This is a genomic window from Agrobacterium sp. 22-214-1 (genome assembly GCF_053522465.1).
On sequence record NZ_JBNWCK010000003.1, the window covers coordinates 341568 to 398423 of the forward strand.

General features: G+C 58.4%; 53 protein-coding genes, 1 tRNA gene and 2 pseudogenes (2 of these 56 running past the window's edge). 23 read left to right on the top strand and 33 right to left on the bottom strand.

Annotated features, from left to right (window positions below):
* A protein-coding gene (locus ACQZ5G_RS14590; protein ID WP_448736499.1) for a TetR/AcrR family transcriptional regulator crosses the window boundary here: on the bottom strand, positions 1 to 271 show its 5' portion. The gene continues 302 nt to the left of window position 1, outside the view; 271 of the gene's 573 nt are visible here — the first part of the coding sequence; it begins with the start codon at positions 269 to 271; its stop codon lies beyond the left edge, outside the window.
* A 201-nt stretch (positions 272 to 472) separates the two neighbouring features.
* Between ACQZ5G_RS14590 and ACQZ5G_RS14595 the strand changes: the two genes are divergently transcribed.
* Positions 473 to 1765, top strand: a complete 1293-nt coding sequence (locus ACQZ5G_RS14595; RefSeq protein WP_448737052.1) for a serine hydrolase — start codon at positions 473 to 475, stop codon at positions 1763 to 1765.
* A 3-nt stretch (positions 1766 to 1768) separates the two neighbouring features.
* Here ACQZ5G_RS14595 and ACQZ5G_RS14600 read toward each other — a convergent pair whose 3' ends face one another.
* The 9 genes from ACQZ5G_RS14600 to ACQZ5G_RS14640 form a co-directional block, all read right to left on the bottom strand.
* Positions 1769 to 2512, bottom strand: coding sequence for a metallophosphoesterase family protein (locus ACQZ5G_RS14600; protein WP_448736498.1), 744 nt, complete (start codon positions 2510 to 2512; stop codon positions 1769 to 1771).
* A 5-nt stretch (positions 2513 to 2517) separates the two neighbouring features.
* Positions 2518 to 2874 (bottom strand): hydroxyisourate hydrolase, encoded by a 357-nt coding sequence (gene uraH / locus ACQZ5G_RS14605; RefSeq protein WP_003524255.1) that lies wholly within the window; start codon positions 2872 to 2874, stop codon positions 2518 to 2520.
* A complete protein-coding gene (locus tag ACQZ5G_RS14610) occupies positions 2871 to 3371 on the bottom strand; it encodes an ureidoglycolate lyase (protein WP_080856668.1) in 501 nt (166 codons plus the stop codon). Before ACQZ5G_RS14610 ends, uraH begins: the two co-directional genes overlap by 4 nt.
* 3 nt (positions 3372 to 3374) lie before the next feature.
* Positions 3375 to 3737, bottom strand: a complete 363-nt coding sequence (locus tag ACQZ5G_RS14615; protein WP_448736497.1) for a HepT-like ribonuclease domain-containing protein — start codon at positions 3735 to 3737, stop codon at positions 3375 to 3377.
* Positions 3734 to 4027 (bottom strand): nucleotidyltransferase family protein, encoded by a 294-nt coding sequence (locus ACQZ5G_RS14620; RefSeq protein ID WP_003509513.1) that lies wholly within the window; start codon positions 4025 to 4027, stop codon positions 3734 to 3736. Before ACQZ5G_RS14620 ends, ACQZ5G_RS14615 begins: the two co-directional genes overlap by 4 nt.
* A gap of 53 nt (positions 4028 to 4080) precedes the next feature.
* Complete coding sequence (gene uraD, locus ACQZ5G_RS14625) at positions 4081 to 4578, bottom strand: 2-oxo-4-hydroxy-4-carboxy-5-ureidoimidazoline decarboxylase (RefSeq protein ID WP_448736496.1); 498 nt, start codon at positions 4576 to 4578, stop codon at positions 4081 to 4083.
* A complete protein-coding gene (gene puuE, locus ACQZ5G_RS14630; RefSeq protein WP_003524262.1) occupies positions 4578 to 5501 on the bottom strand; it encodes an allantoinase PuuE in 924 nt (307 codons plus the stop codon). Before puuE ends, uraD begins: the two co-directional genes overlap by 1 nt.
* A gap of 204 nt (positions 5502 to 5705) precedes the next feature.
* Positions 5706 to 6413 (bottom strand): DUF1045 domain-containing protein, encoded by a 708-nt coding sequence (locus tag ACQZ5G_RS14635; RefSeq protein WP_003524263.1) that lies wholly within the window; start codon positions 6411 to 6413, stop codon positions 5706 to 5708.
* A gap of 96 nt (positions 6414 to 6509) precedes the next feature.
* On the bottom strand, positions 6510 to 7718 hold the full coding sequence (locus ACQZ5G_RS14640) for an NAD(P)/FAD-dependent oxidoreductase (RefSeq protein WP_448736495.1): 1209 nt from the start codon (positions 7716 to 7718) through the stop codon (positions 6510 to 6512).
* On the opposite strand from ACQZ5G_RS14640, the gene mnmD reads away from it, so the two are divergent.
* Positions 7717 to 8484 (top strand): tRNA (5-methylaminomethyl-2-thiouridine)(34)-methyltransferase MnmD, encoded by a 768-nt coding sequence (mnmD, locus tag ACQZ5G_RS14645; RefSeq protein WP_448736494.1) that lies wholly within the window; start codon positions 7717 to 7719, stop codon positions 8482 to 8484. The genes ACQZ5G_RS14640 and mnmD overlap by 2 nt on opposite strands.
* 31 nt (positions 8485 to 8515) lie before the next feature.
* Here mnmD and ACQZ5G_RS14650 read toward each other — a convergent pair.
* Positions 8516 to 12186 (bottom strand): annotated as a pseudogene (locus tag ACQZ5G_RS14650) (response regulator).
* 507 nt (positions 12187 to 12693) lie between these two features.
* Between ACQZ5G_RS14650 and ACQZ5G_RS14655 the strand changes: the two are divergent.
* The gene (locus ACQZ5G_RS14655; protein WP_035261393.1) at positions 12694 to 14166 is read left to right on the top strand and encodes a DEAD/DEAH box helicase; all 1473 of its coding nucleotides are present in this window, start codon (positions 12694 to 12696) and stop codon (positions 14164 to 14166) included.
* A 231-nt stretch (positions 14167 to 14397) separates the two neighbouring features.
* Here the strand turns inward: ACQZ5G_RS14655 and ACQZ5G_RS14660 are convergent, their stop codons facing one another.
* From ACQZ5G_RS14660 to ACQZ5G_RS14675, 4 genes are all read right to left on the bottom strand, one after another.
* The gene (locus ACQZ5G_RS14660; protein ID WP_003520527.1) at positions 14398 to 15306 is read right to left on the bottom strand and encodes a DMT family transporter; all 909 of its coding nucleotides are present in this window, start codon (positions 15304 to 15306) and stop codon (positions 14398 to 14400) included.
* A gap of 161 nt (positions 15307 to 15467) precedes the next feature.
* Complete coding sequence (locus ACQZ5G_RS14665) at positions 15468 to 15857, bottom strand: DoxX family protein (RefSeq protein WP_003520528.1); 390 nt, start codon at positions 15855 to 15857, stop codon at positions 15468 to 15470.
* A gap of 241 nt (positions 15858 to 16098) precedes the next feature.
* A complete protein-coding gene (locus ACQZ5G_RS14670; RefSeq protein ID WP_003520529.1) occupies positions 16099 to 16716 on the bottom strand; it encodes a L,D-transpeptidase in 618 nt (205 codons plus the stop codon).
* Between the two features lie 78 nt (positions 16717 to 16794).
* Positions 16795 to 17691, bottom strand: a complete 897-nt coding sequence (locus ACQZ5G_RS14675) for a DMT family transporter (protein ID WP_003520531.1) — start codon at positions 17689 to 17691, stop codon at positions 16795 to 16797.
* A gap of 443 nt (positions 17692 to 18134) precedes the next feature.
* Here ACQZ5G_RS14675 and ACQZ5G_RS14680 point away from each other — a divergent pair, with 443 nt between their 5' ends.
* The 6 genes from ACQZ5G_RS14680 to ACQZ5G_RS14705 all read left to right on the top strand — a co-directional run bounded on the left by ACQZ5G_RS14680 (position 18135) and on the right by ACQZ5G_RS14705 (position 22976).
* Complete coding sequence (locus tag ACQZ5G_RS14680) at positions 18135 to 19544, top strand: circularly permuted type 2 ATP-grasp protein (RefSeq protein WP_003520532.1); 1410 nt, start codon at positions 18135 to 18137, stop codon at positions 19542 to 19544.
* 3 nt (positions 19545 to 19547) lie between these two features.
* On the top strand, positions 19548 to 20489 hold the full coding sequence (locus ACQZ5G_RS14685) for an alpha-E domain-containing protein (protein ID WP_003520533.1): 942 nt from the start codon (positions 19548 to 19550) through the stop codon (positions 20487 to 20489).
* Positions 20490 to 20510: 21 nt separating this feature from the next.
* Positions 20511 to 21332 (top strand): transglutaminase family protein, encoded by an 822-nt coding sequence (locus ACQZ5G_RS14690; RefSeq protein WP_003520534.1) that lies wholly within the window; start codon positions 20511 to 20513, stop codon positions 21330 to 21332.
* Positions 21333 to 21336: 4 nt separating this feature from the next.
* On the top strand, positions 21337 to 21933 hold the full coding sequence (locus ACQZ5G_RS14695; protein ID WP_003520535.1) for a class I SAM-dependent methyltransferase: 597 nt from the start codon (positions 21337 to 21339) through the stop codon (positions 21931 to 21933).
* A 117-nt stretch (positions 21934 to 22050) separates the two neighbouring features.
* On the top strand, positions 22051 to 22515 hold the full coding sequence (locus ACQZ5G_RS14700; protein WP_003520536.1) for a GNAT family N-acetyltransferase: 465 nt from the start codon (positions 22051 to 22053) through the stop codon (positions 22513 to 22515).
* 50 nt (positions 22516 to 22565) lie between these two features.
* On the top strand, positions 22566 to 22976 hold the full coding sequence (locus ACQZ5G_RS14705; protein ID WP_448736492.1) for a VOC family protein: 411 nt from the start codon (positions 22566 to 22568) through the stop codon (positions 22974 to 22976).
* A gap of 199 nt (positions 22977 to 23175) precedes the next feature.
* Here ACQZ5G_RS14705 and araD1 read toward each other — a convergent pair whose 3' ends face one another.
* The 4 genes from araD1 to chvE all read right to left on the bottom strand — a co-directional run bounded on the left by araD1 (position 23176) and on the right by chvE (position 28177).
* Complete coding sequence (gene araD1 / locus ACQZ5G_RS14710) at positions 23176 to 24171, bottom strand: 2-keto-3-deoxy-L-arabinonate dehydratase AraD1 (RefSeq protein WP_448736491.1); 996 nt, start codon at positions 24169 to 24171, stop codon at positions 23176 to 23178.
* Between the two features lie 119 nt (positions 24172 to 24290).
* Complete coding sequence (gene gguB, locus ACQZ5G_RS14715) at positions 24291 to 25487, bottom strand: sugar ABC transporter permease GguB (RefSeq protein WP_448736490.1); 1197 nt, start codon at positions 25485 to 25487, stop codon at positions 24291 to 24293.
* Complete coding sequence (gene gguA, locus ACQZ5G_RS14720) at positions 25484 to 27022, bottom strand: sugar ABC transporter ATP-binding protein GguA (protein ID WP_003520541.1); 1539 nt, start codon at positions 27020 to 27022, stop codon at positions 25484 to 25486. Before gguA ends, gguB begins: the two co-directional genes overlap by 4 nt.
* Before the next feature lie 90 nt (positions 27023 to 27112).
* Positions 27113 to 28177 carry a sugar ABC transporter substrate-binding protein ChvE gene (chvE, locus tag ACQZ5G_RS14725; RefSeq protein ID WP_003520542.1) on the bottom strand — a complete coding sequence of 355 codons (1065 nt, stop codon included), beginning with the start codon at positions 28175 to 28177 and terminating at the stop codon, positions 27113 to 27115.
* Positions 28178 to 28431: 254 nt separating this feature from the next.
* On the opposite strand from chvE, the gene ACQZ5G_RS14730 reads away from it, so the two are divergent.
* Positions 28432 to 29436, top strand: coding sequence for a LysR family transcriptional regulator (locus tag ACQZ5G_RS14730; RefSeq protein ID WP_448736489.1), 1005 nt, complete (start codon positions 28432 to 28434; stop codon positions 29434 to 29436).
* Between the two features lie 71 nt (positions 29437 to 29507).
* Positions 29508 to 29990 (top strand): hypothetical protein, encoded by a 483-nt coding sequence (locus ACQZ5G_RS14735; RefSeq protein ID WP_059754323.1) that lies wholly within the window; start codon positions 29508 to 29510, stop codon positions 29988 to 29990.
* 55 nt (positions 29991 to 30045) lie between these two features.
* On the opposite strand, the gene ACQZ5G_RS14740 is transcribed toward ACQZ5G_RS14735, so the two are convergent.
* Positions 30046 to 30309: a hypothetical protein gene (locus ACQZ5G_RS14740; protein ID WP_020808914.1), complete on the bottom strand. Its 264-nt coding sequence runs from the start codon at positions 30307 to 30309 to the stop codon at positions 30046 to 30048.
* Positions 30310 to 30565: 256 nt separating this feature from the next.
* Entirely contained in the window at positions 30566 to 31072 is a 507-nt protein-coding gene (locus ACQZ5G_RS14745; RefSeq protein ID WP_003520548.1) for a MarR family winged helix-turn-helix transcriptional regulator, read from the bottom strand.
* A 520-nt stretch (positions 31073 to 31592) separates the two neighbouring features.
* On the opposite strand from ACQZ5G_RS14745, the gene ACQZ5G_RS14750 reads away from it, so the two are divergent.
* Positions 31593 to 31669, top strand: a tRNA-Arg gene (locus ACQZ5G_RS14750).
* A gap of 998 nt (positions 31670 to 32667) precedes the next feature.
* Positions 32668 to 33247 (top strand): annotated as a pseudogene (locus ACQZ5G_RS14755) (ABC transporter substrate-binding protein); the annotation flags it as partial.
* A gap of 101 nt (positions 33248 to 33348) precedes the next feature.
* On the opposite strand, the gene ACQZ5G_RS14760 reads toward ACQZ5G_RS14755, so the two are convergent.
* From ACQZ5G_RS14760 to ACQZ5G_RS14770, 3 genes are all read right to left on the bottom strand, one after another.
* Positions 33349 to 34542, bottom strand: coding sequence for an MFS transporter (locus ACQZ5G_RS14760; RefSeq protein ID WP_448736488.1), 1194 nt, complete (start codon positions 34540 to 34542; stop codon positions 33349 to 33351).
* Positions 34543 to 34614: 72 nt separating this feature from the next.
* The gene (locus ACQZ5G_RS14765; RefSeq protein WP_059754365.1) at positions 34615 to 35214 is read right to left on the bottom strand and encodes an NADPH-dependent F420 reductase; all 600 of its coding nucleotides are present in this window, start codon (positions 35212 to 35214) and stop codon (positions 34615 to 34617) included.
* A gap of 60 nt (positions 35215 to 35274) precedes the next feature.
* Positions 35275 to 36027: a 3-oxoacyl-ACP reductase family protein gene (locus ACQZ5G_RS14770; RefSeq protein ID WP_448736487.1), complete on the bottom strand. Its 753-nt coding sequence runs from the start codon at positions 36025 to 36027 to the stop codon at positions 35275 to 35277.
* Positions 36028 to 36134: 107 nt separating this feature from the next.
* Between ACQZ5G_RS14770 and ACQZ5G_RS14775 the strand changes: the two genes are divergently transcribed.
* Positions 36135 to 37064, top strand: coding sequence for a LysR substrate-binding domain-containing protein (locus ACQZ5G_RS14775; RefSeq protein WP_448736486.1), 930 nt, complete (start codon positions 36135 to 36137; stop codon positions 37062 to 37064).
* A gap of 143 nt (positions 37065 to 37207) precedes the next feature.
* Here the strand turns inward: ACQZ5G_RS14775 and ACQZ5G_RS14780 are convergent, their stop codons facing one another.
* Complete coding sequence (locus ACQZ5G_RS14780; protein WP_448736485.1) at positions 37208 to 38572, bottom strand: hypothetical protein; 1365 nt, start codon at positions 38570 to 38572, stop codon at positions 37208 to 37210.
* Positions 38573 to 38672: 100 nt separating this feature from the next.
* Here ACQZ5G_RS14780 and ACQZ5G_RS14785 point away from each other — a divergent pair, with 100 nt between their 5' ends.
* A complete protein-coding gene (locus tag ACQZ5G_RS14785; RefSeq protein WP_448736484.1) occupies positions 38673 to 41282 on the top strand; it encodes a hypothetical protein in 2610 nt (869 codons plus the stop codon).
* Positions 41283 to 41337: 55 nt separating this feature from the next.
* Here the strand turns inward: ACQZ5G_RS14785 and ACQZ5G_RS14790 are convergent, their stop codons facing one another.
* Both ACQZ5G_RS14790 and ACQZ5G_RS14795 read right to left on the bottom strand, forming a co-directional pair.
* On the bottom strand, positions 41338 to 41907 hold the full coding sequence (locus ACQZ5G_RS14790) for a tyrosine-type recombinase/integrase (RefSeq protein WP_448736483.1): 570 nt from the start codon (positions 41905 to 41907) through the stop codon (positions 41338 to 41340).
* Between the two features lie 180 nt (positions 41908 to 42087).
* A complete protein-coding gene (locus ACQZ5G_RS14795) occupies positions 42088 to 42906 on the bottom strand; it encodes an ABC transporter permease (protein WP_448736482.1) in 819 nt (272 codons plus the stop codon).
* A gap of 244 nt (positions 42907 to 43150) precedes the next feature.
* Here ACQZ5G_RS14795 and ACQZ5G_RS14800 point away from each other — a divergent pair, with 244 nt between their 5' ends.
* From ACQZ5G_RS14800 to ACQZ5G_RS14820, 5 genes are read left to right on the top strand one after another with little or no spacing between them, the layout of a single operon-like run.
* Entirely contained in the window at positions 43151 to 44296 is a 1146-nt protein-coding gene (locus ACQZ5G_RS14800; protein ID WP_114835704.1) for a DNA cytosine methyltransferase, read from the top strand.
* A gap of 6 nt (positions 44297 to 44302) precedes the next feature.
* Positions 44303 to 45382, top strand: coding sequence for a DUF262 domain-containing protein (locus ACQZ5G_RS14805; RefSeq protein WP_114835705.1), 1080 nt, complete (start codon positions 44303 to 44305; stop codon positions 45380 to 45382).
* On the top strand, positions 45375 to 46130 hold the full coding sequence (locus ACQZ5G_RS14810; protein WP_114835706.1) for an MAE_28990/MAE_18760 family HEPN-like nuclease: 756 nt from the start codon (positions 45375 to 45377) through the stop codon (positions 46128 to 46130). The genes ACQZ5G_RS14805 and ACQZ5G_RS14810 overlap by 8 nt, the downstream gene beginning before the upstream one ends.
* Positions 46075 to 46542, top strand: coding sequence for a very short patch repair endonuclease (locus ACQZ5G_RS14815; protein WP_448736481.1), 468 nt, complete (start codon positions 46075 to 46077; stop codon positions 46540 to 46542). Before ACQZ5G_RS14810 ends, ACQZ5G_RS14815 begins: the two co-directional genes overlap by 56 nt.
* Positions 46543 to 46602: 60 nt before the next feature.
* On the top strand, positions 46603 to 47355 hold the full coding sequence (locus tag ACQZ5G_RS14820; protein ID WP_448736480.1) for a hypothetical protein: 753 nt from the start codon (positions 46603 to 46605) through the stop codon (positions 47353 to 47355).
* Between the two features lie 71 nt (positions 47356 to 47426).
* Here ACQZ5G_RS14820 and ACQZ5G_RS14825 read toward each other — a convergent pair whose 3' ends face one another.
* Together ACQZ5G_RS14825 and ACQZ5G_RS14830 are read right to left on the bottom strand one after the other, a co-directional pair.
* Complete coding sequence (locus ACQZ5G_RS14825) at positions 47427 to 47852, bottom strand: hypothetical protein (RefSeq protein ID WP_448736479.1); 426 nt, start codon at positions 47850 to 47852, stop codon at positions 47427 to 47429.
* Positions 47845 to 49269, bottom strand: a complete 1425-nt coding sequence (locus tag ACQZ5G_RS14830; RefSeq protein ID WP_448736478.1) for a hypothetical protein — start codon at positions 49267 to 49269, stop codon at positions 47845 to 47847. The genes ACQZ5G_RS14825 and ACQZ5G_RS14830 overlap by 8 nt, the downstream gene beginning before the upstream one ends.
* A 507-nt stretch (positions 49270 to 49776) precedes the next feature.
* Between ACQZ5G_RS14830 and ACQZ5G_RS14835 the strand changes: the two genes are divergently transcribed.
* The 3 genes from ACQZ5G_RS14835 to ACQZ5G_RS14845 all read left to right on the top strand — a co-directional run bounded on the left by ACQZ5G_RS14835 (position 49777) and on the right by ACQZ5G_RS14845 (position 52800).
* Positions 49777 to 51618, top strand: coding sequence for a DUF6538 domain-containing protein (locus ACQZ5G_RS14835; RefSeq protein WP_448736477.1), 1842 nt, complete (start codon positions 49777 to 49779; stop codon positions 51616 to 51618).
* A gap of 148 nt (positions 51619 to 51766) precedes the next feature.
* Positions 51767 to 52399 carry a TetR/AcrR family transcriptional regulator gene (locus tag ACQZ5G_RS14840; RefSeq protein ID WP_035236863.1) on the top strand — a complete coding sequence of 211 codons (633 nt, stop codon included), beginning with the start codon at positions 51767 to 51769 and terminating at the stop codon, positions 52397 to 52399.
* 260 nt (positions 52400 to 52659) lie between these two features.
* Entirely contained in the window at positions 52660 to 52800 is a 141-nt protein-coding gene (locus ACQZ5G_RS14845) for a hypothetical protein (protein ID WP_020808870.1), read from the top strand.
* A gap of 244 nt (positions 52801 to 53044) precedes the next feature.
* On the opposite strand, the gene ACQZ5G_RS14850 is transcribed toward ACQZ5G_RS14845, so the two are convergent.
* The 4 genes from ACQZ5G_RS14850 to ACQZ5G_RS14865 all read right to left on the bottom strand — a co-directional run.
* Entirely contained in the window at positions 53045 to 54991 is a 1947-nt protein-coding gene (locus ACQZ5G_RS14850) for a methyl-accepting chemotaxis protein (RefSeq protein WP_448736476.1), read from the bottom strand.
* A gap of 319 nt (positions 54992 to 55310) precedes the next feature.
* Positions 55311 to 55508: a hypothetical protein gene (locus tag ACQZ5G_RS14855; RefSeq protein WP_448736475.1), complete on the bottom strand. Its 198-nt coding sequence runs from the start codon at positions 55506 to 55508 to the stop codon at positions 55311 to 55313.
* 44 nt (positions 55509 to 55552) lie between these two features.
* Positions 55553 to 56464: a homocysteine S-methyltransferase family protein gene (locus ACQZ5G_RS14860; protein ID WP_448736474.1), complete on the bottom strand. Its 912-nt coding sequence runs from the start codon at positions 56462 to 56464 to the stop codon at positions 55553 to 55555.
* Positions 56465 to 56483: 19 nt separating this feature from the next.
* Positions 56484 to 56856, bottom strand: the 3' portion of a protein-coding gene (locus ACQZ5G_RS14865; protein WP_448736473.1) for an ABC transporter permease. Its footprint extends 317 nt past the window's final position; only the last 373 of its 690 coding nucleotides appear in the window; its start codon lies beyond the right edge, outside the window; it ends in the stop codon at positions 56484 to 56486.

Below are 56856 nucleotides of genomic sequence, written 5' to 3' on the forward strand. Positions count from 1 at the left end.
TGAAGCATCCGTAAGCTTCACAATCCTGTGAGATGAGCGCATCGATTTCCGCGTCCAGCGCCGAAAGAAGGTCCGCCATCACTGCCTCCAGCAAAGCCTGCTTGGAGGCGAAATGATGAAACAACCCGCCCTTCGTCACCCCGGCGGCATCCGCAACCGCCTGCACGGAAAGTGCTGCAACACCCTGCTCGGCAGCGAGTTTCGCCGCGCAATCGAGAAGACTGCGGCGAACGATCTCAGGCTGCTTTTTCCGTTCATGTGCATTTTTCATGTTTCAAAACATACCGGACGGTAGGTTTCTTTGCAAGGAAATTGTGAGGGCTGCCGCCGGCTTGAAATTCATACTTAATTAAGCATGAAAGCGATCTCTAAAGTTTTAGCGGTTTTGTTGCCGGAAAGTGTCAGTAAAACTTCGCTCATCGCGGCGGACGAACAAAAGGGGTGGATTATGTCGGGAACGATCAAACGGGGAATGGCGGGCGCATGGGTCTTCGCACTCGCCTTCTTTTGCGCGATCCTCTCATTGCAGACATCGCCTGCGCAGGCCGGTTACGCCCACTTCATCATGGATGCCAATACCGGCAAGGTTCTGGCCGCGCGCAATGCCGATGTGCTGAACCACCCGGCCTCGCTCACCAAGATGATGACGCTCTACATGACCTTCGAGGCGCTGCATTCCGGCCGGCTTCGCTGGGACCAGAAGATAAAGATGTCCAAGAACGGTGCAGCCGTTATCCCCTCGAAGCTTTATGTGCGCCAGGGGCAGACCTTCACCGTGCGCGAGGCGGTCTACGGCATGATCGTCAAATCCGCCAACGACATGGCGGAAGGCATGGGCGATCATCTCGGCGGCTCCGAGGCAAGGTTCGCCGAAATGATGACCCGCAAGGCCCGCCAGCTCGGCATGACGAAAACGGTGTTCCGCAACGCTTCCGGCCTGCCCAGCAAATCGCAGGTGACGACGGCGCGCGACATGGCGAAACTCGGCCTGGCGCTGCAGCGCGACTTTCCCAAGGAATACGGCCTCTTCGCCATGGAATCCTTCAGCTTCCGGGGAAAACGCGTCCGCGGCCATAACAATCTGATGTATCGCTATCAGGGCATGGACGGCATCAAGACCGGTTATACCAATGCTTCCGGCTTCAACCTCGTCAGCGCCGTCAATCACAATGGTCGCCGCGTCGTCGGCGTCGTGCTGGGCGGCAAGACCGCGCGCAGCCGCGATGCGCAGATGGCCGCCCTTCTGGACAAGGCCATGCCGCAGGCATCGCGAAGCCGCAACACCGAACAGCTCGTCGCCAGCGCCAATGTCAGCCGCACCTTTGCTGTGACGCCCGCAGCCGCGCCCACCGCCTCAGTACCGCCCGCCTCCGTACCATTGCCGATGTTCGCTGAGCGCCGCCAGGATCCGGTCGCCATGCAGATCGCCACGGCGAATAACCAGATGGCCGACATGATGCAGATTTCGGCCATCCCGCGGCCGGCTCCCGCGGCAGCCTCCGCCGGCCAAAGAAGCCGCTGGGAAGTGCAGATCGCCGCCACCGACAGCGAAGCCGCCGCCCGCTCGCTGCTCGCCAATGCCCGCTCCAACATCGCCGGAAATTATGCCGGGATCGCTCCCTACACCGAAGCCGTGCAGAGCGGCTCGGCAACTCTCTACCGCGCCCGTTTCACCGGCTTCGAAGACCAGTCTTCGGCGGTTTCCGCCTGTAAGGAACTGAAGGCGCAATCTTACTCCTGCGTGGTGATGACCAGCGAGGGGTGAGGATCAGCGCTTGAGCCAGCCGCCGGCCAAGGCTTCGGCCAGATGCGGGATGCCGTTGACCTTCGCCATCTCGGCCATGGCCATATTGTCGTAACGGATGTTGCGGAAATAGACCTGCCAGCCGCGCCCGGTCTCTTCCAGCACGGCATAGGTGGCAAGCGGGTGGCCGGCCTCGACGTGATGGTCGAAAGGCGTGTCGTCCTTCCAGCCGGGGCAGCCGACGCTGCCGGGATTGACGATCAGCCGGCCGTCGGAAAGCTGCACGGTGCGGGGAATATGGGTATGGCCACACAGCATCAGCGGCTGCGTGATGCCTTCCGCCATGGCTTCGATTTCGGCCAGCGGCCGCAATTTCAGAACGCCTTCCGGCGACAGCGTTTCCAGCCAATATTCCAGATCGTCGCGCGGCGAGCCATGGCAGCAATAAGCGACATCCTTGAACACCATGCTGAATGGCAGGGTTTGCAGCCAGTCCAGATGGGCGGCGCTCAGCTGCGCATGCGCCGGCCTCTCCCAGCTCCCCATCTCCTCCGGGGCACGGTCGATCAGTTCCCGGTCATGATTGCCGCGAATGCTGGGTATCCAGTTGCTAACAAGCACATCGCCGGTAAACCCCGCTTCCAGCGGGCCGCTGAAACAATCGCCGAGATTGACGATGTCCTTGATGCCAAGCCTCGCGATATCCTCCAGCACGGCTTCGAGTGCTGCGCAGTTTCCGTGAATATCGGCAATGGCGGCAAAGATCATGGCAATCAGCTTCCTCGATAGGTGGAATAGCTATAGGGCGAAAGCAGAAGCGGCACATGGTAGTGGCCGCTCTCATCGGCAATGCCGAAACGGATCGGGATAATATCGAGAAAGGCCGGCTCCGGCAGCGCCACACCCTTGCCGCGCAGATAATCGCCGGCATGGAAAACCAGCTCGTATTGACCCACCTTGAAACTGTCGCCGGCAAGCAGCGGCCCGCCATCGACACGGCCGTCGCTATTGGTCTGCACCGTCTTCAGCTTCTCGCGGCGATCGCCGGAGAGCCGGTAGAGCTCGATCGTCAGCCCTTCGGCGGGCGTGCCCTGAGCGGCATCGAGGACATGGGTGGTCAAACCGGTCATGGCTTGGGCTCCGCGATCATATAGGGCTTATCGAAAAAATACTCTTCCAGATTGTTACCCGGCCCATCGCGGTCGGCAACCAGAAAATCCGAAACCGCCTGCAATGGCATCAGCGGATAATGCCAGACATTGCGGCGGTAATTCACGCCCTGATCGCCCCGCGCCAGAAACACCTGCGGCCGGCCGGGCCGGCCGCCGTCGTCATCGGCGACGACCACGAGGAAGGGCCGGCCGGAAAGCGGCGAAAAACTCTGGCTACCGAGCGGATGCCGCTCCATCATTTCGATTTCATGCGGAAAGGCGCGCGGCTGCCCGCGGAAAATATTGAGGATGACACGCGCGCCCTCACCCGCCGCCTCCGGAGCTGCAAGCGCATGATGCCGCTCGGTCTGGCCGCCATTGATATGCCGCATGGAAGAGGGTGTCGTTTCGATCACATCACCGAAGGATGCGAAAGCCTCTTTGGTGAGAGGTTTTATGTCGAGAAAATCAGTCAAATGTCATTCACCTTGGGCATGCCAGTTTCGCAGAAGAGAGAGTTTGTCCAGAAGGTCCGGTATGGCCGTCTGTGTCGTATCCCAGACCGTTTCAAGATTGATGCTCATATAACCGTGCGCCATCCTGTTTCGCATTCCGCGCATCTTGACCCACGGAATATCGGGAAAATCCGCCACAAAAGCGGGGAACTCTTCCATTATCCGCGCGGTCGTTTCGCCGATAATCAGAAGGTTCATCGCGACCGCCCGTTGGCGGACGAGATCAGCCAAAAATTCATCCTTCGTTTTCAGTCGAACGAAGTCGATGGTTTCCGAAGCAACTTGCCTGATATCCTGAAGATAAACGTGCAGCCGCTCGACGCTCATACAGGCTTCGCTTCCTGCAGAACCTTCACACGGACGCGCTCGGGAAAGTCCCCCGGCGTCAGCAGATGAATTTCCGTGCCGCGCATGATGGCCGATAGCTCTTCCAACAGGCCGCCCAGATCGAACAAAGTTGCCCCCGGCAGCGCATCCACCAGAATGTCGAGATCGCTGTCCGGCCGGTCCTCGCCGCGGGCGACAGAGCCGAACACGCGCGGGTTTGCCGCGTTGAAGCGTTTCGTCGCTTCGCGGATCGCTTCCCTGTTCTTTTCCAGTACCTCGGAAGGTCTCATGCTCTCGATCTCCAGACGGCGTGATTCTAGCAGAACGGCCACCACTCGCCAATTCAGCCTTCCGGCAACATCGCGGAAAGGCGCAGCCAGGCGATCTTCTCCACCTGCGCCGTCGCCGTCTCAAATTCTTCGGCTGCACCGTTGCCGATGCGCGTCTCGAAGGCGGAGAGAATATCGTGTCTGTTCAGCCCTTTGACCGCGATGATGAAGGGAAAACCGAATTTTTCGGTATAGGCGCCGTTCAACGCGGTAAAACGGGCGTGCTCTTCGGGGGTAAGCCGGTCCAGTCCCGCACCGGCCTGTTCGTTGCGGCTGTCGGCCGTCAACTCGCCCGCAATCGCCAGCTTGCCGGCAAGATCGGGATGCGCCCGCAATACGCCGAGCCTTTCCGCCTCGGAAGCCGCGCGAAACTGCGCACAAAGCACGGCGTGAACCGCCTTCGCCGTCAGTTCCAGGCCAGCTCCGCCGGCGTCATAGGCCCGTTCGGCAATGAAGGGCGAATGTTCGAACACGCCGCCGAAACGGCTGACAAAGTCCTCACGCGTCACCATCAAAGCACCTCCGGCTTGTGATGTTCATGCCAGTGACGGGCGATCTCGATGCGCTGCGGGATCCACACTTTCTCATGGCCGAGCACATATTCGATGAAACGGCGAAGGGCTGCGGCGCGGCCGGGACGGCCGACAAGACGGCAATGCAGGCCGACGCTCATCATCTTCGGCGCGCCCTCGACGCCTTCCTGATAAAGCACATCGAAAGCATCCTTCAGATAGGTGAAGAACTGGTCGCCGGAATTGAAGCCCTGCGGCGTGGCGAAACGCATATCGTTGGTTTCAAGCGTATAGGGAATGATCAGGAAAGGCTCGTCCTTCGCACCCTTCACCCAATAGGGCAGATCGTCGGCATAGGAATCCGAAGAATAAAGGAAACCGCCCTCTTCCATGACAAGGCGCAGCGTATTGTCCGAAGGCTTGCCCTGATACATTCCATAGGGACGCTCGCCGGTAACCTCCGTGTGCAGACGCACGGCTTCGACTATATGCTTGCGCTCTTCTTCTTCGGAAAAATCCTTGTATTCCAGCCAGCGATAACCATGGCTGGCGATTTCCCATCCCGCTTCCTTCATCGCCGCAACGGCTTCCGGGTTACGGGCCATGGCGGCGGTCACGCCATAAACGGTGGTGGTGACGCCAAGACCGGTGAACATGCGCCACAGCCGCCAGAAGCCGGCGCGCGAGCCATATTCATAGATCGATTCCATGTTCAGGTTGCGCTGGCCGGGCCAGGGCTGGGCGCCGACGATTTCCGACAGCAGCGATTCCGACGCCTTGTCATTGTCGAGAATGCAGCTCTCGCCGCCCTCCTCGTAATTGATGACGAATTGCACGGCGATGCGCGCGCCGCCCGGCCATTTCGGATCGGGAACATTGCGGCCATAGCCCACCAGATTGCGGGAGTAGTTTTCGGAAATCATGCAGCCACCCAGAACATCTCTCCCAAGGCGGAAACCGATTTCGGGAGACATAAAACAGACCTCCGAAGCGCGATGACCCGGAAGGGGCGCAACAGACGCTTCAGATATGCGATATCCGAACGGTAGCATCCGCATCCGGAATGTCGAGATCAATCTTGCCGACATTCCGATGCTTTTTTGTATACGATCGCGCCGACGTGGTCTTCAGGCAATTTTCCGGGCGGAAACACGACCCATGGGGTGAAGCGAGTGCACCCGGAAAGGCGCGCCCGGTTCATCCTCGATGAAAAGCGCAAGGCTGGAAAATTGCAGCGATCGGGTCAGCAGCGGCTCGAAAACCTTGCGGACGGCCCGCTCTATCCTCTGGCTGCTGGAAGCTTCCACACCGCCGGTCAGCGACATCTGGAACCGGAACTCGTCCATCACATGCGGACTGCCCCAGCGATGCAGATTGGTGAGCTGCGAGGCCGAAAGCCGGTCCGGATCCGCGCGCTCGATTTCCGCGTCGGAGAGCGGCGCCCGGTAACGGTCGAATTCCTGTACCACCCGGGCTGCAAAAAAATGCAGCACTTCGCAGGGCCGCTCGGGAACGAGGCTGAAGACATTCTCCTGCCTTGCCACCACCAGTTGCGGCAGCGTGAAGGGCTCCTGCCTGCCGGAAAAATACATCAGGTCACGCAGAAGCGCGGCCTCGGAATGGCCCTCCGCAAGACGGAAGGGAGCCTTGATCGTGCCGTGGAAACCGTAACGGCGCGGCAGGGCCGTATGGTAGGAAATCTCCTGCATGCCGAGATCGATCATGCCCGGCGGCTCCACCGCCTGACCGGAATAGGCATCGCGCCCCAACCACGCGGCAGCCGCCTGCGTCAGGGGGTCATTGGGGGAAGGCGTGAAATGAATGGCGTATCGCATGCGCTGTCACCTCGCCGCAAAAGCGGACAAACCGGCCTCGTTGCAGGCCAGCAGATAAGTGATTTGCGTGACAGATTAACGACGTGGGCGGCCTGATCAGAACTTTCCAAAGTCCGCGACGGCAATACTCACGTGTTGTTGAAGGTGAAAGCCCGAGGGGATGACAGGCGTGTGACCGCACACGGTCTGCAACGCCGCATCGGCGAGAAAATGCGCAAGCCCGAAGCTGACCTTGAAGCCGCCGGTCAGCGCGACGAGCTTCGGATGGCCGGGGATCGTGCCCACCATCGGGTCCCTCCCCACCGCCTTCGGGCGCAACCCGGCCCAGCGTTCCAGCACCGGCGCGCGGATAAGCGAGGGAACAACGGCAGACGCATCGGCAAGCAGTTTTTCGAGCTTTTCATCCGTACTGAAGGGATCGGAAAAACAATCTTCGCTGGTACTGCCGATCGCGACCATGCCATCCTCATGCGGTACGATATAAAGACCGTTCAGAAACACGACCGGCATCGCCGGGTCGGCTGCCGCGTCGAGAAGCGCTGCCTGCCCCTTCACCGCCTGCCCCAGCGTCAGGCCGGCCTCCAGGCCGAGGGCATCGCGGATCAGGGGGAAGGAATCATGGCCGTTGGCGACGATGACATGGCCGAAGGAAACCTCATCGCCCGACGACAGCACCGCCCGCCCGGCATCCGCGTCGAGCGAAAGAACGCGGCAACCTTCCGCCAGCCGCACATGCCGCGCCTTGCCGAGAAAAGCCGAAAGAAGGGCAATCATCGCACGTGGCGAAACCCGCGCCGCCAGTGTATCGAACACGAAACCCGCCTCACCCGCCGCATCATCCACCCAGCCCGCAACCGATGGCCTGTCACCGACACGCCAATGGAACCGGCGCTCGCCCGACACCCAGTTCTCCAGCGCATCCCGTTCGTGCCGTTCGGCAATGGCGCGCAGATGCGGCCTCGGCAGCGGAATGATACGGCCTGAGCGGCGATAGCCGGCTGAAAGCCCGGTCTCCGCCTCCAGCCCGGCAATCTCTTTTTCCAGCGCAACCAGGGCATCGAACTGGAACTGCTTCTTGTCCGACCAGCGGTCCGGCATATGCGGCATCAACGCGCCCAGAAGCCCGCCGCTGGCGCCGCCGCCGGGGCGATCCGCCTCCACCAGCAATGTATCGATGCCGAGCCGCTCCGCCTTGACGGCGGCCCACAGCCCCATGATGCCGCCGCCGACGATGAGAAGCGGCACGGAAGCCGGCAATCTTGGAGATTGACCCTGTTCGAAAGCGGGATTATCGGCTTTAGCCATGAAACATTCCAACGAAAATATCACAGAGACCGGCGCAGCGGCCGGTTCACCGGCCGGGGAAACCCCCACCGCGCTCGACTGGCGTGACGGGGATATGCCCTATTCACTGGCCTTTGACGACCATTTTTATTGCCAGACGGATGGCCGGCTGGAATGCGGCCATGTCTTCCTCTCCGGAAACGGCCTGCCAGAACGTTGGCTCGAACGGGAGGGCGCCTTCCGCATCGGCGAACTGGGCTTCGGCACCGGGCTTAACCTCTGCGAGACATGGCGCCAATGGAAAGAGATGCGGAAAGAGATGCGCAACGGCCGCTCCACGCTGCATTTCATCTCCTTCGAACTCTACCCGATGAAGGCGGAGGAAATCGACCGGGCGCTTTCCCGCTGGCCGGAAGTGGATGCTGAACGCAAGGCGCTCACCGCCCTCTGGCCCGCCGAGCCGAAAGGACGGGTCGAAATCCAGCTCGATGACGAAACGCGCCTGACAGTGGTTTGCGGCGAAGCGCTCGCCGGCATTTCCGCAAGCGAGGAAAGTTTCGACGCCTGGTTTCTCGATGGCTTCGCACCCGCGCGCAATCCGGACATGTGGTCGCTGGAAATCATGCAGGCGCTTTTCGCAAAGACGGCGCCGGGCGGCACATTCGCCACCTATGCCGCCGCCGGCTTCGTTCGCCGCAACCTCATCGCCGCCGGTTTTGAACTGGAGCGCCGGAAAGGTTTTGCCGGAAAGCGGGAAATGCTCTGCGGGACCAAACCCTTCGGCTGACGCGAAGCACAGCAATGTTTCTGTCGAAAAGTCACACGCCCGGCACGTCGCGGCGCGGCATGTTTTCGCCCAGCCATTGCGCGATCTTGTCTTCGAGCGTTTCCGGGCTGATGGGCTTCGACAGATAATCGTCCATGCCCGCCTCAAGGCATAGTTCCCGATCCGCCTCCTGCGTATGGGCGGTAACGCCGATGATCGGCACATGCCGGCCGTCGGCGGCGGTCCGTTCCGCGGCGCGGATGGCCTGCGTCGCCTGATGTCCATTCATGACCGGCATCGAGACATCCATCAGGATGATGGCGGGATTGTTCTCCTGCCACGCCTGCACGGCTTTCTTGCCATTGCCGACGATCAGAAAGCGCAGACCCGCCTGCTGCAATATCTGGGTAAAGACAATCTGATTGACGTCATTGTCCTCGGCCACCAGCACATCGACAAGGCTGGGCCGATGCCGCGCCGGCACCGCCGTCGATGCGGCATCGCGCTGCTTTCTTTCGGCGGAGCCTTTTTCCGGCCGGACGGCGCCATCACCGAGACCTTCACGCGGGGCCGGAGTTTGCCGGGCGCGTTTCAGCCGCACATCGCGCACCACATCGAATAGCGTGGAGCGCAGGAGCCGCGCCCGCGCCGGCTTCATCAGATGCGCCTGCACATTGAGATCGGTGAACAGCGTCTCGTCGCCGATGACATCCATGGAGGTCAGGAAAACAATGGCAATGTCGTCAAAGCGCACATCCGCTCGGATCCGCTCCACCACATCCAGCCCGTTCATGACAGGCATATGATAATCGAGAACGATGGCGTCGATGGAAAAACCGAGCGACGCCGCCTCCTCAAGCACGGCGATGCCGGAAGGCCCATCCTCCACCGCGTGGCCGTCTATGCCCCAACTGCGCAACTGCTCCGTCAGGATGCGGCGATTGACGTCGTTATCGTCGATGACGAGCACGCGGATATCGTCTATCGCCACGGAAAGAAGCGGGAGGTCGCGCTGTCTCTCGGTCACCTGAAACGGAATATTGACCTCGAAGGTCGATCCCCTGCCGACATCGCTGACGACCTTGATCGCGCCGTCGAACAGGCCGACGAGACCGACCGTGATCGCCAGCCCCAGCCCCGTTCCCTCGTGCCGGCGCGTGGCGGAGCCGTCGACCTGGCTGAACTTGTCGAAGATGGTTTCGAGCTTGTCGGCCGGAATGCCGATGCCGCTGTCTTCGACACGCAGCGACAGAATGGCCTCGGAGGCTTCCGCCGAACGTGCCGAAAGCTCGACCAGCACATGCCCCATTTCGGTGAACTTGACGGCGTTTCCAACGATATTGGTGACGATCTGGCGAAAGCGACCAGCATCGCCGATAACCTTGCCGAAGACAGAAGCATCGATCCGGACGATCAGCTCTATGTCCTTTTCAAGCGCCGCCGAGGACAGCAGCGACACCACATCCTCGACCGCCTCCGCCGGATCGAAGGGCACGCTGCGCAGCCTCATCTGCCCGGCCTCGATCTTCGAGAAATCGAGAATGTCGTTGATGATCGTCAGAAGCGCATTGCCGGATTTGACGATGATATCGGTGAAGGTCTTCTGGCGCGTATCGAGATTGGATTTGGCCAGAAGCTCCGCCATGCCGAGAACGCCGTTCATCGGCGTGCGGATTTCATGGCTCATATTGGCGAGGAATTCCGATTTGGCCCGATCCGCCGCTTCCGCGCGTGAAAGTAGCCGCTGCAATTCCTCTTCACGCAGCTTCATCTCGGTCACATCGGTGACGATGATGAGCCAGTAATTGCCGGAACTGTTGGTGGCCTCCAGATTGAGCCAGCTTTTGCCGGCGACATGGATGAGCCAGGAAAACGGCCGGTTGGCGGCGATATTCTCCCTCCAGGCGCGCAGCGTCTCCGCAGCCTCCCCGGCCGTGCCGAAATCGCCGCGCCCGGCGCAATGGGCGAAGAAACCCGACCAGTTGCAGCCTTTTTCCAGAAGATGCGGCGGCACGTCGAACATGCGCGCCATCGCCTCGTTGGACATGATGATGGTGCCCTGCTCGACCAGCACCAGCCCCTGCGCCATGGCGCGCGTAGCGCCCTGCATATATTCGCCGACCCGCTCCAGTTCGGCCTTCGCCTTGCTGATCTCAACGTCGCGCATACGCACATCGGTGACGTCGGCATAGGTGCTGAGGATTTTCCCGCCTTCGAGCCGGGTTTTCGAAATAACCGTGACCTTGCCGCTTTTGCTGCGCACCTCGCGGGGCGCAAAGACCTCCTCCTTCAGAAGCCGCTGCACCCGCTCGCCATAGACCTCATCGAAAGGCCTGTCGCCATAGTCATAAAGGCCGCTGTCGAAATTCATCTCCATGAATTCGCGATAACTTTTGCCGACAAGCGACTTCTCGCCGCCGATCTCGCCCCAGACCTCATAAAAGAACGGATTGACATATTCGATGATGAGATCGGCGCTGAGCAGCAGCACGCCCACCGGCAGGGCATGCAGAACCGCTTCGAGCTGGCGGTGCAGCGCCTCAGCCTCGGCCTGCGCGGCGATCAGCGCCTTTTCCCGGTCCTGCAGCAGGCTGGCATCGGTGACCGAGCCCACCAGATAATAGTCGTCGTCTGGCGTCGCGACCCGGCCGAGCCTTGTGATGACAGGAATGGCGCGGCCATCCGCAAGCGGAACGCTTCCGGTCTTTTCAATGGCTTCCCCGGTTCGCAGAATATGCTCGTTTTCCCGCTGGAACTGCGGGCCTTCCTCCGGAAACATCTCGCATTCGGTCTTGCCGATATGGTCGGCGAGGCTGCCGCTCAGAAATTTCTCATAGGCCCATTGGCAAAGGTCAGCCGCCTGTCCTGATCCCGCAGGAACACGCCGACCGGCAATTGCTCAAGCGCGGCGCGCAGAAGCCAGGTCTCGCGGATCTGCGTGCTCAGAAGCGTCTCATGCGCCTTGAACTCGGTGACATCCACCCGCAGCCCCACCAGCATGCCGTTTTCCAGCCGCTTGTTGACCATGCGCACCCAGCGGCCATCGGCAAACTGCTCCACCCTTTCGAGATAGGGCAGGGAAAAATCCCGCAGCTGCTCCTGCATCCACCCTTCGAACGCCGGATCACCGTCCTTCGCATCGCGGTAGCCGCTCGAAAAATAAATCGCCCTCATCAGCGTCTCGAGCGGGACGCCGGCCTTCAGGTCGACACCGAGCGCGCTGTAGAATTCCCTGAAGCGGGTATTGCAGTAGACCAGCCGGTTTTCGCGGTCATAGATCACGATACCCGCATCGACGAGATCGATCACGCCGCTGCCGAACAGCAGGTCCGAAGCGCTGTCGGCTTGCGGAAAAACCTCCGCGGTGGCGGACGGCATGTCCTCGAACGCTTCGAACAGGAACAGATTGCCGTCGTCACCGGTGAAACGTTCGCAGCGAAGCGTGTATGGCCCGGACGCGCCCCCACCATGGCAGGCAATCATCTCATCCGTAGCGAAGACCAGCGAACGGCGCTCCCTGTCCTCACGCTCGGCATCGCGAATATCGGCGGAAAGGGAAAGGCTGGTGTGTCCCTTGAATGCCCCGGACGGACGCCCCATGACCCGGGCATAGGCGGAATTGACCGCGATATAACGAAGTTCGCTGTCCTTGATGCACGCGGGCAGGTCCAGGGCGGCCACGGCCCTGCAAGCCTTTTCCAGCAACCCGCAGCCTTCGGTCAATCGATACTCCACACCTTGCAGTCCATTCCTGTCGAATCAAATATTTCCGGACGCCGTCGCAAAAAACGTTATGTGAGAAAATCGATCTTTGCTATGTATCCGACGGTGTCGTTACCCTTTTTTAACCATAATTCTTCGCTGGCACCCGCGCCGTCCAGGCAATCGCCGGCTACCGGTACGCATGGCTGCCATGCACCCTCCGGCGGCGGCGTTACAAAACTATCGCTTGACTTTGACGCACAAAACGCCCACATGGCCCTCAAGCTTTCACCTTCGGCAGCCGCGTGAGCTGCAGCGTATGACCGGAAAGACGTCCTTAAAATAAGGAATCTGGCCCGCATGAAGGAAAAGCGCAAAGAATACAGAAGACGGCATGTGCCGCACTGATGCGCAGAAAGTTATTCCAACCCACAAGTTCCCAATTCACGCGGGGTTCTTGACGCCGAAACCGCCGGACAGCAGCCCTGTTCCGGACGATTGGTTTTTGGCGCCCCGAAAGGCATTATATTGACCAGTTTTAGCGAACTCGGCCTCTCCGAAAAGATCGTGGCCAGCGTTACCCAGCTTGGCTATACGACCCCTACTCCTATTCAGGCAAAGGCCATTCCGCTGCTGCTCGAAGGCCGTGACCTGATCGGCCTCGCACAGACCGGCACCGGCAAGACCGCCGCTTTCGGCCTGCCCATCATCGAAATGCTGATGAAGCAGGCGGACCGCCCGGCAAACCGCACCTGCCGCACGCTCATCCTCGCCCCCACGCGCGAGCTGGTGAACCAGATCGGCGAAAACCTGCGCTCCTTCGTGAAGAAGACGCCGCTGCGCATCAACCAGGTGGTTGGCGGCGCGTCGATCAACAAGCAGCAGCTCCAGCTCGAAAAGGGCACGGACATTCTGGTGGCGACCCCCGGCCGCCTGCTGGACCTCATCGCCCGCAACGCCATCTCGCTCTCCAAGGTCACCTATCTGGTGCTCGATGAAGCGGACCAGATGCTCGATCTCGGCTTCATCCACGATCTGCGCAAGATTTCGAAGATGGTGCCGGCCAAGCGCCAGACGCTGCTCTTCTCGGCCACAATGCCGAAGGCGATCGCCGATCTGGCCCACAGCTACCTGACCGATCCGCTCAAGGTGGAAGTGACCCCGCCCGGCAAGGCAGCCGACAAGGTGGAGCAATATGTTCACTTCGTCGCCGGCAAGAACGACAAGACCGAGCTTCTGAAGAAGTCGCTCAACGAAAACCCGGATGGCCGCGCCATCGTGTTCCTGCGCACCAAGCATGGTGCGGAGAAGCTCTACAAGCATCTCGAACATATCGGCTTCAAGGTCGCCTCCATCCACGGCAACAAGAGCCAGGGCCAGCGCGAGCGGGCCCTGAAGGGCTTCAAGGATGGCGAGATCAAGGTGCTGGTGGCAACCGACGTCGCAGCCCGCGGCATCGACATTCCGGCCGTCACCCACGTCTTCAACTATGATCTGCCGGAAGTGCCCGACGCCTATGTTCACCGCATCGGCCGTACCGCCCGTGCCGGCCGCGACGGCATCGCCATCGCCTTCTGTGCACCGGACGAAACCCGCCTGCTGCACGACATCGAAAAGCTGATGAAGATCGATATTCCGGTCGCCTCCGGCGAACGCCCGGCCGGTCTTGCGAGCCCGACGCGCCCAAACAACAACCGCGGCGGCCGCAACAACAATGGCGGCCATCAGCGTGGCCCCCGCGAAGGCGGACGTCACAACGGCGAATCCCGCCCGTCGCGCCACCATGCTCCGCGCGACGCGGACAACGATCTGGAAGTCACCTCCGACTTCAAGCGCGTCAAGCAGGCTGAAGGCGACGCAGGCCGCCCGGCCGGCCCGCGCAAGCACCGTCGCCCGGCCCGCAAGCCCGGCGGCAGCGGCGCCAACCGCCACGCCCCTGCAGGCGGCAACGGCCAGGAAAAGCGCGCTTCCGGCAACGGCCATCGCGGCCGCAACCGCTAAGTTGCTCTGAGTGGATTAAGGACGCCCGGCATTGCCGGGCGTTTCTTCTCCCCGCCGGGGAGAAGGTGGCCCGAAGGGTCGGATGAGGGGGCAACGTTGCCGTATCTCACCACCCTTGCCCCCTCATCCCGCTGCCGCGACCTTCTCCCCGGCGGGGAGAAGAAACAAGTGGCTAGCACTCGCCAATCAAGCCCTGCAGCCACATCCGGCCAGCGGGGCTTTTCTTTCCCTTCAACTACCCTGCGCGACCGGACGACGCCGTGACGGCAGGGTCATGGCCAGCACACCGGCAATGACGCAGACGAGGCCCACCCACATGGCAGGTGTCGGCATTTCCCCCAGAAACGCCATGCCGATGGCGACGCCGACCGGCACCCTGAGATAGGCCTGCGACGTGGTGCCGACGGAGCCCAGCGTCTGCATCAGCCGGAAATAGATCATGAAGGCGAGCGCGGTCGAAAAGACGCTAAGGCACAGGAGCGCCGTCAGTGACGCCGCCGAAGGCGACAGCGTCCAGGGCCGGTCTACGATCAGGCTCACGGGCAACAGGAAAACAGCGCCGCAGATAAGCGAGCCGGCGGCCGGCATGATCGGATCGAGCCCTTTGAAATTTTTACTGAAAATGGCCGCGCAGGCATAGGAAAAAGCCGCCGTCAGCACGGCGAGCTGGCTCCATATCGCCTCGCCCGCGCCGCTCAGCGCTTCGACGCCGATGATGAGGCACACACCCGTCATGCCGGCAATGGTGCCGAACAGCTTGCGCCCGCTGACCGGCTCGTGCCGGATAACGAGTGCGGTGAGAAGAAAGGTGAAGATCGGCGTCGTTGCATTGAGAATGACGGCAAGACCGGCATCGATGCTCTGTTCCGCCCAGGCGATCAGCGTGAAGGGCAGAACGCTGTTGATGCAGGCCTGAATGAAGAACAGCCGCCATGTCGCCACATCCGTGGGCAGGCGCAGCCCGCGCAGCCGGATCACCGCAAAGAGCAGCAGACCGGCGATCAGGGTTCTCGAGGCGATGAAGGTGATCGGCGGTATCGTCTCCACCCCGATCTTGATGAAGGTATATGACGCCGCCCACAGGGTGGACAACAGGGCGAGAAGCAGCAATTCGCGGGCGATGGGGTTCTGGGAGGTCACGGATCGATTTTCCAACTGCGTTCAGGATGGCCCGTTCTTAATCCGAAAACAAGCATCTATGCTTCGGCCACGGCCGAAGCTTTAATCCTTCTCAAAAAAAAGCTCCGCACGGCGTGACCATGCGGAGCTTCGGCAAAAGAGATCGATGACGGCTCGGGCAATCAGGCCCGGCGCTCATCCACCGAGAAGGCGCCCGGACCGGCAACGAACAGATAGAGGAAGATGAAGCAGAACAGGATGGCGGCGTCGCCACCGTTCAGGGCCGGGAAGAAATTGCTCGGCGCATGCGCCATGAAATAGGCCACCGCCATCTGGCCGGACAGGATGAAGGCGACGGGTCGTGTGAACAGGCCGATCAGCACGAGAATGCCGCCGACGAGTTCCAGAAGCGCCGCCACCAGCAGCATCGTCGGCAGGGAGCCATCCATCTGCGATGCCGGAAAACCGAACAGCTTCTGCGTTCCATGCGAAATGAAAAGCAGCGCCGTCATGATGCGCAGCGCCCCGAGTGCCTGCGGGCGATAGCGGGAAAGAGAGTCGAAAGTTGCCATGTTCATGTGTCCCCGTTGAAGTGGTGCCGCGCTCGATACAGTGCATTTACGCCTTTATGGATACACGTCTCGAACACCGGAAATCACGTTTCCGATATAGCAGAACTCCCTTAAATACAGAAAGGGAGGCATTCTACACATGGTTGATTTTCAAGCATAAAATTGACCGTCTGCCGAAAAAATCAACTCAAGGATACAGGCATTTTCTGGCGTGGCAAAGGCGGAAAAATCCGCCTCTTCCTCACGCCTGCAAGACGACGACCTTCGAACCGACCGGCACGCGGCTGTAAAGATCGATGATGTCGTGGTTCAGCATGCGGATGCAACCGCTCGACATGGCATGGCCGATGGATTGCGGCTGGTTGGTGCCGTGCAGACGGAACATGGTGTCGTTACCGCCGCGATAAAGATAAAGGGCACGCGCGCCGAGCGGATTGTTCGGGCCGCCCGCCATGCCGCCGGCAAATTTCAGATTGCGCGGATCGCGGCGCATCATGTTCGCGGTCGGCGTCCAGGACGGCCATTCCGCCTTGCGGCCGATATAGGCATCGCCCTTCAACGCAAGACCCTGCCGGCCGACACCGACGCCGTAACGCATGGCGCGACCATCGCCCATAACGTAATAAAGCCGCCGCGCCGGCGTATCCACCACAACCGTTCCGGCCGGATGCCTGGTATCGTAGGTGACTTCCTGCCGACGGAGTTCCGGCTTGACCTTGTCGAGATGCATGGCGGGAAGCGGGAATTTCTCCTCCGGCTTTGCCGCATAATTCAGCCTCTGCTGGCCGATGCCGGTATTCGCGCAGCCGGCCAGAAACAGCGGCAATCCGAACAGAACACCACGACGTGAAATAGACATGTAACCCCCGCCAAATCTTTGGATTAACGAGAGGTATAATTTTATGGTTAATAAAACCCTAATATGAGGTTGTATTAATTAACGTGCGACAACCGGAGCGGTGGAGCGGCGATTGGCGAGATAAACCCCCGTCACCGCCAGAACGGTGCCGGCAATCATGGCCGGTGTCAGCGTTTCGCCGAAAAGCAGTGCTGCTTCCACCGCCGCAAGCGGCGGGACGAGATAGATCAGCGAGGCGGCCCGCGAGACCTGCCCGCGCCGGATCAGATAAAGAAGCAACGCCACGGCGCCGATGGAGATCGCACCCACCGACCAGGCGAGCGTGGCGGCAAGGCCGAGGCTCCAGTCCACATGCCCATCCTCCAGCAGAAGCGCGAAGGGCACGGTGACCAGCAGCGCACCGACATATTGCAGCGTGGCCACCGCCATGATGTTTCCGCCATGGACGTATTTCTTCTGGTAGAGCGTGCCATAGGTAACCGAAGTCATGCCCAGCACATTCACCGCCACGGCGTAAAGCGGCACCGACAGGCCGACAGCACCGGTGGCCATGACCTTCGGCAGCACGGCAATGGCGATGCCGGCAAAGCCGATGAGCAGGCCGGCGCGCTGCAAGGGCGAGATCCTTTCGCCGATCATGTAACGGGCGGCCACCGCCGTCATCAGCGGCTGCAGACCGGCGATGATGCCGCCGATCGCCGCCGGCACGCCCTGCCCTATCGCCCACCAGATCATGCCGAGATAAAGACCGTGCAGGAAGACGCCGGACAGGATCGCCCGGAAGAGATCGGCACGCCGCTGAGGCCACTGGATGGAGGAAAAGCGGCAGATCGCCCACAGCAACGCCCCCGCCAGCAGATAGCGCAAACAGAGAAAGGTCAGCGGTCCGGTATAATAGACCGCATATTTGGCGGTGACCCAGCCGGTCGACCAGAGAAAGACGAAGATGGCCGGAGCCAGACGGTCGAGCGACATGGGAACATCCCCTGTGCCGCACGATGCCCGTAACCGGACACGGTGCGGGAAAGGCGGCGAATTGATATTTCTGCGGCTTCACGCAAACCGGCGAAGGATCGAACCGGGTATTCAGCAAGGCGGTATCCGCATCCCGACGAAAGGTCAAAGGCGTTTTCGTGATCGCATCTTTCAGATTTTCTGATGCGACGCCCGATATTCATCAACCGAAAGCGACCGATTAAAATTTATGCATTCGCCCACGGCGCACACAGCACCGCCACCCCAATACGCGCCTCATCCCCGCGCAACCAATTTGCCAATGCCGCATTTATAGGCTGAAACCGAAAAAACGCTTCTTTTTTAAAACTCTAGGGCGGTGAAAAATCTTCTCGGGGAGGCCTGCATAGTTCTTGCATTGCATTTGGCGTTGTATTCATATGGCAAAAAAGGGGACATCGAAGTTGGCATTTGACGAAATGATAAATGCGGACGACACGCCGCGAAGCCCATATGAAAACTATAACGAGTGGTACAGCCGACAGGACAGGGCGCACCTGATCCAGAAATCAAAAGACGCGGAAAACATCTTTCGAAAAACCGGTATTACTTTCGCAGTCTATGGCCATGCCGACAGTTCAGAAAAACTGATCCCCTTCGATATCATCCCACGCATCATCTCCGGACGCGAGTGGCGCAAACTGGCCCAGGGCATCGAACAACGCGTCCTCGCCCTCAATGCTTTCCTCGACGATATCTACCACAAGCAGGAAATCATCCGCGCCGGCCGCATTCCCCGCGAAATCATCGAGAAAAACGAAGCCTTCCTGCCGGAAATGATCGGTTTCACCCCGCCCGGCGGCGTTTACACCCATATTGTCGGTACGGATATCGTCCGCACCGGCGAAGACCAGTTCTACGTTCTGGAAGACAATGCCCGCACGCCCTCCGGTGTCAGCTACATGCTGGAAAACCGCGAGACGATGATGCAGATGTTCCCGGAGCTCTTCCATGAGAACCGGGTGCGGCGGGTGGAGGATTACCCCTATTTGCTGCGCCAGTCGCTCGCCTCGCTCGCACCGCCCGGCTGTTCCGGCAAGCCGCGCGTCGCGGTGCTGACGCCCGGCATCTACAATTCCGCCTATTACGAACATTCCTTCCTCGCCGACATGATGGGCGTGGAGCTGGTGGAAGGTTCCGACTTGCGCGTCATGGACGGCAAGGTCAAGATGCGCACCACCCGCGGTTATGAGGCCATCGACGTGCTTTACCGCCGCGTCGATGACGACTTCCTCGATCCGCTGACCTTCCGGCCGGATTCGGCGCTCGGCGTTCCGGGCATCATGGATGTCTACCGCGCCGGCAACATCACCATCGCCAATGCCCCCGGCACCGGCATTTCCGACGACAAGGCGATCTATTCCTATATGCCCGAAATCGTCGAGTTCTATACCGGCCGCAAGCCGCTTCTGGAAAACGTGCCGACCTGGCGCTGTTCGGAGCCGGACAGCCTGAAATACGTGCTGGACAACCTCGCCGATCTCGTCGTCAAGGAAGTTCACGGTTCGGGCGGTTACGGCATGCTGGTCGGCCCCACGGCGACGAAAAAGGAACGGGCGCTGTTTGCGGACAAGCTGAAAGCCCGCCCCTCCAACTATATTGCGCAGCCGACGCTTTCGCTTTCCACCGTGCCGATCATGGTGAAGAACGGCATCGCGCCGCGCCATGTCGATCTGCGTCCCTATGTGCTCGTCTCGGACAAGGTGAAGATCATTCCCGGCGGACTGACCCGCGTTGCCCTCAAGCAGGGCTCGCTGGTGGTCAATTCCAGCCAGGGCGGCGGCACCAAGGATACCTGGGTACTGGAGGATTAAGCCATGCTGGGCAGAACGGCAAACGGGCTCTACTGGATGTTCCGGTACATCGAGCGCGCTGAAAACATCGCCCGGTTGATCGATGCGGGTCTGCGCGTTTCACTGACGCGCTCGGGTAGCGGCGATGAAGACTGGGACGGCGTGTTGCAGAGTGCGGGCGTTCATGAAGCCTTTCTCGAAACGCGCGAGAAGGTAACGGCGGCCAATGCCATCGATTACCTCCTGCGGGACAAGGCGAACCCTTCCAGCGTCATGTCCTGCATCGAGGCGGGCCGCAACAATGCCCGCATGGTGCGCACGGCGCTGACGCGCGAGACATGGGAAGCCACCAACGAATTCTGGATCGAGCTGAAGAACATTCTCGGTCGCAAGCTCAACCATGCCGAACTGCCGCAGACCATCGATGTCATCAAACATCGCGCCGGCCTGGTGCGCGGCGCCTTCCACGGTTCGATGCTGCGCAACGATCTCTATAATTTCTCCCGCATCGGCACTTTCATCGAACGGGCCGACAACACCGCCCGCATTCTCGACGTCAAATATTACGTGCTGCTGCCGGCTGTGGCGCATGTCGGCTCCTCGCTCGACAATGCGCAATGGGAGTCCATCCTGCGCTCGGTCTCGGCGCACCGCTCCTATGGCTGGGTCTACGATGCGGAATACAAGCCGGCCAATATTGCCGACTTCCTCATCCTCAATGGCCGCATGCCGCGTTCGCTTGCCTATTGTTACGAGAAGATCGCCAGCAACCTCAATTACATCGCCGAGGATTACAGCGAGAGGCACAAGGCGCATGAAACGGCCGAGAGCATTCGCGACAGCCTGCGCGCGACGACCATCGCCCGGGTGATGGACGAAGGTCTGCACGAGTTTCTGGAAAGATTCGTCCATCGCAACGGGCAACTGGGACAGGAAATCACGGAAGGCTACCGCTTCTATCAATAAGCGCGTGGACGGGGACAGCTTATGCGTCTGAAAATCACCCATACGACGGAATATGTCTATGACGAGCCGATGCCCTATGCGTTGCAGCGACTGCGCCTGACGCCGCAGACCGGCCCGGGCCAGACGGTGGAGAACTGGGATGTCTCGGTCGATGGCGCCACCGTCGAAGTTACCTATGACGACCATTTCGGCAACCGCGTTGCGCTGGTGGAAACGGAAGGCCCGCAGCAGCGGGTGAAGGTGGTGGCGAGCGGCACCGTGAACACCGAGGACAAGGCGGGCGTGTTCGGTTACCACATCGGCAATGCGCCGCTGTGGCTTTTCCTGCGCGAGACGCCGCGCACCAAACCGGGAAAGCTCGTGCGCGAACTGGTGAAGGTGAGCGCCGGCGACAGCGAGCTGGCCCGCCTGCATGACCTGATGGAAAATATTCACCGCAAGGTGGAGTATGTGCCCGGCGCAACCGATATCGAAACCACGGCGGAAACGGCGCTGGAAGCGGGCAAGGGCGTCTGCCAGGACCACGCCCATATCCTGATTTCCGCCGCCCGGCTGATGGGCCTGCCGGCCCGTTACGTTTCCGGTTATCTGATGATGGAAGAGGTGGAAGAACAGACGGCCACCCATGCCTGGGCCGAAGTGCATCTTCAGGGGCTGGGCTGGGTGGGTTTCGACGCCGCCAACAATATCTGCCCTGACGACCGCTATGTGCGCATCGCATCGGGCCTCTGCTACCGCGATTGCGCGCCGATATCGGGCATGCGCATCGGCCCAGCCGGTGAGACCCTGAATGTGTCGGTCACCGTGCAGCAATCGCAGGGCCAGAGCCAGTCGCAAAGCTGAGACGATGGCCGGCAGGGACGACGACACAATCGGCTTTTATACGGGTAACGCCGCAGCCTACACGTCGCGCGGACAGGCGGCGGATCGCCCGCATCTGGAAACATTCCTGGCGCGGCTGCAAGAGGGTGCAAGCATTCTCGAGCTGGGATGCGGCGGCGGGCAGGACAGCGAATTCATGCTGGCCGCCGGTTACGATGTCCACCCCACCGACGGAACGCCTGAAATCGCCAAAGCGGCGCAAGCCCGGCTCGGCATTCCCGTCCGGACATTGCTGTTCGAAGATATCGATGAGAGTGAGCGATATGACGGCGTCTGGGCCAATGCCTGCCTGCTGCATGTGCCTCGCCCTGCCCTGCCAGGCATTATCGGCAGCATCCACACGACGCTGAGGAAGGGCGGCGTTTTTTATGCCAGCTTCAAGGCGGGAGAAGCGGAAGGCCGCGACATGTTCGGCCGTTATTATAATTACCCTTCGAAGCCCTGGTTGGAAGACGCTTACGGACAGTTTGACTGGGCGGCGGTGGAGATCGAGGCAAGGCAGGGCAGCGGTTACGACCAGCTCCCGACCGCATGGCTGCATGTGACGGCAACGAAACCCTGAACCGGCGCGACAACTTGGCGGTTGCGAAACCCCGTCCCAGCCGGTTTAATCCCCGCATCGATTTGAAAGCATGATCCGGCTTCAGCCTGCGGGAGGAAAGCCGACCGGGAGACGGCCTTGTACAGCATTTCCGACTATCGCGACTGCCAGTCGCATGGCCCCGTCATCGCCGAACGGGTCTGGACGGCATGGTGGCAGGATAGCGGCCTTCAGGTGGGCGACGTCGCCGAGCACCTGAAGGACATGACCAACCCCCATGCGCTGCCCACCGGCTTCGTCGCCCATGACGGCGGCGATTATGTCGGCTCCGCCTTCCTCATCCATTGCGACCTGGAAGAGCGTCCGCAATATCTGCCCTGGGTCGCAGCCCTGTGGGTGGAAGAAGACCGTCGGCGCTCGGGCGTGGCGCGAGCCTTGATGCAGGCGGCAACGCAGAGGGCGGCCGAACTTGGCCACGAGACCAGCTATCTCTGCTGCCAGCGGGGTCTCGAAGCCTATTATGTCAACTGCGGCTGGACCGTTCTGGAACGTGGCGTCGGCAAACACGACCTGACGGTGCTGACCTACACAACAGACAAATAGGTTTCCGCCGCGATCCGCCGCCGGAAACCCCTGAACCGCCGGGAGGAAGCATGCGACCGCCAACCGCCATTATGGAAACCGCGCTCTACACCGACGATCTCGACGCCGCCGAAGCCTTTTACCGGGATGTTTTCGGGCTGGAAGTGGTACGCAGGCTGCCGGGGCAATTCATCTTCTTCCGATGCGGGCAGCAGATGCTGCTGATTTTCGATCCCGAGCAATCCCGCCGGGCCGACCCCGACAATCCGATCCCCCGCCACGGCGCGGTGGGGCAAGGTCATTTCTGCTTTTACGCCAAGGACAAGCCGGAGGTGGACGGCTGGAAGGCGCGCTTCGAAACGCTCGCAATTCCAATCGAACATTATCACCGCTGGCCGAATGACAGCTATTCCGTCTATATCCGCGATCCGGCTGGTAATTCGGTGGAGGTTGGGGAAGGCAAGCTGTGGGGGTTCGGGTGAGGCAAGCGCCTGAAAGTTGCCCGACGCACAAAGGGATAACGGGATGAAGAGCTATCATCTGGCGTCATCCTCGGGCTCGTCCCGAGGATCTATCCACGTCGCGTAAAATCATTTGGTCGCAGATCCTCGGGAAAGCCCGAGGATGACGTCGAGGGAGGGATGACCCACCCCCGACCATTTTTCACGTGCAGTCCGCAGATCAGATCTGCCGAACCGTGATCTCTTCTTCCGCATCAACGGCCAGCGGGTTCTTCAGCGGCAGGCCGAAACCGGCGGCTTCGATCTCGAAGACGTCGCCCGCTTCGGGCTTGATGCCTTCTGCGAAGGAAAGCGTTGCGGTGCCGAACATGTGCACATGCACGTCGCCGGGCGCGCGGAACAGGCCGTATTTGAAGTGGTGATATTCGAGGTTCGCGAAGGTGTGGGACATGTTGTCCTCACCGGAAACGAACGGCTTTTCGAAGATGACCTTGTCGCCGCGACGGATGCGCGAGGTGCCGCGAATATCGGACGGCGGGGCGCCGACGCGGATTTCCGGGCCGAAGCTTGCCGGGCGCAGCTTGGAATGGGCGAGATAGAGATAGTTGATCCGCTCGGTGACGTGATCGGAAAACTCGTTCGAAACGGCAAAACCGATGCGCACCGCTTCGCCCTTGTCGGAGATCACGTAGATGCCCGCCATTTCCGGCTCTTCACCGCCATCCAGCGCGAAGGAGGGAGAGGTGAGCGCCGCACCCGGTGCCGCCGCCACATGGCCGTTGCCCTTGTAGAACCATTCGGGCTGAACGCCCTTTTCGCCGGCCTTGGGCTTGCCGTTTTCGAGACCCATGCGGAACATCTTCATGGAGTCCGTCAGGCTTTCTTCGGCGGCTTCCGTGGTCTTCTTGTGCATGCTGTCGCGGGTCGCGGCCGAACCCAGATGGGTAAGGCCCGTGCCGGTCAGATGCAGATGCGCCGGATCGGGATGGGTGATCGGCGGCAGGAAACGACCTTCGGCATAGGCCTTTTCAAGATCGACGGCATCGCCCAGACCACGGGCGGAGATGACGTCGGCGAGGCTCTTGCCGCTATTGGCGGCTTCCATGGCGAGCGCATAAACGGACTCTGCGCCCTTGACCGCGCGTGCCTCTCCGCCGTCTTCGCGGACCGCTACGGTGATGTTGCCACTGGCATCTTTAATCTGTGAAATGAGCACGGGATTTCCTTCCTCCGGCGCAACGCGCCTTGTCTCTTCTAAGCGGCGCATAACGCCTGCACCTTATGAAAGTGGCCGGAAACCGGCCACTTTTTTGACTTGCTATGTGGGTTGGGCAATCAGCCCTTGTTCTTGTTGTAAACGTCGAAGAACACGGCGGCGAGCAGCACGAGGCCCTTGACCATCTGCTGGAAGTCGATGCCGAGGCCGACGATCGACATGCCGTTGTTCATGACGCCCATGATGAAGGCGCCGATGACCGCGCCGGTGATCTTGCCAACGCCGCCGGATGCCGAAGCGCCACCGATGAAGCAGGCCGCGATGACGTCGAGCTCGAAGCCCACACCCGCCTTCGGCGTCGCCGAGTTGAGGCGTGTCGCGATGATCATGCCGGCAAGACCGGCCAGCACGCCCATGTTGACGAAGGTGAGGAAGCTCAGGCGTTCGGTATTGATACCGGAAAGCTTGGTCGCCTTTTCATTGCCGCCCATCGCGTAGATGCGACGGCCGATGGTGGTGCGGCGGGTCACGAAGCTGTAGAGCGCAACGAGAACAAGCATCACGATCAGCACGTTGGGCAGGCCGCGATAGGTCGAAAGCTGGTAGCCGAGGAACAGGATCGCGGCCGAGATCAAAAGGTTCTGGGCGATGAAGAAACCGAAAGGCTCGACATCGATACCGTGCTTCACGTTCACGACGCGACGGCGCCATGCGAGATAGAACAGCACGACCGTAATCAGCACCGTGAGGATCATCGAGGTGGTGTTGAGACCTTCAATACCGCCGATATCAGGCAGGAAGCCGGTGCTGATGATCTGGAAATCGGTCGGGAACGGACCGATGTTCTTGCCGCCGAGCACGAAGAGCGTCAGGCCGCGGAACACCAGCATGCCCGCCAGCGTCACGATGAACGACGGAATGCGGTGATAGGCGATCCAGTAACCCTGTGCAGCACCGATGATGCCGCCGATGACGAGACAAATCAGCGCCGCAAGGAACGGGTTCATGCCCCATTGTACGGTCAATATGGCCGCTATCGCGCCGACGAAGGCGACGATGGAGCCGACCGAAAGGTCGATATGCCCGGCCACGATGACGAGCAGCATGCCCAGCGCCATGATGACGATGAACGAGTTCTGCAGGATGAGGTTGGTGAGGTTCACAGGGCGGAACAGGATGCCGCCGGTGTAGAACTGGAAGAAAACCATGATGGCGACGAGCGCGATCAGCATGCCGTATTCTCGGATATTGGAGCGAATATAGGTCCCGACCGAGATGACGTTACTTTCTTCGTTTGTTGTGTTTGCCGAACTCATGAGTTCTTCTCCCCTGAGCGCATGATAGCGCGCATGATGCTTTCCTGGCTCGCCTCTCCCTTCGGCAATTCAGCGACGATGCGGCCTTCGTTCATGACGTAGATGCGGTCGCAATTGCCGAGCAGTTCGGGCATTTCCGATGAGATCATCAGAACGCCTTTACCGTCGGCAGCGAGCTGGTTGATGATGGTGTAGATTTCGTATTTCGCGCCGACATCGATACCGCGGGTCGGTTCATCGAGGATCAGCACGTCGGGATTGGAGAACAGCCACTTGGAGAGCACGACCTTCTGCTGGTTGCCGCCCGAAAGATTGACCGTTTCCTGAAAAATCCCCGACGAGCGGATGCGCAGGCGCGTGCGAAAATCGCTCGCCACCTTCATTTCCTTGATGTCGTCGATGATGCTGGCACTCGACACGCCGGCCAGATTGGCAAGCGTGGTATTGTGCAGAATGTTGTCGTTGAGCACGAGACCGAGATGCTTGCGGTCTTCCGTGACATAGGCGAGACCCGCATCGATGGCCTTGCGCACGGTGCTGACATCCACCGGCTTGCCGTCGATCAGCACTTCGCCGCTGATCTTGTGGCCATAGGACTTGCCGAACACGCTCATCGCAAATTCGGTGCGCCCGGCGCCCATCAGACCGGCAATGCCAACGACTTCGCCCTTGCGCACGGTAACGTTGATATCGTGCAGAACCTGGCGGTCGCGGTGCTGCTGGTGATAGGCGTTCCAGTTCTTCACTTCGAGAATGGTCTCGCCGATCGGCACGTCGCGCGGCGGATAACGATCCTCGAGATCGCGCCCCACCATGTTGCGGATGATGACATCCTCGCTGATTTCTTCCTGATGACAGTCGAGCGTCTTCACCGTCATGCCGTCGCGCAAAACGGTGATCTGGTCGGCCACCTTGCGCACTTCGTTCAGCTTGTGGGTGATGATGATCGAAGTCATGCCCTGCTTGCGGAATTCCATCAACAGGTTCAAGAGCGCCTCGGAATCGCTCTCGTTAAGCGAAGCCGTCGGCTCATCGAGGATGAGCAGCTTCACGCTCTTCGACAGCGCCTTGGCGATTTCGACGAGCTGCTGCTTGCCCACACCGATATCGGTGATCAGCGTCTCCGGCGATTCCTTCAGGCCCACCTTCTTTAAAAGTTCGCGGGTACGGTTGAAGGTCTGCTGCCAGCTGATGACGCCGCTCGAAGCGACCTCGTTGCCAAGGAAGATGTTTTCCGCAATCGACAGAAGCGGCACGAGCGCCAGCTCCTGGTGAATGATGATGATACCAATATCTTCACTGTCGTTGATGGCGCGAAAATTCCGCACTGCGCCTTCATAGTGGATTTCGCCCTCATAGGTGCCGGCGGGGTAAACACCGGAAAGGACCTTCATCAAGGTCGACTTCCCCGCGCCGTTCTCACCGACGAGTGCGTGGATCTCACCCTCTTTAACCTTGAGGTTGACGTTCTCAAGCGCTTTCACGCCCGGAAACGTCTTGGTGATGTTCCGCATTTCGAGAATGGTATTGGCCATATCGCAATCCAGCGCCCGATTAATTCCGGCGTTTTTATTTTTATGGAAAAACGGGGATGACGCCAAGCCATCCCCGCATGTGTGTCGAGCTTATTTCAGCTGGTCTTCCTTGTAGTAACCGCCATCGACGAGAACCTGCTTGTAGTTCTCCTTGGTCACGGCAACCGGCTTCAGCAGGTAGGACGGAACGACCTTGACGCCATTTTCATAGGTCTTGGTGTCGTTTACCTCAGGCTCCTTGCCCTGCAGAACGGCGTTGACCATGTTCACGGTCACCTTGGCGAGTTCGCGGGTGTCCTTGAAGATGGTGGAATACTGTTCGCCGGCAATGATCGACTTGACGGAAGGAACTTCAGCGTCCTGACCGGAAACGACCGGCAGCGGCTGGTCCTTCGTGCCATAACCAACGCCCTTCAGCGAGGAGATGATGCCGATGGAGAGACCGTCGTAAGGCGACAGAACGGCGTCAACCTTGGCGTCGGTGTAATAAGCGGACAGCAGGTTGTCCATGCGGGCCTGGGCCGTTGCCGGGTCCCAACGCAGCGTACCGACCTTGTCCATGCCGGTCTGGCCGGACTTCACGACGAGCTTGCCGCTGTCGATGTAAGGCTGGAGAACCGACATCGCGCCGTCATAGAAGAAGAAGGCGTTGTTGTCGTCCGGGGAGCCGCCGAAGAGCTCGATGTTGAACGGGCCCTTGCCGTCCTTCAAGCCGAGCTTGTCGACGATCGAAGTCGCCTGCAGAACGCCAACCTGGAAGTTGTCGAAGGTGGCGTAGTAGCTGACATCGCCGCTGTTGCGGATCAGGCGGTCATAAGCGATGACCTTGATGCCCTGCTCGCCGGCCTGCTTCAGCACGTCCGACAGCGTCGTGCCGTCGATCGATGCGATCACGAGGACCTTGACGCCCTTGGTGACCATGTTTTCGATCTGGGAAAGCTGGTTCGGAATATCGTCATCGGCATATTGCAGGTCGGTCGTGTAACCGGCTTCCTGAAGCTGCTTTACGATGTTGTTGCCGTCGTCGATCCAGCGTGCGGACGACTTGGTCGGCATGGCGATACCAACGGAACCCTTGTCCTGTGCGAAAGCCGGCACTGCGAAAGAAGCAGCACCGATGGCACAAGCCGCCATCAGCGAAATAATGGACTTCATTAACTCTCTCCCTTGAGCCCTTCTCTGGAGCCCGCATGCTGCGGTGCACCATGAAATTCATGCCGTCAGAGGAAGAAGCCGCATTGCGCTCATTCCGATTTCGCAATTGCGAAATGGAACAGCTGCCGCTCCTCCCCGGCATTCCGCAAATTGTTCTGAATCCATATAACTGTCAAATAGAATAAATCAGTTTCCATATATCAATTATGATATATTAAATCGATACAAAAACCGATGAGGGGTATAAACCACGAATGAACAACCAAAAAGTGTATGAGCAGGCGCAAACAACGGATGCCCTTTTCGTCTTTGAGGACAACCCTTTGCTGCGGGCCGGATTGAAGATGAGCCACCTGCGCATGCTGGTCATGATCGAGGAGCACGGGCAGGTCAGCGCAGCCGCCGCCGCCATGAACATGACGCAGCCCGCAGCCTCGCGCATGCTCTCGGAAATGGAGGCGATCGTCAAATCACCCCTTTGTCAGCGGGCCTCGCGCGGCGTGGTGCTGACGAAATTCGGCGAGGCGCTGGCGCGGCGGGCACGCACCATATTGCTGGAACTGCGCGAGGCGAGCCGCGAGCTGAACCAGATGAAATCCGGCAGCGGCGGCTCGGTCTATATCGGCGCCGTCACAGCACCTGCGATCAGCCTCGTGGTTCCCGCCATAAGGCGCGCCATGGACACCTATCCCGGCATCGAAATCAACGTGCAGGTGGAAAGCAGCAACGTGCTGGCCCGCGAACTGCTGGCGGCCCGGCACGATTTCATCATCGGCCGGATACCGGACGATTTCGATCCCGGCCTCTTTTCCATCCATGAAATCGGCATAGAGCGCGCCTGCCTTGTGGCGCGCGAGGGACACCCCCTGCTTCGCGGCGAGCCCGTGACCCTGCAGGATCTCTCCGGTTACGACTGGGTCTTCCAGCCGCCCGGCGCACTTTTGCGCAGAACCATGGAGGATGTCTTCCTCACCCATGGCGTCGCCATGCCGCGCAACGTCATCAACACACCGTCCGTGGTGCTCACCCTTGCACTCGTCTGCAACACGGACGCCATCGCCCCAATCGCGCAGGACATGGCCGAATTCGTTGCCGGCCAGCAGGCCGATATCGGCCGAACCCGGATATTGCCGACGGATTTCGAACTCGTCGTAAAGCCCTACAGCATCATCACCACCAAGGGCCGCGTTTTGCCGCCCAGCGCCCGCCTGCTCTACGATCTGGTTCTGGATGAAAGCCGCAAGCTGACCGGCCTGTGACGGCGGCAAGCCAGACACCACCTTCATGATCCATAAAGGCCGGATAGTCAGACCGGCGAGGGAAAAGCCGCATGCTCTTCGGACAATCCGTTTTCCAGTCGGTCGTGGACAGGCTGAAACACGAAAAAGAAACGGAAGAGGAAGGCGCGGAGCCGCCACCGCCCGCCGGTCACCGCATTGCCGGTTTCAGCTCGGGCTTCGTTATCGATACACATATTGAAACGCCGCCGCCCGCGAACGGCAATCTCGATGCCTATCTCGCCTTCCTGGCCGACCCCGCGCCACCGCCGGAACCGGAGCGGGAGCCCGAACCGGAACCGATGCCGGCCCATCTCGAAAAGACGTCGCTTGCCGATGTTTCGGCGGAACTGGCGATCCACGACACCGACACGGCCGCAACGCTTGCGGAAAAGCGCCGCGCCTTTGCCCGCCTCAATCATCCCGACCGGGTGAAACCGCAGTTCCGGCACAATGCGACGCTGCGCATGACGGCGGCCAATCTCCTGATCGACCAGGCGATCCGGATGCTGCGGGCGCGGGAGCATTTCCGGTAAAAGCGCCGGACGGCCTTATCTCGCAAAATACATGAAACGAAAAACGGAAGGCGCTTCAGCCCGCATCGTTCTTGTCGGTGGGCGCGCTTTCGGCGGCAGGCTCATCCGCGCCATTTCCGCTTTTGGGAGCATCGCTTGCGGGTTTGAACTTCAGCAGCAATTCATAGGCCGCATAGGCCCCGATGCCGGCAACGATGGTACCCCAGAAAAACTCGCGATTGACGAATTCGATGACGGCCCATGCGGCGCAAAAGCCGACGATGAGCAACCGGACCCACAGGGGACGATAAAGCGGATGACTCGTATCGATATTCAGCATGGCGTTCCCGTCCCGGGCCTTTCCAGTCGATCGCATGATTGCGGTTCCACACCCAAAGGCGTGAAGATGCTTATGCGTCTTGGCGGTTTCACAGGAAAATTGCAACGCAATTCAGCCCCGCTGCCGATCAGGCCGGCGTGAAAGACCAGCGCAGGAAGGCCGTCGCCGATGCCGCAGCAATGGGAAGACGGAACACTGCGTCACAGGCAGCACCCTGCGGCGACCTGCGCCTGGATTGCCCCGCTCTCGCCGAAGGTCAGTCGCGCAGGCGTCCGAGCAGCGCCAGAAGCTGATCGCGGGCCTTCTTGCCGCCGATCCTGTCGATCAGCTTTTCCTCACGATCCCGCCAGGTGTTGGAAAGCCGGTCGAGAAGGCTGCTGCCCTCCTCCGTCATGTCGAGGAAATGAACGCGCCTGTCCTCTTCCGATTTGCGGCGGACGAGCAGTCCCTTCTCTTCCATGCTGTCGACGATGGCGACGAAATTGGCGCGCTGTATGCCGAGCGCTTCGGCCACATCGCTCTGCTTGAGACCCGGATTGCCGCCGACGATGACGAGAACGGAAAAATCGGCCGGCCGCAATCCCTGCTCCGCCAGCACATCGGCAAAACCGTTTGCCACGGCAAGTTGCGAGTGCCGCAAATGATAGCTGATCGCAGTCGTCAGCAACCCATAGTCGATAGCCGTGATATGCGCCGCTTCCGCGCTGCCGCTTTCGGCCTTTTCCGTCCGCGGCCCGTTGCTGTGTGCCAATCGCAAAGCCATCCGATCCCCCGCCTGATTCGTTCCTTTACCTTGTCGAAATCATAACCGACAACGTCACGAAACTGTATCCCAAATAAATGTAGATGATACTAATATTGTATAATAATTTGACAGTTAATCGTCGGCAAAGCAAACCCGGACTCCGGATCGCCACCCGGCGAACAAAAAAAGTATGACTATTTACCCGCCAATTTTGAGGGGATAAAATCGCCTCCCGCGCCGTATTTGAAAGGCGTTGCCCTCATCCGAGGGCCTCTTCGTGAAAGCGGCAAAACAGCGCTCCGACCCGGCAATAACATACTACTTATAAGGGAAACCCTGTTCCGGCAAAAAGACAATACGTCAAACGACGCATCGCCCTGCCGCCGCACAAGGGCCCATGACCACCCCAAAACAGGCACCACGCCGGGCTCCGCCCAAAAACCGGCAACGTTTCGCAAATCTCTGATTTTTAGACATTGATGCGAAAACAAAGCTGGGGTATGAACCAACCGCTGCACGCGATTCAAGCGTGACCGCTGCACCCGTAGCTCAGCTGGATAGAGTGTTGGATTCCGATTCCAAAGGTCACAGGTTCGAATCCTGTCGGGTGCGCCAGCTTATTGCTTGATTTCATTGATATTTCAGTCTTTACTTGCTCTCACGCGCAGCGGAAATAAGCTAGCTCAGTCCTAGCTCAGTAGCGCATATCCTTCGGAATTTCTCAATGATTTCAATGTAGCGTTTCCGGGCTCGGTCTCGGAGCTAGCGCAGTTTCAGCGCAGCGTTCCGACCATAGTAACTCCGTTGGAGCCCAGGTTATGTTGCAGCGCACCTCCGAATCACCAAACGCCCCCTTTACGCTTTTTCAGCGTGAAGGCACCCGAAACTGGTCCATGCGCTATTCGCTCGGCGGCAGGCAGATCAAGAAGTCGCTCGGCATTGCCGACTACGATGCCGCCCTACAGCGGGCAAACGAGATTTATCACGAGCAGAAGTACCGACATAAGCAAGGCCTGTCGCTGGTCCAGCATCCCTTCTGCGGGGTGGCCGAGGAGTTTATCGAAAAGGTCTGCGCGGAAGCGGAACGCGACGAACGCAGCCAATATCACCCGACCTTCTGGCCCCCGATCATCCGGCGTTTTCCTGTCGGCTATTTCGGGGACAAGGCAATCGACCTCATCACTACCGCCGACGTCGAACGCTATCTGGAATGGCGCAAGACCTATTGGACAACGGGGCCGGGATCGAAGATCGAGAAAATCCGATGCGAGCGGGAAGATGGTCGCGTTTTCTCTCGCGCTGCACCACGCAAAGTCGCTGCTTTGGCGACCATGAAGGGCGAAATGGTCATCATCCGCGAGCTTTTCCGTCAGGCATCACGATGGGGCTATTGTAAGCCTTTGGAATTGCCAACCGTCGAAGCGAAGAAAAAGCCCGACAATCGTCGTCCCGGCTTCAAGCCGGAGGAATACGAGAAGCTCATCGCCAAAAGTACCGAGCGGATCAACGAACATCATTTGAAGCTCAAGGTCATCAAGGCGAAGGACGGGCGTGTCTGGACCCAAAAGACCGTTACCGAAGGAATTCGCGCTGACCGCGTTCGGCTGCACGCCTATATCGAACTGATGGCCAATTCCGGCCTACGCCCTACAGAAGCCAAGAACCTTACATGGGGCGATATCTCACCGTTTCTCGCCGATAAGAACTCTGCTCAACAAGGTCTGATCACCGCTGAACCATACGAAATCCAGAAGCAGACCGGCGTGGAGCCCAAGATTTTCCTACTCGCTGACAGCGGCTACAAGCCCTATGCGACCATGATTACCGTCCAGCAAAACCTCATCGACACAAACCCCGATCTCGTACAGCGATTTGTCGATGCATCAATCGAGGGCTGGTACAACTACCTTTACGGGGATAACGCAGCCGCCAACGCGCTGATCAAAACAACGAACCCCGAGATGACCGACGGCCAGATTGGATACGCCATCGACAAGATGAAGCAATACGGGATCGTGGATAGCGGTGATGCGCTGGACAGGGGCATCGGTTGCATGACCGCCGAACGCTACCAAGCAGCTTGCCGACGAACTCGTGAAGGTGAAGCTTCTCAAGGCCGATACAGATTACACGAAGGCATTTGATACCCGATTTTCCTGTAAGGGCGTCGGCGTAGGCCTGAAGAAGTCTTAACCTTCTTCAGGCCCGTTGCAAAACTTGGCCATAAGGCTGGGTTTTGCAACGGACGTTGGCGACAGTCCGCACGCCTAGCGCCGATCGCCCTGCCTCGTGTGTCAATACGTTTTGCTGGCTGATGCGATGAGCCCTGCGGTCAGCAATGCACTTGCAGCACCAAGCCAGAGCGCGCTCGGCACGCCGAAATTGTCGACCGCGAGGCCGCCTACCAGTGCGCCAAGCCCGATCGCCAGTTGCGCGATTGACACGAAGAGCGCGGCGATGCTTTCCAGCCGGTCGGGCGCGGAGGTGAACAGGAAGGTTTGCATGGCGATCGGCAGCATGCCGAAACCGAACCCCCAGGCGACAACCCAAGCGACTGCGGCAAGCGTGTTGCTGCCGGCCAGCAACAATCCCGCGACAGACAAGGCGATCAGAAAAGCGGTGCCGGCAAGGGCAAAAACAAAGTTCCGGCCAGCAGCCCAGCCCCCGAACAGGTTTCCGGCGAACCCCGCCGCGCCATAACCGAGCAGCACCATGCTGAGTGTGCCCGTATCGATGCCGATTGCGCCGATGAGGAAAGGGGTAATGTAGGTATAGGCCGCGAACTGCCCGACGAAGATGAGCACGGCTGCCGTCAGGCCGATCCGGACGCGCCGCAACCGCAACACGTCTGGAACCTGTTTCAATCCCGAACCCTTCTGCGCCCGGATGGCCGGCAGCAGAAACTGGAGCGCCGCCACGACAAGCAGTGCCACACCCGACACAAGCAGGAATGCGGTGCGCCAGCCGAACAGGTCACCGATCAGGGCGCCTGCGGGAACCCCGGCGACAGTACCCAGCGAAACACCAGAGAAGATCAATGCCGTTGCACGCGGTCCTTCCGCGCCGGGGCGGAGGCGTGGGCCTAGTGAACCGCCGATCGTCCAGAAGCCGCCGACAGCGATACCGAGCAGCACCCGGCCGAACATCAAAGCCGCAAAGCCGTGAGCGGTTGCCACGATGGCGTTGGAGACGACGAGCAACATCAGCAGTGCGACAAGCACACGCTTGCGATCGAAACGTGCGGCAAATCCAAGGGTCATCGGCGCGGCAAGTGCTGCGAGAAAGCCGGGTACGGTTACCATCAGTCCGGCCGTCCCCTCACTGATGCGAAGGTCAGCGGCGATCAGCGGCAGAAGACCGACGGGCAGGAATTCGGTGGTAACAAGAGCGAAAGCGCCGATGCCGATGCTGGCGACTGCGGCCCACGAGGCGAGCGGCTTGCTGTCCGCCTGCGCTGAGGGAATGGTTCGGGAGACTGGCATGTCCATGGAAGATGTCCTTTGGTGGAAAGCAGGGCGAACCGGCAAAGGGGATATCTTCCCCGGCTCGCCTGCGATGTTTCAACCGAACTTGACGAGGTTGAGGGCGGGTAGTGGGCCACCGGGGAACTGCACCAGTTTGCCGCCGACCGAGACCGGGCCGAGATCGATGCCGGTGAAGCCGAGTCTGGAGATCAGCGCACCGACTTCCGCCTTCGCGCGCGCGTCGTCACCGGAATAGAACAGGACGCGTGAGCCACCTTCTGCTTTAGGATCGCCGGATAGCAGGTGCGGTTGCAGATGATTGAAGGCTTTGACGACGCGGGCGCCGGGAACGAGATCGGCGAAGATCTCGGTGGAAAGACGGCCGTTCAGTTCGGCAGGCTTGAACAGCGGCGCTTCGATGGGATTGTTGGCATCAATGACGATGCGACCACCAAAGTCCGGCAGGCCGGCCAGCGCCTTGGGCAGCTTCGACCAGTTGACGGCGACGAGCACGATGTCCTTTGACGCTGCTTCTTCGCGCGTGCCTGCCTCGATTGTCGGACCGATAGCAGCGACCACCTCTTTCAGGCTGTCCGGGCCTTGGCTGTTGGAAAGCGTGGCGCGTATATTATTGTTGGCGAGAGCTGTGGCGAAGGCGCGGCCGATATTGCCGGCACCGATGATACCGATAGACATGCTGGTTCTCCTTTGAAGTAGGGGGAAGTGGCGCTCCGACATCGGAGCGCCGGAGGCAGATCAGGCGGTGAAGCCACCGTCGGCGAGGATGTCAGCGCCGGTCACGAAGGCGGCTTCGGGGCTTGCGAGATAGGCGACGACGCTGGCGATCTCGTAGTCCTTGCCATAGCGGCCGATTGCCATGCCGGGACCGACGATCTTGGAGACCGGACCGCCATCGGGGTTCATGTCGGTATCGGTCGGGCCGGGGTGGACGGTGTTGACGGTAATGCCCTTCGGCCCGAGGTCACGCACTAGGCTGCGGTTAAAGCCGGCGACAGCGCCCTTGGTCAGCGTATAGAGCGAGGCTGTCGGGAAGGCGGCATAGCGGGTCATGGACGAGCCGATATGGACGATGCGTCCACCGGACTTCATGCGACGTGCTGCTTCCTGCGTGGCAACGAAGACGCCGGTGACGTTGACGGCGATCATCCGCTCGTAGTCCTCGAACTTGATCTCGTCGATCGGCCCGCCAAGCGCGATGCCAGCATTGTTGACGAGGATGTCAATCGAGCCGAAGGTTTCTTCGGTTTTTGCGACTGCGGCGCGGACGGCGGCCGGATCACCGGCATCGGCCTGAATGGCAATGGCGCGGCCACCGGCGGTTTCGATTTCGGCGACCACAGCGGCCGCCTTGTCCGGCGAGGCGCTATAGGTGATGGCGACAGCCGCACCATCGGCGGCGAGACGCTTTGCAATTGCCGCGCCGATGGAGCGCGACCCGCCGGTTACGAGGGCGGTCTTGCCGGTCAGGCGATGGGTAATACTGGTCATTGTCTTCACTCCGTTTGTTGTTTCGATGGAGCAAAGATGGTCGGTTTATTTCGTTTTGATTAGCTGGTAATGTTTTGTTCCTGTTTCAAGCAATCGTTGAAGGACATATGGAGACACTGGCCAATCTCGAAAGCTTCGTCAAAAGCGCCGAGACTTCTAGTTTTTCGGAGGCCGCGCGGCGCATGGCGCTGACGCCGGCTGCCGTTAGCCGCAACGTGGCGATGCTGGAAAGAAACCTCGGCGTGAGATTGTTCCAGCGATCGACCCGCAAACTTGTATTGACCGAAGCCGGCGAACGTTTCTTCCAGTCAATCCGAGAGAATCTCGACGCCCTGCAAACGGCAATCATTGATGTCTCATCCGGCGTGTCCGAGCCGGCCGGCGTGCTGAAAGTTAGCCTTAGCCCTACTTTCGGCGTCACGCATATTCTACCGCTGCTACCGGAGTTGCTACAACGATACCCGCTCATCAGACCGGAATGGCATTTTGAGAACCGCCCGGTTGATCTAGTTGCAGAAGGCTATGACGTGGCAATCGGCGGGGGCTTTGATCTTGCACCCGGCATCGTTGCCCGAACGCTGGCACCCGCCCACATCATTGCCGTAGCGTCCCCAGCCTATATGGCTAAGCGCACACCGCCGGCCGATCCCGCCCAGTTCTCACAATTCGAGGGGATCGTCATGCGTTCGCTCCGGACTGGCCGCATCCGACATTGGACAATGCGGAATGCCGCAGGTGCCGAAATGATCGCGACATTACCCGAAACGATCATCGTCAACGACCCGGCCGCAATGCGCGAAGCGGCAAAGCTCGGCCTCGGTGTGGCAATGCTTGCGATGCCCGACGTTTTACCGGAGCTTGAGAGCGGCAATCTCGTTCGCCTTCTGTCACATTGGTATTCCGATGCTGGGGCGATTTCGCTGTATTATGCCTCGCGTACGCACTTGCCGGCCAAAACGCGGGCATTTGTAGACCTTGTTGCAGATGCGTTCAAACGGGACCGGCTAGCCGAACGATTTGCCGGAAGCCTAGGATAAGCCTCTTTTGCAAACCGGCCTGTCGCAAACATTTCAAGTTTTAAACAAGTTTTGCGTGCGATATTCGCGACGATTGCAGGATCAGCATTTTCACGATTATCGCAGCGCCCACCGCATAGAAGACGGGCCAGTTGCACCAATTGTTAGTTCCTTAGCTCAGCAAACACGTCTAGCAGAGTGGTGCATTCCCTCAGCAAATCCCTTGCGGCAGTTGTACCCTTCAAAACCCGTTCCTCGAAAATCTTCTCGATTGCGACCTTTGCCGCGCGCACATGCACCGGCATGTCATCGTCCAGCGAGTTTTCATCAAAGCTACGGTTGAGCGCCTCGAATGCCCGTTTGAAGACTTCGACATTGTGGTTCATCAAAATCCAAACGCCATCCGTAGTGACGCGCAGCTTGTCATCCCGAACCTCGCAAATCTCGGCAACGGTCACCTGTGAGCCGATGGCCGTAGCAACAGGAATTGGGGTGAAGCAAAGCTCGGGCATTCCGCTTCGCTTTATTGTCACCCCCCGCGCGAGGTCACGGGCCATTTCATTGAGTGTGCGTTTATCATCGGCGCGCGCATGTTCAGCGAAGGGCAGCGGTGTTAGAGCGCAGCCATACTTGTCGAACCGGAACGACGCATACATGTTGAAGTTGGCTGCTGAAAGAAATGGGCTCGATGTGTCGAAGGAGATGCCGATGTCCGAGTTGAACCGACGCAGACAGCGAAGGATTGTCGTGAACAGGTAGGCCGGCTCAAGCGTGGAAATGCCGAGGAAGTGTATCCACCGGGCATTCTGCAACAAGCCGTCATCATACATGTCGAGCAAACGGGCCATAGTCATCGAGAATGCACTCTGATGCGCCCCTGCAAATGCCCACCCTTCCAGCCGGTAACCCTTCACTGCATCGTACCAGACCTTGCTTTCACGCTCGGTACGTCCTTGAAGGACATTGAGGAAGTTCGTCGCTCCCGGCGCGCGATGCTGGACGAAATAGGTGAGATTGAGCAGCGACTGCATCAGGCAAGCGTTGAAATCCATTGACAGGCCGTCTGCGGCACTCTGCGCTTGGAGAGGGTGTCCGGCGGCGATGAGCCGAGCAACATGTGGGGCAACATTTCCGGGCGAGATGCCCCCTGTCGGGAAGTCAAGAGACATGGAAAAGTCGGCGTGCCGCTCAAGCCAGCGCAGCATGCGTTCGCAGGTTTCGTCGCCGGCAAATTCAATGGTCCCTTGCTGGATCTGAAAACCGCCGCTGTCCCCAATGATTGTCGTCTTGCTTTTATCACGAACGCTGACCGAGCTTGTGTGCTTCGCTGCGCTGTCATTCTTGGCGGCTTGTCCTGCGCTGTAGAGCGCATAGGGGTAGTGGAACAAGCTGCTATGCGGGTCGAGAAAGTTCAGGTCTCGCTCGTGGAATGCATAGGTTCGCTTCAGGTGCTGTGAATGCCCGATCTTGGCGAATTCGGCGGTGATGGATGGCGTATAGACGGCATGCGCAGATTTCGTGGAAAGCATTGAATAACCTTAAGAACCTTGTTCTACTGACCCGCTGCAATTTTTTAAGACCTGCACGGCTTGATTGCGGGGAAATTGATAAAATCATTGCGAGCATCCAATGGGCAAAGCCGTTAAGAAAGAACCAATCGTTTCCGTTCTCGATCAGTACAAGAACCAATTTCGGAGCGTGATAGACGCCGCCGACGCGTTCGAAAAGCACGACAACGAGGGCCAAAAGCTGCTGTACGCGGCTCTGGAGAAGCTTTTTGAGTTCGGTGAAGAAATCCGCCGCGACATGTCGGCGTTCGAGGAATTTCTCGATGAGCGTGGAAAGACGCTGAACAAGGTCACCACCGACAACCCCTATAATGCCCTGACCGAACTGGCCTTCGCAAAACGCAGCAAAAGCTGGCGTAGTGAGATCAGCAATGTTCTGCGACTTGCATCAAAAATCAAAGGCAAGGTTCCGTTGAGCCAATGGCTGGCAGAAGGCGGCGGCGTATCCGGGCGTTACAGCGAGGCTGTAGATTATTTCGCACGCCCTGCGGCCAAGAAGGCACAGAGCCTTCGGTCTTCCCGGCTCGACATGATCACCAGCGAATTAGAGCAATCGCGAGTAATCACGGAAGCACTTCCGGGCGTGGCTCTTGCCGATGGCTTCCATCGCTCCCTGCTGTTTTCCCAAGGCGGCCAAACCTTCCTTGTGCATGTCCGCGACGAGGACGACCAGAAGATCATCGACAAATATCTGCTCGAAATCGCGGGCAACAGGAAGCCTGACGATCATCCGCTTGCCGGTCGTCCGCTCTATAACCTGTTTCGGGCGCTCGATCTGTTTGTCGGCAACTGCAAGTCATCTAACACCGGCAAATTGCAGTTGATCGCGATCTGGAACGAAGCGACGGACGGGGTTTCGCGTACAAAACTCCGTTTCCTGTCGGATGCCTACAGTTTCACGAATGCCACCGTTACTCTTGCTAACGCCCTCCCGGAACTGGAAGGTCGAGGGCAGCTTACCCTTGAACTTTCCGATGCTGAAACCTTCAGGCAGTTGTTCCAACACGATTGCCAATGGCGCGTATTGGTTGATGATGAGCACATTTCAGTCGTTGATGATGCAAAGTCACAAACGCGGCTCACGCTTCGCCCCATCGCGGACTATACCGATGCAGGGCTGCGACAAGGCGCTAAGCTGGGGCAGAGAACGCGTCATTTTCAGGCGACATGCGCGGGGATGAAGGCTTCGGCCAGCAACCTCGATATGGCTAAGGCCTTGTTCAAGAGGGCCAACGGAGCGCAGCTTGCCGCCGATCCGACGCCAAAACGCCTCCAGTGGCTGTCGAACGGAACGACGCTGGAAGCCGGCTTCACCAGTGCGCAAGGTTACTCTGGGCTATCCTATCCGTTTTTGGATTTCGCCGCGCCGGCAAATGCGCTTGATGCACAAATGGAGCTCTCGCTCGCCGACATGGCCGCACTCTGGAAAAGCACATCTGCCTACGGCGAAGACTTGGCCGGCTATATCGCCGACAGCGACGTGGCCGACGCAGCTTTTTGCATCGACCACACGTTTGAGGGTGGCGACCATTTCGAATACGTTTCCCCGATGGTCCTCGGCGTTTCCATGGCCCGAACTCAAGTATGCGAAGATTTCATCGCTACCCCGGCTCCGCCGCCGCCTTCTCCCATGCGGCCATCCGGCCCGAAAGGGGGAAGTCCATCGAAATCACCTGTATCTGGCAAGACAGCAGCTTCCAGCACATCAGTCGCATCGTCATCCATCCCCCGGCTCAGAAACTTCAAGTTGATCGATAAGAACAGACGCGCGAAGACGTCATTTCCGGCCGCACCGTCCTCCAGCGGACGCGCATTCGGTGCCTTCATAACGAGTTGCTTGCCTGACGATGCCGAACACCGGGCCGACAGGAAGTTCGACTTTGAATGGCAACTCGAATGGTGGCGACGCATGACCGATATTCCGGTTCACGTTATTGCGTCCAACTGGACCGATAAAGAAGTTGCCACCAGCAAAGAACTGACGTTGCTTTCCGAGCATGGCGGGGACATCACGCGCGTCGGCCCCCGCATTCTGATCGAAAACCGCATCGACTGCCTCAAGCGGCTATATGCCAGCGATTTCGATTGGGGCATCATCATGGATGATGATGCCGTGCTGATGCAGGCCGAAAGCCATAACAGCAGCTACCGTCTGTTTGCGGAAATGGCCGCGAACGGGAAAGATGCCTACGATGGCGTTGATGTTTTTGCCCCGATCTACGGGCGGAAGGTTCCTTTCAGCAAGGAGCTTAATGCCCCCGGTAGTCCGTACGCGAACCATCACGTCTTCAAGAAGAGCACGGACCTGAAAGGCAGCATGATCGTTGTCCGTAACTTTGAGAAAGAGGGTCGGAAACCGCTGCTCCCTGATCCAAGCTTCCACACACATGGCGAAGACACATATCTCGTGCTGCAAGCCGTCTCACTCGGCTACTCAACCATGACCTCGTGGAACATGGTTCTGGAAGAGCTTTCAGGCGAAAGCACGTTCGCAAACGGTGACGATGACCGGACAGAAAAGATGCGGAAGGGACATGAACAGCTTGTCGCGAGATTCGGTCAGTTTGGTTTGCGCATGAAGGCCGGTTCCCATTCCCTCGACAAAAGGGACTTCGAGACCGCCTGCTGGCGCGACAAGCTGAAACGGATCGAGGTCGCCAAGCCCCTATAGTGTTCCTCAGAAAAGTTCGTTGAGCGAACTTTTGCCATACCGGAATGGGCGACGGTCAAAGCAAATCGACCGCCGCTTTCATCATGTCGTCCCGTACATCGATGTAACGTTGTGTGGTCGTCAAATTGCGGTGGCCTGCCAGCGTCATGATGACCTTCGGGCTGACACCGGAATGTGCAAGTCGTGTGATGAACCAGCGGCGACCGCTATGCGAGGTCGCCCCGTCGAGACCGGCGCTCTTATATAATTGTCCCACCAATTGGCAGAGCGTGTTTGCGGAAAACGCCGTCCGCTTCTGCGTCAACAGTAGAGGTGCATCGGCATCCCGATTCTCTGGCCAGTCCGTCCGATGGCGCTCGATCTCCCGGCGCAGCTTCTCATTCAGGAAGACCACGCGGGCATGACCGCCCTTGGTGATCTCGGCCCGTAGCCGCAATTGCTCGCGAACCTTCCCATCGCTGTCGAGGACATCGCGTACCGTCAGGGCGGCAATCTCACCCACGCGCAACCCTGCGAGGTGTGACAGCATTACCGCAAGCCTATTTCGCCCCGCATGCTTCATTTGTGCCACCACGGCCAGCAACCGCTTAAATTCGGCATCCGTCAAAACGCGCGCTTGTTTCATCAGAACCTCACAAAAAACAGCATTTCTATGCCGTTCGTTATGTTGCCGATGAGCAGGAAGGGCGAGCGTCGTTGGCAGGTTGAAATTTGCTCTATGAAATCAAGGCGTCAGTGCCATCGAGAGCGCAAACGTCAGAAAACGTGTGTTTCGTTAGGTTTCGATTTGAAGGCTTCGCAGTGGCTATTTCTGCTCGCTCTCATGCCAACGATGAAGAGCAAGCGTGGACATTATCGAGGTGAGACGAAAGATTGCCGCCCCGAGAAGGGCCAGTAGGACCAGGCACGCAAACAGGCGCGGCATATTCAACCGATATTGCGCCTCCAGCAATCGAAAGGCCAAGCCAGCGTTATTGCCGGCCTGCCCTGCCGCAAACTCTCCGACGACCGCCGCCACCAACGCAAGCCCGCCTCCGATTTTGAGACCTGCAAAGAAACTCGGTAATGCCGACGGTAGTTTCAGGTAAATGAGGGTTTGCCACCGGGACGCGCTGTACGTCTTCAGCAGATCGGCATGATGCCGGTTGGCGCTCTTCAAGCCCTGCAGCGTATTCAGCATGACCGGGAAGAAGGTCACGAGGAACGCACATATCAACTGCGCAATCCAGGGTGTTGGCGCGTAGATCAGGATTAGCGGCGCAATCGCAACGATCGGCGTTACCTGCAATGTTACCATAACCGGTGACAACAACGTCTCGATCCATCGAGATTGTGCCAAAATCACCGCCGCGCATCCTCCTCCCACGACAGCTAGGAGCAGCGCCACAAAAGTCGTTTGGGCGGTCACCCAAAGCGCCGGTCCCAGTATTGGCCAATCGTTTACAAGCGCCAATGCGACGGTATCCGGCCCCGGCATGATGTAAGGTGGGACTTCCGATAACTCCACGTAGACGGCCCAACACCCAATCACTACGCAAGCGCCGACAATCGAAGCGGCGACGCGGAGTATCCATTCCCTCGCTGATATTTTCGAAGGGCTTACCTTAGCATGCCTGGCAGTCACGTTGTTCCCCGAATGCAGCAATCACCCGCACGCATATCGAGCCGACATGTTGCGGACCTTGCGACGTGAACTAAGCACACGATTGGGTCAGCCTACCTAGGCCATGCAAAACGCACACCTATAGGATCCCCTTCGCTGCTTTGACCAGGATTGCGCGTATCGTTTAGAATGACACTGGATATGTCGAATAATAGCATTGACACCGGCTAGTCGAATCGCCCTTGACGAAGCTATCATTCTTGGCATGAAATCAAACGAAACTAATGCATCTGATATGATTGGCAACAAGACCGCTGTAGTCGACCTCTTTTGTGGGGCCGGCGGGTTAGCGTATGGGTTGAAGTCCGCTGGACTGGGGGTGAAAGCCGGCGTCGATATGGACCCCAGTTGCCGGCACCCTATCGAACACAACACTGACGCGATATTCGAATGTCGAGACGTATCGGATATTGAGGCAAGCGATCTTGATAAATGGTTTGGTGATGCAGAGGTTCGCGTTCTTGCGGGCTGCGCTCCCTGCCAACCCTTCTCCACCTACTCGCAGAGCCGAAAGTCCGTAGACGATCGTTGGAAACTACTCAGGCAATTTCAACGTTTGGCTTTAGCGGTTCGACCAGAAATCGTAACGATGGAAAATGTACCAGGCTTGGCAACCCAACAGGTCTGGAAAGAATTCGTAGCCGCCCTTAGAGAGGCAGACTATAAGGTTTCATGGCGTGAAGTCGCATGCGAGGAATATGAAATCCCGCAAAGCCGAAAGCGGCTGGTTCTCTTAGCTTCACTTCTTGGCCCGATCGAACTCCGGAAACCGGAGCAGACAAATGTTGTTACTGTTAGAGAAGCTATTGGGGAGCTTCCTCCAATAAAGGCCGGCGAGTCCTCGCCGGACGATCCGTTACATACTTCATCTGCTCTAACGGCGACAAACCTTCAACGCATTCGAGCTTCGGTTCCCGGTGGCACCTGGAGGGATTGGCCGAAAGAACTGCGTGCAGATTGCCATACAAAAGATAGCGGGAAGACATATCCATCAGTTTATGGACGAATGGAATGGAACAGACCCGCTCCTACGATGACGACGCAATGCTATGGTTTTGGCAACGGTCGCTTTGGCCACCCAGAACAAGATCGAGCGATCAGTCTCAGAGAAGCCGCCATCCTTCAATCTTTCCCAGAAAGCTACAGCTTTATTCCGGACAGAGAGAAGGTCACATTCAGCCGTCTAGGAACACTTATTGGAAATGCTGTCCCCCCAAAGCTAGGCGAAGCGATCGGTCGCTCGATATTGTATCACCTTGAGGCCATCGAAAAAGGTCTCCCTACCTACCAAGACCAGCTTGACTTACGCCCAAACTCAGAGGGCGAACCGAGCAATATCGAAAGGCACTGAGTTTAAATGGCGAGGAAGCCCAAGAAACATATTGTTCCGGCGGAGCAGCTAGCAGCGGCAGAAGCTGAAATCGTAGATCGCTCCAGACGCATAGATTTCTATATGACGGAGTATTCCGTTGAACTTCTAGCCGAGAAGATGGATCGTGGCGAGTTTGTCATTCCCGCCTATCAGCGTGAATTCACTTGGGAACCCGCACGAAAGTCACGCTTCATAGAATCGCTTGTTATGGGATTACCGATACCGTTTCTTTTTTTCTGGGAAATGGAGAACGGTAAACTTGAAATTGTGGACGGCTCGCAACGCCTTCGTACTCTCCAAGAATACGTTCTCGGAGAGATGATGCTCATTCAGCTTGAAGAGTTACCTTCACTAAATGGAACCCGATTTTTAGATTTGTCTCCCTCTCGGCAGCGAAAGATAAAAAACCGCTCGATACGCGGCATCGTGTTGAACGAACATGCCGACGATCAAGCAAGGTTCGACATGTTTGAGCGCATCAACACCGGGAGCAAGCAAGCGAACACTGCGGAAGTTCGGCGAGGCGCTTTGCGTGGCCCTTTCCTGGATTTGGTCTTAGAACTCTCAAAGGTTCCGCTTTTTGCCGAACTTGCACCTGTCTCGGGAAAATCTGAAAAAGAGAGAATTCCTGAGGAGTTAGTAACCCGCTTTTTTGCTTACGGCGACGGCCTTGATAACTACCGAGATAGCCCTTCACGCTTCATATTTGAATATACTAGGAAGATGAACGAGCTGTTCGGAAATGACGGGGGCCTTGCGACAGCTTACCGCGAACGCTTCGCAAAGATGTTGGAATTCGTTCAGAAAGCATTTCCAAACGGCTTTAGAAAACTCTCCAATCCGAACACCACTCCGAGAGCGCGCTTCGAGGCAATTGCGATTGGGAGCGATCATGCGTTGCAGCAGAATCCAGCTATTTTCGATGATGTTCCTGATACGTCACCGTGGCTAGACAGCAAGCAGTTCGCGGAAATTACCACCTCCGATGCCGCTAACGTTAAGTCAAAGCTCCAGAGACGTATCGAGTATGTCAAGCTTGCTCTATTGGGGGAGCAAAATGCATGACCTTTCTGAGCTCTTCGAAGAGCGACTAGGCGAGATCAATGCCTACCTTGAACTGCTCGACGGTATCGAACGCCTCGTTCGTTCGGGTGTCCCACGCCTAGGAGACGATGGACCACCCATAACAACGAAACAGCAACGTATCTTGAATTCTGGGCTTTACCTTCAGCTTTACAATCTCGTGGAAGCAACCGTAACAAATTGCCTTGACGCCGTAAGCAAAGCCGCTATGCGTCAGGCGACATGGTCTCCGGGTGACTTGACTAGCGAACTCAGAAGGGAATGGGTGAGGCATTTGGCTCGCACCCATACCTCAATGGGACCAGACAAGCGGCTCGAAGAGGCCATTGTTCTATGCGATCATCTGGTCGCGGCGCTCCCTGTCTACGAATTCGACATCGAAAAAGGTGGTGGCGGAAACTGGGATGATGCCGCCATCAAAAAAATTGCTTCGCGCATCGGGTTTGACTTGCGAGTCAGCAGAAGAGCCGATCAAGGCGTAAAAAGGAAAATCAGAAACGATCTTGGAGCAATGGCTCTAATCGTAAGCTTGCGCAATGGTTTAGCGCATGGGCGCTTGTCATTCGTAGAGTGCGGACAAGACGACAGCGTAGCCGAGCTTCGCGCCCTGTCAACTAACGTATCCGAGTATTTGCGCGAAGTAGTCGCCGCATTCATCTCGTTCATTGGGGAGTATGGCTATATCAGACAAGAACGGCGACCACAGCAACATCTTGCCGACGCCAACTGAAGCAGAGGCAGCCCCCTCAGCGTTTCGATCTGCGCTCATGGCAAAAGTCGGTCCAAAAAACTCGAAACCAGAGATGACGGTGCGCAGGGTTGTTCATGCTTTGGGTTATCGCTTTCGGCTGCATAGGCGAGACTTACCTGGCACCCCTGATCTAGTATTTCCTCGGCTTCGGAAAGCAATCTTCGTACACGGATGCTTTTGGCATAGACATAGCGGTTGTAAGAAGGCCAGCACACCCAAAACACGGGTCGATTTCTGGAATGATAAATTTGCAAAGAATATAGAACGTGACGAGCGAAAGGAACGAGAACTTCGCCAGCAAAGATGGGACATCACTGTTATATGGGAATGCGAAACCGGAAACATAGATGAATTGTCAAGGCGACTTGATGAATGGCTTAAAGAAATTTGAGCGCGATAAACATTATTCAACGAGCGGAAAGTCTTCCGTACGCATATAGGTAAAATATACGTGGCCCAAAATAAGTTATGGACAGACGACGAACTGTTTACCGCTGTGGATTCATATATTTTCTTGCTGCGCGCAGAACGTGCGGGGGTTACAATCAGCGATGCAAAAACGGCCCGTTCCTTACTCTCGGGTATATTGGGTAACAGAAACGACACTTCGGTACTTTACCGAATGCGAAATATATCCGAAGTCGTCCGCGAACTCGGAGTAAGCCCTCTTGGCATTTACCCACCCGCTGAAAATGTAGGTAAAAATGTCGCGGAAAGGATTAAGAAATTTCTCCACGCGCATAGCGATTTTCGTTTAATTCTAGAAGACACGAAGGCCGATCAGTCACGAGAAGGGAAGCCACCCAGCATTGCCCGCGCTGACGTACTCACTCGATTAACCTTCCTCCACTCTTACATATCTGATCTAGAGCGGGAACTGTTAGGAATCGGTCACAACGGACCGCCAGGGGCACTCACCAGTGACGGACCCAGCCGCTTGGACTTCGATATGGCGCGTAGTGCCATTGAAGCTCTCAAGCTTCAAATTTCTGAAGAGAAATCTTTCGAAAAAGCGCCAAATCCGCACATCGAAACGCTCATGAAGTTTGGCTTGAAAGTGGCGCTATGGGTCGGTGAACGTGCGACAAAGTTTTCTGATGTGACGCTAAAATTGTTGGCGCCGATAGTCGTTGCGAAGGCAACTGGGCTTGCTCCCGTTTTGTATGATGCAGTGTCAGCTGCCACAAAGTTTTTCACAAACTAGTGAAAACGGGCAACACCTCGGCGCGACATCAGTCAACGAGACGCTGCCGGTGGCAAGTCTTCTACGCAATCTCACAATCCTGATCGAACGCAATTTTCTTTAAAAAGCGTCTGGCTTACCAGCAATGTCTCAGAATGCTCCGACTGAACAATGCGTACCCACTCATCTGCATGGCTCATGCAGGACAAGTACGTGGCCCGATCATCGATCTCTACTTTCGGATTGAAAGCGCATAGCATATGTTTATAGTTGTCTTTCATCCATTTTAACTCATGAGCCGGACCGCTTATTTCTGCAGCAAAACTTGAAATCGGCGAAATAGTGAGGCCTCTATCCTTTGCCTGTTGTCGTACGTAGCTATTGATGATCTCATCCGGCGCACGAACGGCATAGCTGTTTGCAGCGATCGCCGGGCAAAGTGGAAATTTTTCGGCGGACGTACATCCGGCAATGGTTGCAATAGCGGCCGCGGCAGTCATATTTTTGACTTTACGCACCGGGCGGTCCTTTAAGGATCTTGCCCAACGTGGCAGCCATGACGTCTGTCTTTTTTACCACGTATCCTACGAATCTCAGCGTCTCTTCCCCATCTGAAATTTCGAGGCTCGTGTTACTTTGATCGACCTTATGCTCGGTTTCATGAGAACTGTAGTTGCCCTTTGCACCGAAATTCACTCCGAAGGCATTGAAGCCTCCTCCTCCACTAGCTGAGAACTTACGCTCGTAGTTGTATTGCCACTTTTGGGTAGATTCGAACTTGACCGCAAAGCCTCGTATCAGCACCATTGCGGTCGGATAGTACAGAAGAGATCCATCTGGTCCGAAAAACTCTGCGAAATCAGTTATGTTTTCGGTCACGCGCTTTGAATCGAATAGTGTCGGCTTGAACCACGCAGGATAGATAAGATTTACGCGGAAGGCTGCCTTCGCACGTATCTCGATTTCCTTTCCCTTTCTAAAATCAGTTTGGATCGAGGTATGCTCTGAAGTCGACGCGGAAACTCGGATGAAGCCATAACTTGCCGAGCCGCCGGCCGACCAGTCCGTTGTTATGGAGTGAGACTCCGCCGTTGCTGAGGATAACTTACCATTAAACGCGCCAGCAGATGTGGTCTTTATAGTACCGAGAGTTTTGTCAGGATTGACGACATACCGATCATCGAAGATGGCGGTCGAGCCAGGGGGGAGAGAGGCAAGATATGTAGGGCTAAAGCTGGCTCCTTCAGCATAAACGTAGTCAGGATATGTCGGATACCTTAGCCTTTGCAAGGGATTTTCAAAGTCGAAGACCGCCTCGACTATTTCTCGATCTGCTGGATCTTTATACTTTCTGTCGAGGATTTGCTTTTTCCGAAATGTTGTAATCTTGATGTCGTTGATCAACTCTTGTATGCGGCGAATGTTGCCGTAGCTGTTACTCCACTGCAGATAATGGGCTCTGTCACCAAGAGAAGTTCCGGTGCGTTGACAGTAAATGGCCCATTTCTCTCTATCTATATAGCTCAATTCCAATGCATCGTCTTTGAGAGACGCGATAGTCTTATCATAGTCCGCAACTTGGATTTGTTCTGCCGGGGTTAAATCTCGAAGAACGGCGTACTTCTGCAATACCTGAAGGAACTTGCCGTAGGTGCTCGACAAACGTTCGGCCCCGGTGAGAACAGTGCCACTCACTGGTTCGGGTTCGATCTGCAAGTCTGCTCGCCAATCTATGGCGTAATACGAAAACCATCGATACCCTTGTTGATCCCAGGGCTTGTCAGAAATATCGACGGTGTCGGCCACCAACTTTAGCTGCAGAAATTCTTGGGCGCCTAGCCCCCCAATGGTGGTTTTCAGAAGATCGTAGTAGTTGTCGAGTGATATCTTTAAAGCTGTACCGAAATCAACTTCTCTTACGGGACTTGCAGGCATGCAACAACCCTCCCCAAAAGATACTGGTGATTGAGATCCGTATCATTTGCACGCAACTATAGAGATTGTTTTTGGATTGTAAAGGTCGTCCACTCAATGTCTTTCGCGTCGGTTTGCTTGCCTGTACTCCGCAGCTGATCTTATCGTGAAGCAGTCGCGCTGATCCGAAACAGGGCCGCATCGATGAGTGCATTGCCAGGGCAGTTCTAAGCAGTTGACTTTACGGAATATCGTTGGAGCCTTCTCTAGTCCGACTGCGAGCGGATTTGGCAGTTCGGACGACGTATAAATGTAGCGCAGTCCTAGCGCAGTCGATGTTCAAACGCTATAAAAGCAATGCGTTACAACTATTATCTTCCAATTCCGATTCCAAAGGTCACAGGTTCGAATCCTGTCGGGTGCGCCATCAATTTCCTAGTGCATTGAAACGCCAAAACATCTATGGTCTCAGGACCTTAGCGCAAGCCGTCTGGTACACAACAGGGGCCCGCAAGGGATGGCCACTCGATGACAGGGCTCACCTACATGCAACGTCGCAAAGGCAGCGGCATCTATGAGTTTCGTAAGCGGCTTCCGTCCAGCTTGGCGGGAAAGCCATGCCCCGTCTCACTCAGGGCGGAGTTCGGTGAACTAATCAATCCCGACACCGGATGCTTCAAGCGGGAGCTTACCAAGTCCCTTGGGACCACCGATCATCGACTAGCTAAGCGTAGAGACCTCAGCGAAGCTGCAAGGGTGACCGATTTGTTGGAGCTCGCGGCCCACTTAGTGCATGCGGGTGGCGGCGCTGCCGTGGTCGAGCGGTCCTTGCCCAGCCCTGAGGAGATTGAGGCCAGCGTTATAGCAGGTATCCTTGCCGAAGATGAGGACGAGCGGGAGGAGGGCGACCCCCGCCGCCAGTTACAGACCCCCGAGGAGCGGGCCCACTGGCCAGACCTTGGAGACCCCCTGTTCGGTGAGCTCGGGATGGCTGAGGGCCACCTTGAAGCTAAAGGCGCTATGATTGAAATGCTCCTTACTGACTACCGGCAAGCCTACGCCAAGCGTCAGCCGGGAATCGTCAAAGCTGAGCTTCATGCCTACCACAAGGCGTCTGATATCCCGATAGACCCCTCATCGCCGTTTTACCGAGAGGCGGGGATGGCGGTGCTCGGTGGTCACGTGAAAGCCTATGAGCTCTTGCAGATGCGCCAAGAGGGCAACGTAGTTCCGACACCGACAACCGCCCCCGTGGTAGCTGCGAAGGGTCCCCGACTATCGGAGGCGTTCACCAAATGGAAAAGGGGGTCTCAAGCTCGGGGCGGTAAGCAGCCTTCCCCCACCACGGTAAAGGAGGCTGAGCGGGCCGTTCGGTACTTCACGCAATGGCACGGTGATCTGGCCTTGGGAGAGATCGACAAGCCTAAGGCCCGTGAGTTCCGTAATGCGCTTTCCCGCCTGCCGACGCGCCTTACTGCCAAACAACGGGGAATGCCTCTCAGGTGGCTTGTCGAGTCCATAGGCGCTGACCACGCCCCGGCTCATGCAGCTACCGTCAACAAGAGCTTGAACCTTCTAGCGGCCATCGTGGGGGCAGCAGAGCGGGATGGGGAAATGGACAGCGTGGCGGGCTTCGTCAATCCGTTCCGGAATCTCAACATCGTCATCGATCAGCGCCATGAGACCACCCAGCGTATGCCCTTCTCCGAGAGCCAGCTTAGCGCTCTCTTCGCAGCTCCCATCTTCACAGGCGGCAAGCGGCCATTGGGCGGCGGCGGTGAGGCAGCATTCTGGTTTCCACTTATCGGCCTCCTCACAGGGGCACGGCTCAACGAGATAGCCCAGCTTCGCATTGCTGACATCAGGCAAGACCCCGAGACCGGCATCTGGTTCATGGACATCGGCACAGATGGCGGACGGTCGATCAAGACAGCAAGCTCCCGCCGCCAAGTCCCGCTGCATGGTGAACTCATTCGCCTTGGCCTGTTGCGCTACCGCGATGGCCTCCTCGCCAAGAAGGGGGTGAAAGACACAGACAGCCTCTGGCCCGACATCCGGTCAGCGGACGGCTTCTATTCCGCCACGGCCTACACCAAGTTCTTTGGGAGGTATCTGCGCAAGACAGTCGGCATTGAGGACAAGCGGATTGTGTTTCATTCCTTCCGCCACACCTTCAAGAGGCTGGCCCGCGATGCTGGCCTTACGGAAGAGCTCCATGATTGCCTCACCGGGCATGCCGGAAATGGTGGTGTTGGCAGAGGGTATGGCTCAGGGTTCGGGCTCAAGGCGCTGCATGAAGCGATTGACAGTATACCTGTGCCCAAGCCCGTTGCCGCGTTGAAGGGGCTTGCGGCTGGAACTGGAAGCTGAGCCTTTGGGGTGTGCGGCCTTGCTGTTATTAGACCCCCATCATCACTATTCCCTTGGTGCTGGACCTTGCGGGAGCCTTCAGTTGGACACTTGTAGTTATGCGCGCTATACCATTGACAAATACCGACCGTAAGGTATGAATATTTACATGTCAAGGCCAACCAAACATGCTCCCGAGCGCGGCGATGCCCGAGCCCGGCTCCTGAAAGCTGCAAGCGACACCATCCGCGCTAAAGGCTTCGCCTCGGCGAGCATTGATGATCTTTGCAAGGCGGCTGAGGTAACCAAAGGGGCATTCTTCCACAGCTTCGGCAGCAAGGAAGCCCTGGGAGTTGCAGCTGCCGAATTTTGGAGCAGAACCACCTCGGACTTTTTCGCCGCGGCTCCCTATCATCACCCTCCCGACGCGTTGGGGCGGGTGCTTGCCTATGTCGCTTTTCGCAGAGCGATCATCACGGAGAATCTTGCGGAGTCCAGCTGTCTGGTCGGAACGATGGCTCAAGAGACCTACATGACCTTCCCCAGCATCCGCGATGCGTGCGGAGCCAGCATGTTCGGTCATGCATCGACGCTAGAGGCCGACATTGAACTGGCCCGCCATCAGCGCGGTGTTACGGACGATTGGACTGCCGAAAGTTTGGCTCGATACACGCAGACTGTTATCCAAGGAGGATTTGTCCTTGCGAAGGCGGGGAATGACGCGGAGCTGGCGCGCGAAAGTCTTGCTCATTTGGAGCGGTATATTCGGCTTCTGTTTCGCGTTGCGGAGGAAGGGACGTGAGCGAGATCGATCAGAGCGCGATCATCATCACCCGGCGCGGCGTGCCATTTCTCGGGGGCTTCAGCGTTTCACACTACCCCTGAAACAATCACAGGAAACATATCGAGGGTAAGCTTCAAGAGCCCCGGATGAAACGATCCGGCTCGGGCTGCGTCAAAAAGACCCTGCCCGCGTGCATGAATTGGCGTTGTTGAAGCAACAGTTTTGAGGTAGCCCTGTCCTCGATAGATTGTATCAAGCAACAGACTGGAAATACTCAAATGATGGATTGGGATTGGGTAGATTTGTTCCCCTTGGTCTTCTTTCCGTTCAAGATTATCGTGTTGGGCACGGGCATGTTCTTCGCCATCAAGTGGCATCACGATCAGGCGAAGAAGGAAAAGGGCCCCAGCGGCCCGTAAGCGCCCGCCGGTCGGGCAGCGAAAAGTTCAGATTTCATCGGATGGATGTTTTCGCGCGTGAAGCGGTGCCGGGGAACCCCATGGCGATGGTTGCCGATGCGGATGATTTAGCCGTCGCGAAGATGTTGCGTTTTGCACGGTGGACATCGATTTTGCCAGAACGGCTTTCGATTGCACCACATCGTCGTTGAACGCCGGCGGGGATGCCTCCCCGCCGAAACGCATGTTGGAAACGGATCGCCGCTCAGAACTCCTGCCAGTCGCCCTTCGTATCGACGGCGGCGTTGCCCGAAAACGCCGAGGCGATCTTGCGGCCCAGCGCGCGGACCGGGGACGCCACATATTTGTCGCTGCCACCGGCGCTGCGAACCGGCGCAGGCTGGCTCTTTGGCTGATGGGCGCCGTCGGCGAGCCGGAACTGGGAGAGCAGCTGGTTGAGAGACGCCACTTCCTTGGCGAGGCTGTGGCTTGCGGCATTGGTTTCTTCCACCATGGCCGCATTTTTCTGCGTGTCCTGATCCATCTGGTTGACCGCCGTATTGATCTGCTGCAGTCCGGAAGACTGTTCCTGCGCGGCCTCCACGATGGAGACGACGTGCCGGTTGATCTCCTGCACTTCCGAAACGATGGTCGCCAGCGCCTTGCCGGTGTCGCCCACCAGCTGAACGCCCTGCTGCACCTGATCGTTCGAGGTGGTGATCAGCGCCTTGATCTCCTTGGCGGCATGGGCGGAGCGCTGGGCAAGCTCGCGCACTTCCTGTGCGACGACGGCAAAACCCTTGCCGGCCTCGCCCGCACGCGCAGCTTCCACGCCGGCGTTCAACGCGAGAAGGTTGGTCTGGAAGGCTATTTCGTCGATGACGCCGATAATGTTGCTGATCTCATTGGCGGATTTCGCAATCTGCTCCATGGCGACGACGGCGCGGCGCACCACATCGCCGGATTGTTCGGCGCCCGCCTTGGCACGGCTGACGATCAGGCCCGCCTCCTGCGCACGCTTGGTGGAATCCCTGACCGTCGTGGTGATTTCTTCCAGAGCGGCGGCGGTTTCCTCCACGGCCGCAGCCTGCTGCTCGGTGCGCTTGGCCAGATCATCGGCGGCAGATTTGATCTCGTCTGCACCCGCGCCGATGCCGCTGGCGTTCTCAGCCACCTTGGTCAGGGCCGCCTGCAGCTTTTCGGCAGACATGTTGAAATCGTTACGAACGGCGTCGAGCGTCGCGGTGAACGGCTGGCCGATGCGATAGGAAACATCGCCTTCCGAAAGCTTCGCGAGACCGGCTGCGAGATTGTCGACCGCGAACTTGACGTCGGCCGCTTCCCTTGCCTTTTGCTGCTCGCGCTCCATCCGGTCTTTCTCCGAGAGGCTGCGATTGGCTTCGGTTTCCTGTTCGAGACGAATGCGCTCGATGGCGTTTTCGCGGAAGACCTGCACGGCCTTCGCCATCTGGCCCACTTCATCCCGGCGCGTCATGCCGTCGATTTCCGTCGCCGTCTCGCCGCCGGCAAGCGATACCATCCGCTCGCGCAGGCGGGCGATAGGGGTTGTGATGCCGCGGGACGCCACGAACAGCGCCAGAATGATGCCGACCGCAAAAGCGATGCCGACAACCACCAGCGAGGTGAAGATGGTCGAATTGGTCTGGTCCGTCAGGTCATCGCTTCCTTTGACGACGCCCTTGGCGAGCTTGTCCAGCAGCGCCGTCAGGGCAACCGAAGTCGCCTGAATGGAGGCGTCCGCCTTGAGTAGCTGGGCAGCGGATTCATCATTACGGCTTGCCATACCAAGTTCGACAGCCTTGTCCGTCATGGCGGTTATGGCCTGCGACTGCGCGATGAAGGCGTCCATCGCAGCGGACTCTTCGGGAAAGACAGCCTTCACATTATTGAGGCGCTGCAGGAGCGCGCCCTTGCTGTCACTGTAGGCCTGCTTGGCGGCCTTTATCTCCGGCCCGTTCACGTCATAAGCCATGACCTGATAGGCGCCGTAGGCCAGGGCAACCAGATTTCGGTTGGCACGCGCAAGCTCCACCAGAGCGGCGTTGTCGTTCGCGATAAAGAGCGAGTAGGCCGTATCCGCTTCCTTGTAGCGGGTGGACATGAAGGCGGCAGCGCCAAGGCCGACGATGCAGAGCGGAAGAATGAGCGACAGGATTTTGGTGCGGATACTGGCGTTTTGAAGAAAAGACACGGAAAGCCTCACGTCATTGAAAAAAACCGCTCCTTCCCCGTGCCGGAGGTGTTCGGCAAGACTGACATTGCACGTCGAACGCCCCGATCATCGAGACTTCGCTAGCCGCATCATAGGCTCTGGCCGCATCTGCATCATGCATGCGCCGCAGAAAACCGCCTGTCCCTTGCAATACGGGGAGGCCGCTCACCACGGTTGGCGCGGCGGCCCGCCAGCGGGCGGGACGCCAAGCCGAATTGCCGGAAAAAGGCGGAAGCATGTAAACTTTCAGCCGTCTCATCCGGTTTATTTTCCAATACAATGATTATAGTCAAAAACTTTATAATTCCTTCACGACGGCGGGCAAAGCACGGATGTTTTTGCCCGGGAGACCCGCCGTCCACCGCCCGGCGCGAAAGGCCGGCCCTTCGCAGGCCGCACATCGCTGCAAAATGGCGGTCACGCTGGCCCCGCGCGCCAGCGTCCCGGCCAGATTGAAAATCCAGATGGCGTATTCCGCAACGCTGCCGGAAAACATCCGAAGCGCCGGCAGAACGTGGCGTCAAAAGTGATGCCGGGCGTTCAAGCCGCCGCGCGCCGCAGCGCTGTCGCAACCGTGTGGATATGCGCCGCACCAATGCCGCAGCAGCCGCCGATCATGGTCGCGCCCGCATCCGCCCAGGAGCAGGCAAAACGGGAATAGACATCGCCGGTCAGATCGGCGCGCGTGCCATGCAGCCCTTCATTGGCGGCGGAATCGCCCTGTTCGCCTTCGAAGGCATTGGCGTAGACGCCGATTTCCAGCGACACAGTCTTTTCCGCGAAGACGGCGGCGGCCGTCTCGACGGCGGCCTTCATGACTTCCGGCTTGCTGCAATTGAACAGAAGGGCGGCGGCACCCGATTGCGCCGCCCATTCGGCGGCCGCCCTGACCGTTTCACCGGAGCGAAGCGCGGGCTCGCCGCCGGCCGCAGCCGCATCGTCGTTAAGCGTGAAGGAAATCCAGAACGGTTTGCCGGTCGCGGCAACGGCCTCGCGCACCGCCTCGCCTTCGGCGATCAGGCTGAGCGTCTCGCCGAGCCAGACATCGACATAAGGCGCGAGATTGTCGACCAGCACCTTCAGATAGGCCTGCACCCGCGTGGCATCGAAATTCTGCGGCTCATAGGAACCGAAGATCGGCGGCAGCGAACCCGCCACCAGCACCTTGCGGCCGGAAGCATCCGCCGCCTCGCGCGCCAGCCTGCCCGAAAGGGCGATCAGCGATGCGCCATCCTTCTGGAAACGCTCTTCGCCGATGTGGAAGGGCACCAGCGCATAAGAATTGGTGGTGACCACATCGGCGCCGGCTTCGATGAACTCCGCATGCACCTGCCGCACGATCTCGGGCGCGTCGATAAGCGCCAGCGCCGACCATTCCGGCTGTTTCAGCTCGGCCCCGAGCCGCTGCAATTCGCGGCTCATGCCGCCGTCGAGGATACGGATTGTGCTCATGGTCATACTCCCTGAATGTTTATCGCCTGACCGGCACCTGCTGTTCGACAAGGCCGAAACAGCGGGCGATGATGGCGGTGAGAATGAGATAGAAGACGGTGACGACGATCAGCGGTTCATAGACCAGAAGCGTATCCTGCCGCACCTTGTAGGCGACGGCGTAGAGGTCCATCACCGTCACGGTGAAAGCAAGCGGCGTGGCTTTAAGCTGCATCACCACCTCGCCGGCAATGGTCGGCAGCGCGATGCGGATGGAGCGCGGCAGCCAGATGCGGCGAATGAGGGTGAAACGGCCCATGCCGAAAGCCCTGCCCGCCTCCAGCTCGCCTTTCGGCACCGCCAGCAGCGCGCCGCGCAGAACTTCCGCCTCATAGGCCGCATAATTCAGCGTG

Coding starts and splice junctions, on each gene's coding strand:
- ACQZ5G_RS14595 (WP_448737052.1), top strand. CDS start 473: ATGGCGGGCGCATGGGTCTTCGCACTCGCCTTCTTTTGCGCGATCCTC.
- ACQZ5G_RS14600 (WP_448736498.1), bottom strand. CDS start 2,512: ATGATCTTTGCCGCCATTGCCGATATTCACGGAAACTGCGCAGCACTC.
- uraH (WP_003524255.1), bottom strand. CDS start 2,874: ATGACCGGTTTGACCACCCATGTCCTCGATGCCGCTCAGGGCACGCCC.
- ACQZ5G_RS14615 (WP_448736497.1), bottom strand. CDS start 3,737: ATGAGCGTCGAGCGGCTGCACGTTTATCTTCAGGATATCAGGCAAGTT.
- ACQZ5G_RS14620 (WP_003509513.1), bottom strand. CDS start 4,027: ATGAGACCTTCCGAGGTACTGGAAAAGAACAGGGAAGCGATCCGCGAA.
- uraD (WP_448736496.1), bottom strand. CDS start 4,578: ATGGTGACGCGTGAGGACTTTGTCAGCCGTTTCGGCGGCGTGTTCGAA.
- puuE (WP_003524262.1), bottom strand. CDS start 5,501: ATGATTTCCGAAAACTACTCCCGCAATCTGGTGGGCTATGGCCGCAAT.
- ACQZ5G_RS14635 (WP_003524263.1), bottom strand. CDS start 6,413: ATGCGATACGCCATTCATTTCACGCCTTCCCCCAATGACCCCCTGACG.
- mnmD (WP_448736494.1), top strand. CDS start 7,717: ATGAAACATTCCAACGAAAATATCACAGAGACCGGCGCAGCGGCCGGT.
- ACQZ5G_RS14640 (WP_448736495.1), bottom strand. CDS start 7,718: ATGGCTAAAGCCGATAATCCCGCTTTCGAACAGGGTCAATCTCCAAGA.
- ACQZ5G_RS14665 (WP_003520528.1), bottom strand. CDS start 15,857: ATGGCAACTTTCGACTCTCTTTCCCGCTATCGCCCGCAGGCACTCGGG.
- ACQZ5G_RS14670 (WP_003520529.1), bottom strand. CDS start 16,716: ATGTCTATTTCACGTCGTGGTGTTCTGTTCGGATTGCCGCTGTTTCTG.
- ACQZ5G_RS14675 (WP_003520531.1), bottom strand. CDS start 17,691: ATGTCGCTCGACCGTCTGGCTCCGGCCATCTTCGTCTTTCTCTGGTCG.
- ACQZ5G_RS14685 (WP_003520533.1), top strand. CDS start 19,548: ATGCTGGGCAGAACGGCAAACGGGCTCTACTGGATGTTCCGGTACATC.
- ACQZ5G_RS14690 (WP_003520534.1), top strand. CDS start 20,511: ATGCGTCTGAAAATCACCCATACGACGGAATATGTCTATGACGAGCCG.
- ACQZ5G_RS14695 (WP_003520535.1), top strand. CDS start 21,337: ATGGCCGGCAGGGACGACGACACAATCGGCTTTTATACGGGTAACGCC.
- ACQZ5G_RS14705 (WP_448736492.1), top strand. CDS start 22,566: ATGCGACCGCCAACCGCCATTATGGAAACCGCGCTCTACACCGACGAT.
- gguB (WP_448736490.1), bottom strand. CDS start 25,487: ATGAGTTCGGCAAACACAACAAACGAAGAAAGTAACGTCATCTCGGTC.
- gguA (WP_003520541.1), bottom strand. CDS start 27,022: ATGGCCAATACCATTCTCGAAATGCGGAACATCACCAAGACGTTTCCG.
- chvE (WP_003520542.1), bottom strand. CDS start 28,177: ATGAAGTCCATTATTTCGCTGATGGCGGCTTGTGCCATCGGTGCTGCT.
- ACQZ5G_RS14730 (WP_448736489.1), top strand. CDS start 28,432: ATGAACAACCAAAAAGTGTATGAGCAGGCGCAAACAACGGATGCCCTT.
- ACQZ5G_RS14735 (WP_059754323.1), top strand. CDS start 29,508: ATGCTCTTCGGACAATCCGTTTTCCAGTCGGTCGTGGACAGGCTGAAA.
- ACQZ5G_RS14740 (WP_020808914.1), bottom strand. CDS start 30,309: ATGCTGAATATCGATACGAGTCATCCGCTTTATCGTCCCCTGTGGGTC.
- ACQZ5G_RS14745 (WP_003520548.1), bottom strand. CDS start 31,072: ATGGCTTTGCGATTGGCACACAGCAACGGGCCGCGGACGGAAAAGGCC.
- ACQZ5G_RS14760 (WP_448736488.1), bottom strand. CDS start 34,542: ATGGACATGCCAGTCTCCCGAACCATTCCCTCAGCGCAGGCGGACAGC.
- ACQZ5G_RS14765 (WP_059754365.1), bottom strand. CDS start 35,214: ATGTCTATCGGTATCATCGGTGCCGGCAATATCGGCCGCGCCTTCGCC.
- ACQZ5G_RS14770 (WP_448736487.1), bottom strand. CDS start 36,027: ATGACCAGTATTACCCATCGCCTGACCGGCAAGACCGCCCTCGTAACC.
- ACQZ5G_RS14775 (WP_448736486.1), top strand. CDS start 36,135: ATGGAGACACTGGCCAATCTCGAAAGCTTCGTCAAAAGCGCCGAGACT.
- ACQZ5G_RS14780 (WP_448736485.1), bottom strand. CDS start 38,572: ATGCTTTCCACGAAATCTGCGCATGCCGTCTATACGCCATCCATCACC.
- ACQZ5G_RS14785 (WP_448736484.1), top strand. CDS start 38,673: ATGGGCAAAGCCGTTAAGAAAGAACCAATCGTTTCCGTTCTCGATCAG.
- ACQZ5G_RS14790 (WP_448736483.1), bottom strand. CDS start 41,907: ATGAAACAAGCGCGCGTTTTGACGGATGCCGAATTTAAGCGGTTGCTG.
- ACQZ5G_RS14800 (WP_114835704.1), top strand. CDS start 43,151: ATGAAATCAAACGAAACTAATGCATCTGATATGATTGGCAACAAGACC.
- ACQZ5G_RS14805 (WP_114835705.1), top strand. CDS start 44,303: ATGGCGAGGAAGCCCAAGAAACATATTGTTCCGGCGGAGCAGCTAGCA.
- ACQZ5G_RS14810 (WP_114835706.1), top strand. CDS start 45,375: ATGCATGACCTTTCTGAGCTCTTCGAAGAGCGACTAGGCGAGATCAAT.
- ACQZ5G_RS14815 (WP_448736481.1), top strand. CDS start 46,075: ATGGCTATATCAGACAAGAACGGCGACCACAGCAACATCTTGCCGACG.
- ACQZ5G_RS14830 (WP_448736478.1), bottom strand. CDS start 49,269: ATGCCTGCAAGTCCCGTAAGAGAAGTTGATTTCGGTACAGCTTTAAAG.
- ACQZ5G_RS14835 (WP_448736477.1), top strand. CDS start 49,777: ATGACAGGGCTCACCTACATGCAACGTCGCAAAGGCAGCGGCATCTAT.
- ACQZ5G_RS14840 (WP_035236863.1), top strand. CDS start 51,767: ATGTCAAGGCCAACCAAACATGCTCCCGAGCGCGGCGATGCCCGAGCC.
- ACQZ5G_RS14845 (WP_020808870.1), top strand. CDS start 52,660: ATGATGGATTGGGATTGGGTAGATTTGTTCCCCTTGGTCTTCTTTCCG.
- ACQZ5G_RS14855 (WP_448736475.1), bottom strand. CDS start 55,508: ATGTTTTCCGGCAGCGTTGCGGAATACGCCATCTGGATTTTCAATCTG.
- ACQZ5G_RS14860 (WP_448736474.1), bottom strand. CDS start 56,464: ATGAGCACAATCCGTATCCTCGACGGCGGCATGAGCCGCGAATTGCAG.